This is a genomic window from Streptomyces incarnatus, assembly GCF_001027185.1.
In the GTDB taxonomy this organism is placed as follows: Bacteria; Actinomycetota; Actinomycetes; order Streptomycetales; family Streptomycetaceae; genus Streptomyces; species Streptomyces puniciscabiei.
This window is the reverse complement of the sequence record NZ_CP011497.1, coordinates 874,516-932,186: the sequence shown is the minus strand read 5'-3', so window position 1 is coordinate 932,186 and position 57,671 is coordinate 874,516. Positions and strand designations below refer to the sequence as shown.

Below are 57,671 nucleotides of genomic sequence, written 5' to 3'. Positions count from 1 at the left end.
GGAGCCGCCCGCCGTGCGGGAGGTGTCCCACGGATTGCGGGCGGTGCCGTACACGCCCTCGGTGGTGCCGAAGACGCACAGCTCGGGCACGTTCGTCAGGCCCACGACCACCGCGCCGGCCGCCCGCAGCCGGGCCACCGTGGCGTGGTCCTCGGCGGCCGGGGTGTCGGGGGTGGCGGCGGAGCCGTCGCGGCGGGACTCGCCGCGCACCGCCAGGTTGTCCTTCACGGCCACCGGCACGCCGGCCAGCGGCAGTTCGGCCAGATCGCCGCGGGAGGCCACCTCGTCGGCCTCGGCGAGCGCCGCCTCGGCCCGCACCTTCCGGAACGCCCCGATCCGGCCGTCGAGCCGCTCGATCCGCGCGAGGTGCTCGGCCGCCACCTCCCGTGGTGTCACCCGCTTCTCACGTACGGCGGCGGCAATCTCGGCGGCACTCCGCCCGGCCCAGTCACCCACGGGCACTCCTCGCTCGGTCGTCGGCTACTCGCTGGTACGAATCACGGCGCAGGGAGAACTGTGCCCGGTCGGCGGCGGTACGTCGAGACGCCGTTTCGGGCAGCGCCAGAGTCATCCGATCAATGCCTGAAGTCATGGCCGCTGCAGACGCGTTGACAGGGCCACGGTAACTCCCACATCATCAGACATCCGATGAATCGGATTATTGGGAGCCGCTCATGAGCATGTATCCCAGACGGCTGGTCCTGGGTGCGGCAGCGGGGGCGACCGCTGCGGCCGCCCTGCCGCTCACCACCTCGGCCCCCGCGCGGGCCGCCGGACAGCAGGTGACCTGGGCCACCGTCCCCGACCCGGTGCCCGTCCCGCTCGACGCCCTCTACGACAACGACGGCATCGACACGCCCTCCGCCCGCGGCGGCGACTTCGACGGCTCGGGCTACACGTTCCCGGGCGACGAACTCCCCGCGGGCCGCGTCGAGGTCGACGGCATTCCCTTCGCCTTCCCCGCGTCGACCGAGGCCGCCAGGAACAACGTCGTCGCCCTCGGCCAGCGCATCGACCTGCCCCGAGGCCGCTACCTGTCGGCCGCCTTCCTCAGCGCCGGGAGTTACGGCGACGCGTCCGGCCAGGCCACCGTCCACTACGCCGACGGCTCCACCAGCACCGCCGGCCTCGGCGGCGCCGACTGGTACGCGGCGGGCGGTTCGCTGTCGGCGCCGTACCGCTACAGGCCGGACGGCACCAAGGACGAGCACACCGTCGGGATCGGGACGTCTCAGGTGTGGATCGATCCGCGGCGCGAGGCCGTCGCCCTGACCCTGCCGGTCACGAACCCCGCCGAGGCGAACAAGGCGTCCCTGCACGTCTTCGCCCTCTCCCTGCAACCCGCCGCCCAGGGACGGGCGCTGGCCCTGCGCGATGCCCACTCCACCGGCTCCCTGCTGGAGGCCACCGGCGCCCAGAGCGTCGAGGCCACGGTCGTCAACGCGGGCACCGTCCCGATCCTCTCCGGCGACGACGTGTCGGTGCGCGTCGATGTGCCCGGCGCCCGCACCGTCGAGCCGGCCCGCATCCGCCGCCTCGACCCCGGCGAACAGGCCCGCGTCCGTGTCGGCATCCGCAACCGCTCGGGCACGGCCCCCGGAACCCGGCAGGACGGCACGGTGACCGTGGGCGGCCGAGGCGCTCAAGCGGCGTCCGCCCGAAGCAGGTTGACCCTCGGAGTGGCCGACTACCGGCCCACCGGGGCATCCCTCGCCGGCCATCAGGCGCCGTACTGGTTCCAGGGCGCCAAGTTCGGCATCTTCATCCACTGGGGCGTCTACTCGGTGCCGGCCTGGGCACCGGTCGGCAAGCAGTACGCCGAGTGGTACTGGGACCAGATGCAGGACCCGGCCAATCCCACGCACGCCTACCACCGCGCCACCTACGGCGAGGACTTCGCCTACGACGACTTCATCCCGCGCTTCACCGCCGAGCGCTTCGACCCCCGTGCCTGGGTGGAGCTGTTCCGGGAGGCCGGCGCCCAGTACCACGTGCTGACCTCCAAACACCACGAGGGCTTCGCCCTGTGGGACACCAAGGTCTCCGACCGCAACGCCGTCCGGCTGGGCCCGAGGCGCGACCTGGTCAAGGAGCTGTTCGAGGCATCCCGGCGGTACGCCCCCGAACTCCACCGCGGGCTCTACTTCTCGATGCCGGAGTGGTTCAACCCCGACAACCCGTGGATGGGCCACGCCCCGCGCAACCCGTACACCCTGGAGCCGGTTCCGTACACGGGATACACCGCGGGCAAGGACTACGTGCACGACTACCAGGCCCCGCAGATGCTCGAACTGATCCACGGCTACGACCCGGAGATCATCTGGTGCGACATCGGCGGTGCGAACGACAGCCTCCATGTCCTCGCCGAGTACTTCAACCACGCCAAGAACCGCGGCCGTCCGATCGATGTGACCGTCAACAACCGTTCGGGCATCGCGTTCCACGACTTCACGACGCCCGAGTACACGACGTACGCCAACACGGTCGTCGCCAAGTGGGAGTCCAGCCGGGGGCTCGATCCGTTCAGCTACGGCTACAACCAGGCGACCCCGGACGCCGCCTACATGACGGCCGAGGAGGTCGTGCACAGCCTCGTCGACATCGTCTCGAAGAACGGCAACTTCCTCCTGGACATCGGTCCGCGCGCCGACGGCACCATCGCGGAGATCCTGCAGACCCGGCTGCGGGAGACGGGCGCCTGGCTCAAGGTCAACGGTGAGGCGATCTACGGCACGACGTACTGGTCGCGGATGGCGCAGCTCGGCGAGGACCTGCGGTTCACGGTCCGCCCGGACGAGGCGTTCTACATCCACTCGCTGGCCGAGCCGGGCGCGAAGCTGATCGTCGAGGCGCCGGTGCCGGTGCGGTCCGGCGACAAGGTCACCCTGCTCGGCTACGACCGCCCCCTGAACTGGACCGTCTCAGGCGGCTCACTGGTCGTCGACGTACCGGCGGCCGCGCGGAAGGCGGGCCGCCATGTGTGGGTGTTCAAGGTGAGCTGGCGGGCCTGAACAGCAGGGCCTGTGCGGCCGGTCCCGCGCAGGCCCAGCAGGTCAAGTGGACTGCCCGGAGGGTCGCGCGGAACGCCCGGAGGGCCGGTCGGAGGGAACCGACGCCGTACTGCCCCGCCCCGTCAGCCGTGGCACCGGTACCCCCACCGAGCGGGCCGGGTTTCCGTCCAGCAGGGACAGCAGTTCGCGGGCCGCCGTGCGGCCGAACTCCGCGCTGTCGCGGGAGAGCGCGGACAGCCGGGGGGTGACCATGCGGCACAGGGCCGAGTCCTCCCAGGAGACCACCGACACGTCCTGCGGGATGCGGAAGCCCCGTTCGGCGGCGGCGGCCAGGCCGGCCACGGCCATCACGTCGTTGTCGTAGATGAGTGCCGTCGGGGCGGGCGGGTCGCCGAGGACGCGGCGGGTGACGGCGGCGCCCTGGGCGTCGGAGTAGTCGGTGGTGACCGAGCGGACCTCGGTGAGCCCGCGCCGCTCCGCCTCGGCCCGCAGCGTGGCGATACGGCGCTGGGTGTGGGCCAGTTCGGGCAGTCCGGCGATGTGCACGATCCGGCGGTGGCCGAGCGCCGTCAGCTCGTCCACCACGGAGGCCATCGCGCTCGCGTCGTCCGCCCAGACCGTGGCCAGACCGGGGTGCCGTACGTCGGATGCACCGCCGATCACCACGGCGGGCAGCCCGAGTTCGTCCAGCAGGCCGGGGCGCGGGTCGTCGGCGCGCGGGTCGGCCACCAGGACGCCGTCGACCCGGTGCTCGGCCCACCAGCGCCGGTACACCGCGCACTCCTCGGGCACGTCCTCCGCCACCTGGAACAGCAGACCCAGGTGCCGCTCGGCCAGCACCTCCTGGATGCCGGAGACGAGCTGGAGGAAGAAGGAGTCGACACCGAGGGTGTGCGCGGGACGGGCGAGGACGAAGCCGACCGTGGCCGCGCCCTCGCCGGACAGGGCGCGGGCGGCCGTGCTGGGCCGCCAGCCGAGCTGTTCGGCGACCCGGCGGACCCGCGCCCGGGTCGCCTCGGAGACGCCGGGGCGGCCGTTGAGCGCGAAGGAGACGGCGCTCTCGGAGACTCCGGCCCGCCGGGCGATGTCCTTCATCGTGGGCCGGCGTGCGGGGGACCGCTTGGGCGGCACGTTTCCCTCCCCACCTGACGATGCTCGCTAATGCGCTTGAGCGTCAAGAACCTAAAGCGCATTAGCAATTGACCGCAAGTCCCTTGTCGAACAGCTCTGACCTGCACTAATGAAAAGTGGATTTCTTTAGTTGAGAAGAACGCATTGACTTTCTCCGAACGGCGCGGGCAAGGTCTCTGGCGCCACCCGGCCGCCCCACCACAGCAAGGGAGCCGTGTCACCGTGCCCATGTCCCGCAGAGCCCTCGCCGCCGCTGCCGTCGTCGTCCTCGTCCTGCCGCTGAGCGCCTGCGGCTCGGGCGGTGACAGCGGCGGCTCGACCGACGCGTCCGGCAAGGTCGAGGGCGACATCACCTTTCAGACCTGGAATCTGCGCGCGAACTTCAAACCGTACTTCGAGGGCCTCATGGCCGACTTCGAGAAGAAGTACCCCGGCACGCACGTGAAGTGGGTCGACCAGCCCGCCGAGGGCTACGCCGACAAGCTCAGCGCCGACGCCGGCGGCGGCACCCTGCCCGACGTCGTCAACGTCTCCCCGGACCTGGTCGCCCCGCTCGCCAGGGCGGCCCTCGCCCTCGACCTCGACAAGGCGGCCGCCCCGTACAGGTCCGAGTACCTGCCCGGCGCCTGGGCCGGCCACCAGGTGCCGGGCATGAGCGGCACGTACGCCTTCCCCTGGTACCTGAACACCGGCCCGCTCTTCTACAACAAGGCCCTGTTCACCAAGGCCGGACTCGACCCCGGCCGGCCGCCGAAGACGTACGGCGAACTCTTCGCCGACGCCCTGCAGATGGCGAGGAAGAGCGGCGGCAAGGTCGCCACCCTCGCGAACGTGCCCACCATCGAGGACTTCGGCCGCTACGGCGTCACCCTGATGAACAAGCAGGGCACCGCGTTCGCCTTCAACGACGCCAAGGGGGTCGAACTCCTGAGCAAGTACAAGGAGTTGTACGACGCCAAGGCCCTCGACCCGCAGGCGCTGACCGCCACCCCGGAGTCCTCCGGCAAGAAGTTCCTCACCGGCGCCGTCGCCATGAACCCCGGCAGCGCCCTCGACCTCGACAACTTCAAGAAGAACGCGCCCAGCCTGTACCGGAACATCGGCATCACCGACCAGATCACCAGCACCGGGCACGTCAACATGTACGTGATGGGCGTGATGGTCAACTCCCGCACCAGGCACGCCCCGGCCGCCGTCGCCTTCGCCCACTTCGTCACCGACGCGCAGAACCAGATGTCCTTCGCCAAAAAAGTCGCCATCTTCCCGAGCACCGCCGGCTCCCTGAACGACCCGTACTTCACCAAGGAGGACGGCACCGACGAGACCCGGGTGCGCGTCGCCGCCGCCAAGTCCCTGAAGACCGCCGTCAATTACACGCCCGTGCTGTTCAGCGACCAGATGAAGACCGCGCTGCGCAACGAGGTGGCCAAGGCGCTCCAGGGCAAGGAGAGCCCCGAGCAGGCCCTTGACAACGCTGTCAACGCCGCCGACCGGCTGCTCCAGCAGGGCTGACCGGGCATGGTCACGCCCGTCCGTATCAGGCGCCAGCTTCCCTTCAGCCCCTGGCTGTTCGCCGCGCCCGGACTGCTCGTCACCGGCGCCTTCGTGCTCTACCCGTTCGTCTCCACCCTGGTGAACTCCTTCACCGACCGCCGCACCCTGCTGCCGGGCCACTTCACGGGCCTCGCCAACTTCCGCGAGCTGCTCCACGACGACATGTTCTGGACCGGCCTGCGCAACAGCACGCTGTACATCGCCGGCGTCGTACCCGCCCTGGTCGTCCTGCCCCTGCTGCTCGCGCTGCTGGTGCAGAAGAACATCCCCGGCATCACCTTCTTCCGCTCCGCCTTCTACACCCCGGTCGTCGCCTCGATCGTGGTCGTCGGGCTGATCTGGGTGTGGCTGCTCGACGAACGCGGCCTGGTCAACTCGCTGCTGGAGACGATCGGGATCGGCCGGGTCGGCTTCCTCAGCGACCAGTGGCTGCTCCTGCTGAGCGCAATGGCCGTCACGGTGTGGAAGGGCCTCGGCTACTACATGATCATCTATCTGGCGGCCCTGGCGAACGTGCCGCGCGAACTGCACGAGGTCGCCGCCGTGGACGGCGCGGGACCGGTGCGCCGCTTCTTCTCGGTCACGGTGCCCGCCGTCCGCTCCACCATGGTGCTGGTCGCCGCGCTCTCCTCGGTCGCCGCCTTCAAGGTGTTCTCCGAGGTGTATCTGATGGCCGGCCCCGACGGCGGCCCGGCCGGCGAGGACACCACGCTGGTCATGCTCGTCCAGCGCACCGGCACCGGCCTGACCGGCCGCGTGGGCTACGCCTCCGCGCTGTCGGTCGTCGTGTTCGCCGTCACCGTGGCGCTCATGCTGCTGGTGCTGCGCGCGGACCGCCGGGAGGAGTCATGAGCGTCCTGGAGAAGGTACGGCGGACCGAGCCGCCGGTCACCGCGCGCAAGGAGCCGCGCGTCACCGACCAGCACGGCCGTCGCATCCGCGTCGGCGAACTGGCCTGGCGCTATCTGCTGCTGCTCGCCGTGCTCGCGCTGACCGTCGGCCCGTTCCTGTGGCAGCTGTCCACCTCCCTCAAGGGCCCCACCGAGGACATCTACGGCTCACCGCCGGGCTTCCTGCCCGCGCATCCCACCCTGCACAACTACACCCGGGTCGCCGACACCATCCCCGTCTGGGACTACGCCCTGAACTCCCTGAAGGTCGCCACCGCCAACGTCGTCACCAACTGCGTCGGCTCCGCGCTCGCCGGGTACGCGTTGGCCCGGCTGCGCTTCCGGGGCCGGCGCGTGACCACACTGGTGTTCGTCCTGGCGATGCTCGTACCCGTCGAGGGCATCGTCATCGCCCAGTTCACCACCATGCGCGAACTCGGCCTGAACAACACGCTCATCGGGGTCGTGCTGCCCGGCGCGGTCGGCGCGATGAACGTGCTGCTGATGCGAAACGCCTTCCGCGGCCTGCCGTACGAGATCGAGGAGGCGGCCTACGTCGACGGCGCCACCGTGTGGCAGCGTTTCCTGCGCGTCGCCCTGCCCTCGGTGAAGGGGACGCTGGCCGTGGTGGCGATCTTCGCGTTCATGGGCGCCTGGGACGACTTCCTGTGGCCGCTGATCGTGCTCAGCGACCCCTCCAAGTTCACCCTCACCATCGGCCTGAACTATCTGCACGGCACCTTCGCCAACGACGAACGCCTCGTCGCCGCCGGCACCGTGATCGCCGTGGCCCCGCTCATCGCGCTGTTCGCCTGCCTGCAGCGGTACTTCTTCCGCGGGGTCGGCGAGGGCGCCGTCAAGGGCTGAACACCCCGTACGCCACAAGGACACTCCATGCCCCCTGCCGTGCGCTTCGGCGTCAACTACACCCCGAGCGAAGGGTGGTTCCACCACTGGCTCGACTTCGACCTCGACTCCGTGCGCGCCGACCTCGACGCCGTCGCCGCGCTCGGCCTCGACCACATCCGGGTCTTCCCGCTGTGGCCCTACTTCCAGCCCAACCGGACCCTGATCCGCCCGCGCGCCGTCGAGCAGCTCGTGGCCCTCGCCGACGCGGCCGCCGAACGCGGCCTGGACGTCCACGTCGACGGCCTGCAAGGGCACTTGAGCAGCTTCGACTTCCTGCCCGCGTGGACGCGTACCTGGCACCGGCGCAACCTCTTCACCGACCCGGACGTGACCGAGGGCCAGGCAGCCTATCTGCGCACCCTCGCCGCCGCCCTCGCCGACCGGCCGGGCTTCCTCGGCATGACCGTCGGCAACGAGGTCAACCAGTTCGCCGCCGGCCCCCACCCCGACCCCGACCGCATCACCGCGGACGAGGCCGAGCGGTGGCTGCGGCGCATGCTGGCCGCCTGCGCCGAGGGCGCCCCCGGCCGGCTCCATCTGCACGCCTCCTACGACGCCGCCTGGTACCAGGACGACCAGCCCTTCACCCCCGGCCACTCCGCCCGGCTCGGCGACCTCACCGCCGTGCACTCCTGGGTGTTCAACGGCACCGCCCAGCGCCACGGCCGTACCTCCGTGCCGGCCGAGCACCACGCCGCCTACCTGGTGGAGCTGAGCAAGGCCTGGGCCGGGGAGCCGTACCGGCCCGTCTGGCTCCAGGAGGTCGGCGCGCCCGCCCCGCTCGTGCCCGCCGAGCACGCCGCCGCCTTCGCCGAGGCGACGATCCGGAACGCTCTGGACTGCCCGGACCTGTGGGGGATCACCTGGTGGTGCTCCCACGACGTCTCGCGCGACCTCGCCGACTTCCCCCAACTGGAGTACGGGCTCGGTGTGTTCACCAACGACCGTGCGCCCAAGGACATCGCCCGCGTGCTGGCCGAGGCGGCGCGCCGACCGCACGCGAGCCCCGCCCCACGCACCACCGCCCTCGCCGTACCCGGCGATCCGGGCCACCGCTCCCGCTGCGCCCCCGGCGGGCCCGTCTTCGACGCGTTCTTCCGGCTCGTCGCCGACGGCGCCCGCCCCACCACCGTCCTCGACACCCGTGCGGCCGACAAGGACCACCTCGCCGCGCGCGGCATCACCGAGGTCGTCACTCCCGATCAGGTACTCCCCACCCCACACGGAGGCACCCGCTCGTGAACCCCAGCAGACGCACCGTCCTGATCGCCGGCGCCGCCGCCGGTCTGTTCCCGCTGCCCGCCGTCGCGGCCGCCCGCCCCAGAGCCGGGGCGACCCCGCCGTACGCCTCCTACTGGTACCCGGACTCGCTCCCCGCCGGCAGCCCCGGCCCCGGCATCACCTGGCGCAGCCTGAAGAGCTGGCGCGCGGCCGAGGATCCCGACCTCGCCTTCAACGCCGCGACCGTACCGCTCGCCGACCGCTTCACGCCCACCCCGGCGAACCCCACCGCCCGCTCCGGCCAGGCCCGCATCCAGGCCCTGGTCTCCTTCGGACCCACCTCCGGCAACCCGTCCCAGGGCTCGGCCACCGCCGACTACTACGCCCTCACGCACTGGGCCTACCTCGACGAACTGGTCTTCTGGGGCGGCTCGGCAGGCGAGGGCCTCATCCTCGCGCCGAACGCGCCGATCGTGGACGCCGCCCACCGGCACGGCGTCCCCGTGCTCGGGAACATCTTCCTGCCGCCGGTGGCGTACGGCGGACAGCTCCGGTGGACCCGGGACCTCGTGCAGCAGGACGCCTCCGGGCACTACCCGCTCGCCGCGCAGCTCGTCGCGGTCGCGGCGGCCCACGGCTTCGACGGCTGGTTCGTGAACGCCGAGACGGGCGGCGGGAACACCGCGCTCGGCCGGGCCATGCTCGGGTTCGTCAAGGAGCTGAAGGCGCTGGCGGCGGCCAACGGGCAGCGGGTGACCTGGTACGACGCGATGACCGTGAACGGCACGCTCGGCTGGCAGGGCGCGCTGGACAGCCAGAACCAGGCCTTCTTCCAGGCCGCCGACGACATGTTCGTGGACTTCCGGTGGAGCGCGGCCACGCTCGCGGCCTCCGGCACGAAGGCCGGCCAACTGGGGCGCAGCAGGTACGAGTTGTGCGCCGGGGTCGACGTCGAGTCGGACGGGTCCGGTACGCCGGTGGACTGGGACGCGATCGTGCCGTCCGGCACGCCGCACGTCACCTCGATCGGCTTCTACCGGCCGGAGTGGACCCGCAACCACCTGCCCGCCGACCGGCGCGCCCCGGAGGACTTCCACGCCGCCGACGACCGGTTCTGGACCGGGCGGTCGCTGGACCCGTCCCGGCCGGACCCGACCGACCCGTGGCGGGCACCGGCGGTGTCGGTCGCGGACCGGTCCACGGTGACCTCACTGCCGTTCGCGACCGTGTTCAACACGGGGCACGGGCTGCGCTGGTACGAGGACGGGGCCGTCACCTCGGACGCGCCCTGGAACCACCTCGGGCTCCAGGACCGGCTGCCGGCGCGGCGGTGGGTGGTGCGCACGGCGGGGGAGCGGCCGGCGGTGTCCTTCGACTTCGCCGATGCCTGGCGGGGCGGCAGCAGCGTGCTGGTCGACGGTGAACTCGATCAACCGGTCGTGGTGGATCTGTACGCGACCCGGCTGCCGATCGGTGTGAACTCGGTTGTCGAGCTCACGTACCGGACCGACGCCGGCGCTGTGAACGTCGAGGCGGCGGTGGCGACGGCCGAGCCGAGCGGGCCCGGGACGCCACCGCCGTACACCTATCTGGCCGTGAACCCCGACAACAACCGGACTCCTGTGAACCCGGTCAACGGCTGGCAGACGGTGACGGTCCCGCTCACCGGGCTGACCGGCCCCCTCACGGGCCCCCGGACCCTCAGGGGCCCCCGCACCGGCACGGGCACCGGCACCGTCCACGCCCTCGGCGTCCGTCTCACCGCCACCGAGGGACCGGTCCGCTGGCGCCTCGGCGCCCTCGCCGTCCGGAACACCGTCACCGGCCCCGCCGCCCCCACCGGCGCCCGCGTCACCGGCGCGACCGGCGGCGACCTCCGGCTCGCCTGGAACGCCGCCCCCGGTGCCGTCCGCCACTACGAGCTGCACCGCCTCCTGCCCGACGGCACCCGCCGCTTCCTCGCCGGCACCTGCCAGTGCGCCTGCTTCCTCACCGGCCTCCAGCCCGAACAGGGCGAAAAGACCGCACGATTCGAACTGCGCGCCGTGGGGGAGCTCTACACCACCTCGGCCCCCGTCACCGTCACCCACCCCTGGTGACGACCGCAACCACCCGGAACCCGCAGGGAGCACCCCGCATGCATGACGACCGCACTCTGGTGGAAGCCCGCCTCCGGCGTGTCCTCGACGAACGCATCCGCCCCGCCGTGTACCCCGAGTCCGTGCCGCTGCGGGTCGCGGTGTGGCACGCGCCCGGCGAGCCGGTGCCGGTCGAGGAGGGACTCGCCGCGGAGCCGGAGCCGATCGAGGTCGGCACCCGCTGGGGTGCGCCCTGGGGCACCAGCTGGTTCCGGGTGACCGGGACCGTGCCCGAGGCGTGGGCCGGGAGGAGCGTCGAGGCCCTGCTCGACCTGGGCTTCGACGAGAACATGCCCGGCTTCCAGTGCGAGGGCCTGGTCTACCGGCCCGACGGCACCCCGGTGAAGGGCCTCAACCCCCGCAACCAGTGGGTGCGCGTCGGCGCCCCGGTGGCGGGCGGCGAGGAGGTGGTCCTGCACATCGAGGCCGCCTCCAACCCGGTCATCCTCGACTACCACCCCTTCCTGCCCACCCGGCTGGGCGACAAGGACACCGCCGGGCACGAGCCGCAGTACACCCTCACCCGCATGGACCTCGCCGTCTTCGACGAGACCGTCTGGCAGCTGGTCATGGACCTGGAGGTGCTCGGCGAGCTGATGGCCGAACTGCCCGTGGACGCCGCGCGCCGGTACGACGTCCTGCGCGCCGTCGAACGGGCCCTGGACGCCGTCGACCTGCAGGACGTGAACGGCACGGCCGACCGCGCCCGCGCCGAGCTCACCGGTGTGCTGTCGGCGCCCGCCGTGCCGTCCGCGCACCGGATCAGCGCCGTCGGGCACGCGCACATCGACTCGGCCTGGCTGTGGCCGCTGCGGGAGACGGTCCGCAAGGTGGCCCGTACGACGTCCAACATGACCGCGCTCATCGAGGACGAGCCGGAGTTCGTCTTCGCCATGTCGCAGGCCCAGCAGTGGGCCTGGGTGAAGGAGCACCGGCCCGAGGTGTGGGCACGGGTGAAGAAGGCCGTGGCGGAAGGGCGGTTCGTGCCGGCCGGCGGGATGTGGGTGGAGTCGGACACCAACATGCCGGGCTCGGAGGCGATGGCCCGGCAGTTCGTGCACGGCAAGCGGTTCTTCCTGGACGAGTTCGGCATCGAGAACGAGGAGGCCTGGCTGCCCGACACCTTCGGCTTCGCCGCCGGACTCCCGCAGATCATCAGGGCGGCCGGGTCCAAGTGGCTGCTGACCCAGAAGATCTCCTGGTCCCAGACGAACAGGTTCCCGCACCACACCTTCCAGTGGGAGGGCATCGACGGCACCCGGATCTTCACGCACTTCCCGCCCGTCGACACCTACAACTGCTCCATGAAGGGCAGCGAACTCGCCCACGCGGCCCGCAACTTCAAGGACAAGGGCAGGGCCCGGCACTCCCTCGCACCCACCGGCTGGGGCGACGGGGGCGGCGGCACCACCCGCGAGATGGTCGCCAAGGCGGCCCGGCTGCGCGACCTCGAGGGCTCGGCCACCGTCGTCTGGGAGACACCCCGCGCCTTCTTCGAGAAGGCCGAGGCCGAGTACCCCGAACCGCCCGTCTGGGTCGGCGAGCTGTACCTCGAACTCCACCGCGCCACCCTCACCAGTCAGGCCGGGACCAAGCAGGGCAACCGGCGCAGCGAACACCTCCTGCGCGAGGCCGAGCTGTGGGCGGCCACCGCGGCCGTACGCACCGGATTGCCCTACCCCTACGAGGAGCTGGACCGGATCTGGAAGACGGTCCTGCTGCACCAGTTCCACGACATCCTGCCCGGCTCGTCCATCGCCTGGGTGCACCGCGAGGCACGGGCGACGTACGAGCGGATCGCCGCCGAACTGAACGACATCATCGGCGCGGCACAGCGGGCACTGGCCGGCGACGGGGAACGGGACCTGGTCTTCAACTCGGCGCCGCACACCCGGGCCGCGGTCGCCGCGGGTGCCGCCGCCGTCCCCGCCGTGACCGGACACACCCGGCTCGCCCCGCGCGGGAACGGCGGATTCGTGCTGGACAACGGACTGCTCCGGATCGGCATCGACCCGCGGGGCCTGGTGGTCTCCGCCTACGACATCACCGCCGACCGCGAGACCATCGCCCCCGGCAGGGCCGCGAACCTGCTCCAGCTCCACCCGGACTTCCCGAACATGTGGGACGCGTGGGACGTGGACGCCTTCTACCGCAACACGGTCACGGACCTCACGGGGGCGGACGAGGTGAGTGCCGCTGAGGACGGGATGTCGGTGCGGATCGTCCGGTCCTTCGGCGCCTCCCGGGTCACCCAGGTGCTGACGCTGCCGCCGGGCGAGCGGCGGCTGGTCATCGACACCGAGGCCGACTGGCACGAGACGGAGAAGTTCCTCAAACTGGCCTTCCCGCTCGACCTGCACGCCGAACGGTACGCGTCCGAGACCCAGTTCGGCCATGTCTTCCGCCCGACCCACGCCAACACCTCCTGGGAGGCCGCCAAGTTCGAGGCGTGCAACCACCGCTTCGTCCACCTGGAGGAGCCCGGCTGGGGCGTGGCGGTGGTGAACGACTCGACGTACGGCCACGACGTGACCCGCACGGTGCGCACCGACGGCGACCGCGGTACGACGACCACGGTGCGGGTCTCCCTGCTGCGCGCCCCGCGCTTCCCCGATCCCGAGACCGACCAGGGCATCCACCGCTTCCGGCACGCGCTGGTCCCGGGCGCCTCGATCGCCGACGCGGTCCGCGAGGGCTGGCGGATCAACCTGCCGGAACGGCACCTGACCGGCGCCCACGAGGTCGCGCCGCTGGTCAGCGTCGACAACGACTCCGTCGTCATCACGGCCGTCAAACTCGCCGACGACGGCAGTGGCGACGTGGTGGTCCGCTTCCACGAGGCCCACGGCGGCCGGGCCCGGGCCACGCTCACGGCCGGTTTCGAGGTGGCGGACATCACCGTGACCGACCTGCTGGAACGGCCGGGCGGCGACATCGAGCCGCCGGTGCGCGACGGCGAGCGGATGACCGTGCGGCTGCGGCCGTTCGAATTGGTGACGCTGCGGTTGCGCAGGGCGTGAGCCCTGGTGGGCGAGGGCGCCCGGCGCGGCCGCCCTCGCCCACCGTCGGGGCTTTCCCGGGCGCGGGCGCGGCCACCATGATGTGCGGATGAGACGAAGAAGGATCCCCGACGGCTCCTGGGTCGCGGAGCCGGATCCCCTGCTGGCTCTCGCCCGAAGGGATCTGACGTTCTACGCCAGGGCCGCCGACCGGGCCAGGCGGCTGCACCACGGGACCGAACTCGGCGCTCTCCTCACCACGTCGGTGACGGTCGTGGCCGCCGGTCTGCATGCTCCCGCCTGGCTGACCGCGCTGATCGCGGGCGGCGCCGTCTTCTTCACCGGCATGCGCCAGCTGTACGGCGCCGGCTCGCGCTGGGTGCTGGCCGCGCAGGCGCGGGAGTCGTTGCACAGGGCACTCGACCGCTACCTGCTCCTGCCGGAGGCCGAACGCGACGCGGCGGCCCGGCAGGCGCTGCAGACCGTGGTCGAGGAGGTCGGCGCGAACGAGTTGCGCGCCTGGTCCGAGGCGCAGAGCGGGCGCCCGGAACCGCCTGTGCCCTCAGTGGGGGCCTGACCGAGGGAGCCGGTCAGGCCCCCAGCTGCGTCCTCAGCCACTCCTCCACCTCGCCGACATGGGCCGCTGCCGCCGCCCGTGCCGCCTCCGGGTCACGGGCTGCCAGGGCGCGGTGGATGGCGGCGTGTTCGCGGCGGGTGCGGGCGAAGGCGCCCTCCTCCTGGTAGCCGCGCCAGACGCGGGCGCGGAAGGTGCGGGAGGACAGGCCCTCCAGGATGGCGGCCATGGTCTCGTTGCCCGCGGCCGCGGCGATCTCGCGGTGGAAGGCGAGGTCGTGGGCGAGGATCTCCTCGGGGTCGTCGGTGGCGTTCATCGCCGCCAGGTGCTTCTCCACGGCGGCCAGTTGCTCGTCGGTGATGCGCGCGGCGGCCAGCGCTGTCGCCGTCGACTCCAGGATGCGGCGCACCTCCAGGAGCTCCACCAGGCGCGGTCCCCGGGACAGGTCCGCGACCACCCCGAAGGTCTCCAGCAGGTCGCCGGCCTCCAGCGCGGTGACGTAGATCCCGGAGCCGTGCCGGGCCTCCAGGACGCCCATCACGGTCAGGGCGCGGATCGCCTCCCGCATCGAACTGCGGGAGATGCCCAGCCGGGCCGCCAGATCCCGCTCGGTGGGCAGCCGCTGGCCCGGTTCCAGCCGGCCCTCGGCGATCATCGCCTTGATCTCCTCGATGGCGCGCTGGGTCACCGTGCCCTTCTGCGGCACGTCCTCCTCGTCCACACCACTCCTCCTTCCCCCCGGTGCGCCGCAGTCTAGCCAGCCAAGTGGTCGGACCACTATGCCCTCGATCCGCGAATTTTCCGTGCACGAGGGTGTCGACGCGGCTTATTGGTCTGATAAGTATGCGGCGTCTGCTCGAACACCCTCGACGAGGAGCCGCGAGATGCCCGCCAGCACAGTCAGGAAGCGCAGCAGGTCCCGGATCATCGGCGCGGTGGCTCTGGCCGCCGGTGCCTCGCTCGTGCTCGCCGCCTGCGGCAGCACCAAGGACACCGCGAGCGAGGGCAGCGGCGGCACCGGCAAGGTGGGCGTGATCCTGCCGCTGCTGACCTCGCCGTTCTGGCAGTCGTACAACGACTACGTGCCCAGGATGGCCAAGTCCGAGGGCGTCGAGGTGCTGAAGACGGTCAACTCCAACAGCGACCCCTCCCAGCAGATCACCGACATCGACAACGAACTCACCCAGGGCGTCAAGGGACTGGTGGTCGCCCCGCTGGACAGCGCCGCCATCCAGGCCGGACTCGACCAGGCCGAGCGCAAGGGGGTCCCCGTGGTCGCCGTGGACGTCGCGCCCGACAAGGGCAAGGTCGCCATGGTGGTGCGCGCCGACAACGTGGCCTACGGCGAGAAGGCCTGCGACTACCTCGGACAGCACGTGGGCAGCGGCAAGGTCGTACAGGTCATGGGCGACCTCGCCTCGGTCAACGGCCGGGACCGCTCCGAGGCCTTCCGGTCCTGCGTGAAGAAGAAGTACCCGAAGCTGAAGGTGCTGGAGATCCCCGCGAAGTGGGAGTCCGACACCGCCGCCGCCAAGCTCGACACGCTCCTCAACGCCAACCCCGACATCAAGGGCATCTACCTCCAGGCCGGCGGTGTCTACCTCGCGCCGACCCTGCAGACCCTGAAGTCCAAGAACATGCTGAAACCGGCCGGGCAGCAGGGCCACATCGCGATCGTCTCCAACGACGGCATCCCGCAGGAGTTCGACGCCATCCGCAAGGGCGAGATCGACGCCACGGTCTCCCAGCCCGCCGACGCCTACGCCAAGTACGGCCTGTACTACATCAACGCGGCGATGGCCGGGAAGACGTTCAAGCCCGGGCCCACCGACCACGGCTCCGTGATCGTCAGGCTGCCCAGCGGGATCCTGGAGGACCAGCTGCCCGCGCCGCTGGTCACCAAGGCCAATGTCGACGACCCCAAGCTGTGGGGCAACACGGTCAAATGAGCACACCGCTTGTGGAAGCCGAGGGGATCGTCAAGCGCTACGGCCCCACCGTCGCCCTCGCCGACGGCCGGCTCACCGTCCGCCCCGGCGAGTCCCACGCCCTGGTCGGCCGCAACGGCGCCGGCAAGTCCACACTCGTCAACGTCCTCACCGGCCTGCAGGCCCCGGACGCGGGCACCGTCCGCTTCGACGGCGAGCCCGCGCCCCCGCTCGCCGACCGGGACGCCTGGCGCCGCAAGGTGGCCTGCGTCTACCAGAAGCCCACGGTCGTCCCGGAGCTGACGGTCGCCGAGAACCTGTTCCTCAACCGGCAGCCGACCGGCCGCGGCCTCATCAGCTGGCGCCGGCTGCGCCGGCAGGCCGCCGAACTCCTCGGCACCTGGGACGTGCGCGTCGACCCGGAGGCGCGCACCGCCGACCTCAGGGTCGAGGACCGCCAAATGGTGGAGATCGCCCGCGCGTTGAGCTTCGGCGCCCGGTTCATCGTGCTGGACGAACCCACCGCCCAGCTCGACAACCGGGAGATCGAACGGCTCTTCACCCGCATGCGCTCCCTGCAGGACTCCGGCGTCACCTTCCTGTTCATCTCCCACCACCTCCAGGAGGTGTACGAGGTCTGCCAGACGGTCACCGTGCTGCGCGACGCCCGCTGGATCACCACCGCCCCCGTCGCCGACCTGCCGAAGGCGGCGCTGGTGGAGGCCATGGCGGGGGAGTCCGTCGCCGAACGGGCCGTACCGGGCAGGGGAGTGGAGGACGGCGCTCCCGTCCTGCTGGAGGCACGCGGGCTCACCTCACCGGCGTACGAGAACGTCGGCCTCACCCTCCGCCGAGGCGAGGTCGTCGGACTCGCCGGCTCCAGCGGCAGCGGCAAGACCGAGCTCGCCGAGTCCTTCGCCGGGCTGCACACCCCGACGGCCGGTACTGCTCAACTCGACGGTCAGCGGCTGCCGTTCGGGGACGTACGGGCCGCCCTGCGGGCCGGCGTCGGCTGTGTGCCGCGCGACCGGCACGAGCAGGGACTGGTGTCCGGCATGAGCATCGGCGACAACGCCACGCTGAGCGTGCTGGACCGGCTCGGCCGGGCCGGATTCGTCGCCACCGACGCGCGGCGCCGTTTCGCGGCCGAACTGATCGACCGCCTCGACATCCACGCCGAGGGCCCCGACCAGCCGGTGTCCGACCTGTCCGGCGGCAACGCACAGAAGGTGGTGATGGCCCGCGCCCTCGCGTCCGATCCCCGCCTCCTGATCCTGATCAACCCCACCGCCGGTGTCGACGTGAAGTCCAAGGAGTCGCTGCTGGCCCGCGTGGACAGCGCCCGCGAGGACGGCACCGCCGTGCTCGTCGTCTCCGACGAACTCGACGACCTGCGCCGCTGCGACCGCGTCCTCGTCCTCTTCCACGGCCGTGTCGTCGCCGAGCACCCGGCCGGCTGGCGCGACCACGAGCTGATCGCCTCCATCGAAGGAGTTGACCATGGCCACAGCATCTCCCGGGGGCAGCCCCCGGACCCCCGGCCGAGCCGCGGGGGCCGGGGTGACTGAGATGAAAGCCGCGGCGCCCGCCACCGCCATGCCCGCCCGGGACCGGCAAGGCGCCGGTGGCTCCAGGACCGTACTGCTCCGCCGAGCCCGCGAACTCGCCCTCGTACCCGCCCTGTTGCTGCTCATGGTGCTCGGCGCCGCGGTCAATGACTCGTTCTTGACCGAGCGGAACCTGATCTCGATCCTCGGGGCCTCCGCCGCGCTCGCGATGGTCGTGCTCGCCGAGTCCCTCGTGCTGATCACCGGCAGGTTCGACCTGTCCCTGGAGTCGGTGGTCGGCATCGCACCGGCCGTCGGCGCCCTGCTGGTGCTGCCCGCGAGCCAGTCCGGCTGGGGCACCGGCTTCCCGGCCGCGCTCGCCCTGCTCGCGATTCCCCTGGTCGGTGCGGTGATCGGCGCCTTCAACGGCGTCCTCGTCGTGAAGTTCCGGCTCAACGCCTTCATCGTCACGCTCGCGATGCTCATCGTGCTGCGCGGCCTGCTGGTCGGCGCCACCAAGGGCAAGACCCTGTTCGGCATGCCCGACAGCTTCTCCTCCCTGGCCACCACCACCTTCCTCAACGCCCCGCTGTCCGTGTGGCTCGCCGCCGTCGCCTTCGCCGTCGCCGGGTTCGTGCTGAAGTACCACCGCACCGGCCGCGCCCTGTACGCAATCGGCGGCAACGCGGACGCCGCCCGCGCGGCCGGTGTCCGCGTGGACCGGGTGATGCTCGGCGTGTACGTCGTCGCGGGCGTGCTCGCCTCGGTCGGCGGGCTGCTGCAGACCGGGTACGTCGGCGCGATCAGCGCCAACCAGGGCCAGAACATGATCTTCACCGTGTTCGCGGCCGCGGTGATCGGCGGCATCAGCCTGGACGGCGGCAAGGGCACCATGTTCGGCGCCCTGACCGGGGTCCTCCTCCTGGGCGTCGTGCAGAACCTGCTCACCCTCGCCCAGGTCCCGTCGTTCTGGATCCAGGCCATCTACGGCGGGATCATCCTCGTCGCCCTCGTGATCGCGCGCGTGACGACGGGCCGCGCCCAGGACTGACGAGCCGGCACCTGTCCCACGACGGAAAGGACTTCAGTGTCCCAGGCCCCCGCCCGCGTCATCGCGGTCGACACCCACGACATCCGTTTCCCCACCTCGCGCGAGCTGGACGGCTCCGACGCGATGAACCCCGACCCCGACTACTCGGCGGCCTACGTCGTGCTGCGCACCGACGCCGCCGACGGGCACGAGGGACACGGGTTCGTCTTCACCATCGGGCGGGGCAACGACGTCCAGGTCGCCGCGATCGACGCGCTCAGGAACCATGTGCTCGGCCGCGACGTGGCCGAGCTGTGCGCCGACCCCGGCTCGCTCTTCCGGGACCTGATCGGCGACAGCCAGCTGCGCTGGCTCGGCCCGGAGAAGGGCGTGATGCACATGGCGGTCGGGGCCGTCGTCAACGCCGTCTGGGACCTCGCCGCCCGGCGGGCCGGCAAACCCCTGTGGCAGCTGCTCGCCGACGCCGAACCCGAGTGGCTGGTCGGGCAGATCGACTTCCGGTACATCGCGGACGCGCTCACCCCCGCCGAGGCCCTCGACCTGCTCAGGCACGGCAGAGAAGGCGCCGGGGAGCGCCGGGCCCGGCTGCTGGAGCGGGGCTACCCCGCCTACACCACCTCCCCGGGCTGGCTCGGCTACGACGACGACAAGCTGACCCGGCTCGCCGCGCAGGCCGTCGCCGACGGCTTCACGCAGATCAAGCTGAAGGTCGGTGCCGACCTCGACGACGACATCCGGCGCTGCCGGGTCGCCCGCGCCGTCGTCGGACCGGACGTCCGGCTCGCCGTCGACGCCAACCAGCGCTGGAACGTCGACGAGGCGATCCGCTGGACCAGGGCCCTCGCCGAGTTCGGCCCGTACTGGATCGAGGAGCCCACCAGCCCCGACGACGTCCTGGGCCACGCCGCCATCCGCCGCGCGGTGGCCCCGGTGAAGGTCGCCACCGGCGAGCACGTGCACAACCGGATCATGTTCAAGCAGCTCCTCCAGGCGGGCGCCCTCGACATCGTCCAGATCGACGCCGCCCGGGTCGCCGGCGTCAACGAGAACCTCGCCATCCTGCTGCTCGCCGCCAGGTTCGGCGTCCCGGTCTGCCCGCACGCGGGCGGCGTCGGCCTGTGCGAACTCGTCCAGCACCTGTCGATGTTCGACTACCTGGCCGTCTCGGGCACCACCGAGGACCGGGTCATCGAGTACGTCGACCACCTCCACGAGCACTTCACCACCCCGGTCGTCATCCGCGACGGCCACTACACCGCGCCCACCGCGCCCGGCTTCTCGGCCGCCCTGCGCCCGGAGTCGATCGCGCGCTACACCTACCCCGGCGGCACCTACTGGGCCGCCGACCCCGACACCCAGAAGGGACAGGCCGCATGAGCGACTTCGCGGGCCTCAGGGCCCTGGTCACCGGCGGCGCGTCCGGCATCGGCCGGGCCACCGCCGACCTCCTCGCCGCCCGTGGCGCCCGGGTCGCCGTCCTCGACCGGGACCCCGCGGACGTCGGCAAGCCGCTCCTCGCCCACCGCGCCGACGTCACCGACGACGCCTCGGTCCGGGCCGCCGTCGAGCGGGCCGCCGAGGACCTCGGCGGCCTGGACGTGCTGGTCAACAACGCCGGGATCGGCGCCCAGGGCACGGTCGAGGACAACGACGACGCCGAATGGCTCCACGTCTTCGACGTCAACGTCCTCGGCATGGTCCGCACCGCCCGGGCCGCCCTGCCGTACCTGCGCCGCTCGTCGCACGCCGCGATCGTCAACACCTGCTCCATCGCCGCCACCGCCGGACTGCCCCAGCGGGCCCTGTACAGCGCCACCAAGGGCGCCGTGTACTCCCTGACCCTCGCCATGGCCGCCGACCACGTCCGCGAGGGCATACGCGTCAACTGCGTCAACCCCGGTACGGCGGACACCCCGTGGATCGGCCGGCTGCTGGACGCCGCCCCCGACCCGGCCGCCGAACGCGCCGCGCTGGCGGCCCGCCAGCCCACCGGCCGGCTGGTCTCCGCCGCGGAAGTGGCGGGCGCCATCGCCTACTTGGCCAGTCCGCAGTCCGGCGCCACCACCGGCACCGCCCTCGCCGTCGACGGCGGCATGCAGGGCCTGAGGCCGCGGCCGGTGGGCCGGTGACGCGGCTCGGCCGCAGCGGCGTCGAGGTCACCCCGCTCGGCTTCGGCGCCGCGGCCCTCGGCAACCTCTACCGCCCGGTCGACGACGAGCAGGCGGGACAGGCCGTACGGGCCGCCTGGCAGCGCGGCATCCGGTACTTCGACACCGCCCCGCACTACGGCCTCGGGCTGTCCGAACGCCGGCTCGGCGCCGCCCTGCGGCAGTACGGCCGGGCCGGCTACACCCTCTCCACCAAGGTCGGCCGCCGCCTCGACCCGGCCGACGGCACGGGTGACGACCTGGCCCACGGCTTCGCCGTACCCGCGACCCACCGCCGGGTGTGGGACTTCAGCGCCGACGGCGTCCGCCGCACCCTGGAGGCGAGCCTCGCCCGCCTCGGCCTGGACCGCGTCGACGTCGTCTACCTGCACGACCCCGACGACCACGCCGAGCAGGCCTTCCGCGAGGGCTACCCGGCGCTGGAGAAGCTGCGCGCCGAAGGTGTCGTCGGCGCGATCGGCGCGGGCATGAACCAGACCGCCATGCTCACCCGGTTCGTCCGGGACACCGACGTGGACGTGGTCCTGTGCGCGGGCCGCTACACCCTGCTCGACCGCAGCGCCGGCGCCGAGTTGCTGCCCGCGGCCGCCGAGCACGGGGTGTCGGTGGTCCTCGGCGGCGTCTTCAACTCGGGCCTGCTGGCCGACCCGACGCCCGAGTCGACGTACGACTACGGCCGTGTCCCACCGGAGATGCTGGAGCGGGCCCTTCGGATGAAGGCGGTGGCCGAGCGGAACGGCGTCACCCTGCGCGCCGCCGCGCTGGCCTTCGCCGCCGCCCACCCGGCCGTCGCCAGTGTCCTCACAGGCCCCCGCTCCGCACCCGAAGTCCATGACTGCGCCGAGCAGTTCACGACCAGCGTCCCGGCGGAGTTCTGGCAGGAGCTGCGGGAGTCCGGCCTGCTGCCCCGAGAGGAGGGCCCGTCATGAGAGTCGCCCTGCACACCAAGGTCCGCCCCGACCGGATCGCCGCGTACGAGGCCGCCCACCGCGAGGTCCCGGCGGAACTGACCCGGGCCATCCGCGCCGCCGGTGCCACCTCCTGGACCATCTGGCGCAGCGGCACCGATCTGTTCCACCTGCTGGAGTGCGAGGACTACGCCCGCCTGCTCGCCGAGCTGGAGCAACTGCCGGTCAACGTGGCCTGGCAGGCCCGCATGGCCCAGCTGCTCGACGTGGTGCACGACTACTCCGAAGGCGGCGCGGACGCCGGACTGCCCGTCGTCTGGGAGCTGCCGTGACCGTCGACGCCCACCACCACGTCTGGGACCTGTCCGTCCGCGACCAGGACTGGATCAAGGGGCCCGAACTCCAACTGCTGCGCCGGAACTTCACGGTGACCGACCTGGAGCCGGAGGCCAGCGCGGCAGGGGTGGACCGTACGGTCCTCGTCCAGACGGTCACCGTCCCGGAGGAGACCCCCGAGTTCCTGGCCCTGGCGGCCGGGCACGACCTGATCGCGGGTGTCGTGGGCTGGACCGACCTGACCCGCCCGGACGTGACCGACGAACTGGCCCGGTTGCGCGAACTCCCCGGCGGCGCCTTCCTGAAGGGCATCCGGCACCAGGTCCAGGGCGAGCCGGACCCGGAGTGGCTGCTGCGCGAGGACGTACGGCGGGGACTCGCGGCCGTGGCGGCGGCGGGGCTGGTGTACGACCTGGTCGTCCTGCCCCACCAGCTCCCGGCGTGTGTCCGGGCGGCCGAGGCGCTGCCGCAGCTCACCTTCGTCCTGGACCACCTGGGCAAACCGCCCGTCGCGTCCGGCGCGGTCGAACCCTGGGCCACGCACATCAGGGCGCTGTCCGCGCTGCCCAACACCGTCTGCAAGGTGTCCGGGATGCTCACCGAGGCGGACCGGTCGCTGTGGGGCCGCGACACCTGGCCGCTCGCGCCCCTGCGCCCCTACTGGGACACCGTGCTGAACGCCTTCGGGCCCGGCCGCCTGATGTTCGGCTCGGACTGGCCGGTGTGCACGGCGGCAGGGACGTACGCACAGGTGGCGCAGCTCGCGCGCGACCTGGCGCGGGACCTGACCCGGGACGAGCGCGCCCACCTGTTCGACACCACCGCCACCCGCGTCTACGGCCTGGGAACCGGTGCCTCCGGCCTGGGAACCGGTGCCTCCGGCCCCGGTGCTCACGACACCGGCCGGTGAGGACGGCCCGCGATCGTCCCCGCCCGCCGCTACGCGCGCTCGGCGCCCTCCGCCAGCCTGACGGGCGGCAGGTACTCGCGCACGTACGTCCGCTCCCAGCACGCGCCCGACTCCCGCAGCTCCCGCCAGGTGGTGTAGCGGTACCGGAACAGGCGGGCGCGGACGTAGCGGGGCGGGGTGTCCGGCGGGAAGGGGGAGCGGCGCAGCAGGCGCAGGGTGTCGCGGTCGTTCTCCAGCAGGCGTTCCACCAGGCCGCCGAACCAGTCTCCGGCATAGCCGGGGGACAGCGCCGCGAACCACATCAGCCAGTCCAGGCGCAGATGGTAGGGGGCGAACTGGCGCGGCCAGTGCCGGGTGTCACCGGGCTTGCCCCGGAACTCGTACTCCCGCCAGTCCGCGTCCTCACGGGGTTCGTCGTCCAGCGTGCCCTCGACCACCACCTCGTAGCGGACCCGGCTGACGCTGCCGAACGCGCCGTAGGTGTTCACCAGGTGCAGCGGGTCGAAGGAACGGTTCATGACCTGGCGGCGGGACATCATGTTGACCACGGGGTGGTAGCTCAGGAAGAGCAGCAGCGCGGCGACGGCGAGCACCAGGACCTCGTACCACGGCGGCGCCGCCGGCACCGGCGGGGCGGACCCGGGCAGCCGCAGCGCGGACACGGCCAGCACGATGGTGATCCAGTTCAGCCAGGAGAAGTTGCCGGACAGCACCAGCCACAGCTGTGTGACGATCATCAGCGCGCCCGCGGCCGAGGCGATCGGCTGCGGCGTGAACAGCAGCACCGGCACGAGCAGTTGCGTCACATGGTTGGCCGCCACCTCCACCCGGTGCAGCGGCTTCGGCAGATGGTGGAAGAACCAGCTCAGCGGGCCCGGCATGGGCTGGGTCTCGTGGTGGTAGTACAGGCAGGTCAGCTTCCGCCAGCACGCGTCGCCCCGCAGCTTGATCAGCCCGGCGCCGAACTCCACCCGGAACAGGATCCAGCGCAGCAGGAACAGCACGAGGACCGGCGGCGCCACCTCGTCGTTGCCGAGGAACGCGGCCAGGAAACCGGTCTCCAGCAGCAGCGACTCCCAGCCGAACGCGTACCACGTCTGGCCCACGTTCACGACCGACAGATACAGCGCCCACGGCACCAGCCACAGCGGGATCCCGGCCCACAGCGGCAGCAGGGAGTCCGCGCCGGCCAGCAGCGCCGCCGACACCGCGCAGCCGGCCCACGCGCAGCCGGCGAAGAAGCGGTCGGAGTAGTGCAGATGGAACAGGCTGGGCGCCCGTCTGAAGGGGATCCGCGCCACATAGCGGGGGATCGGCAGCATTCCGCGCTCGCCCAGCAGGGCCCGGAACTGCAGCGCCGCCGTCAGGAACGCCACCAGGTACAGAGCGGCCAGAGCCCGCTGGAGGACCAGCCGGGTCAGCCAGTAGTCGGGAGCGGTGAACCAGTTCACGGCTCTGCGCCCTTCGTCGCGGCCGGACCGCCGGTGTCGTCTTCATCATGACGCGCCCCCGAGTTGCCGGCCAGACGGACGCGACGCGAACAACGGGGAGCGGTCACCGACGGTGATGAGATGTGAACGATACGGATATCCGCCGCCCCGGAGCCCACCGGAGGAACAGGTCGAAGAATCGGATAAATCCTGGCAAGGTGGGCGCATGGCAGTTCGGGCAGCGAGTGCCGCGTCACTCCCGGCGGACTGGCCCGCCCACCCGGATCCGATCCTGGCGCTCAACCGCATGGGCAGCTTCGACTGGGACCTGGACACGGGCCTGTTCCACATGGACGCCCAGGCGCACGCGGTGTTCGACCTGCTGCCCGGGGAGTACGACGGCCACCCCGAGTCCCTGTCCGCCCGGGTGCCGCAGCCCGAGGCGGCTCGGCTGGACGCCCTGGTGGCCCAGGCCATCAAGGACGGCAGCGAGAACTACGGGGGCTACTTCCGCATCCGCTGCCGTGACGGCACCTCCCGCTGGACCCACACCCAGGGATACATCCGCCGGGACGACACCGGCCGCCCGCGCCGGGTCGTCGGCATCGTCCGCGACGCCACCGAGGAACTCGCCGAGAGCGAGACACGCAGCCTGCGGGCCGCCCAGGACGAGGCGTTCCGCCAGCAGACGGGCGTCGTCCAGGCCGTCTCCGCCGCCCTCGCCCACGCGCGCAGCGTCCAGGAGGTCATCGACGCCCTCAAGGACACCCACGGCATCCGCCATCTCGGCGCGGCCAGCCTGGTGATGGGACTGGTCGAGGCAGGCCGCATCCGGCTGGTCGCGGAGGGGCCCGTCGAGGCCTCCGTGCCCGGCACCGGGGTCACCCGGATCGAGGAGCCGTACCCGATGAGCGAGGTCGTCCGCACGCTCCTGCCGCGGTTCATCGAGTCCCCGGAGGAGTTCGCCGCGGGCTATCCGATCCTCTGGCCGCACCTCACCGGCCTGCACATCACCTCGGCCGCCTATCTGCCGCTGATCGCCCAGGCCCGCCCGATCGGCGCGATGGGGCTGCTCTACAGCGACCGGCGCGGCTTCTCCACCGAGGAGCGCGCCGTCCTGGTCGCCCTCGGCAGCACCATCGCGCAGAGCCTGCAGCGGGCCATGCTCTACGAGCAGGAGAAGGACCTCGCCCAGGGCCTGCAGCAGGCGATGCTGCCCCGCACCATCCCCAGCGTCCGCGGCGCCGACGTGGCCGTCCGCTACCGCGCGGGCACCGCCGTGGGCGCCCTCGGCCGGGACATCGGCGGCGACTGGTACGACCTGATCCCGCTGCCCGGCGGCCGGGTCGGCGCGGTCATCGGCGACGTCCAGGGCCACGACACCCACGCGGCGGCCGTGATGGGCCAGCTGCGGATCGTGCTGCGCGCCTACGCCGCCGAGGGACACACCCCGGCGGCCGCGATGGCCCGGGCCTCCGTCTTCCTGCACGAACTCGACACCGACCGGTTCGCCACCTGCCTGTACGCCGAGGCCGACCTGTCCACCGGGGTCGTCCAGGCGGTCCGCGCCGGTCACATCGACCCGCTGATCCGGCACGGCGACGGCAGCTGCTGCCGGGTGCCGGTCGAGGGCGGGCTGCCGCTCGGGCTGTCCGCCGAGTTCGGCCGGCTGGACTACCCCGTCTCCACCCTCGAACTCGACCCCGGGCACACCCTGCTGCTGTGCACCGACGGGCTCGTCGAACAGCCCGGCGCCGACCTCGACGACGGCATGCGCCGCCTGACGTCGCTCGTCGCGGACGGCCCCGAGGACGTGTGCGACCTCGCCGACCGGCTGATCCAGGTGGCCGAGGAGCGGGCCGGCGACGACGACGTGGCGCTGCTCCTGCTGCGCCGGCGCACCGCGGAGGCCCCGCCCGCCGGCGGCCGGCTCCAGCAGCACGTGGCGCCCGGCGACCCGGAGGCCCTCACCCAGGCCCGGCACCTGATCCGCTCCGCGGTCCGCTCCTGGGGCTACCGCGACCGCGCCGACGAGATAGAGCTGGTCGCCGACGAGCTGATCACCAACGCGCTGATGCACACCGAGGGCTCCGCGATCGTGACCCTGCGGGCCCTGGACGGCGGCCACCGCAGGCTGCGGATCGAGGTCGAGGACTCCTCCAGCGCCCTGCCGCGCCGCCGCGAGGCGGGCGAGGACGGCGTCTCCGGCCGCGGTCTGCTGCTGGTGGAGATGCTCGCCGACGCCTGGGGCGTGGAGGCGCGCGGCGGCGGCAAGGCGGTGTGGTGCGAGTTCCGCCGGGAGGGCTGACCCGGTTCACCTGGCAGTGTCGGTGCCGGGTGGCACTCTGGACCCATGCCGGAACTGCCCGAGGTAGAAGCGCTGAAGGACTTCCTCACCGAGCACCTGGTCGGCCACCGGGTGGCCCGCGTGCTGCCGGTCGCCGTCAGCGTCCTGAAGACGTACGACCCCCCGGTCACCGCCTTCGAGGGCGCGCAGGTGACCGCCGTGCACCGGCACGGCAAGTTCCTGGACCTGGCGGCCGACAGCGGGCTGCACCTGGTGACCCACCTGGCCCGGGCCGGCTGGCTGCAGTGGAAGGACCGGCTGCCGGACGGCCCGCCCAAGCCCGGCAGGGGCCCGCTCGCGCTGCGCGTGGCGCTGGAGACCGGCGAGGGCTTCGACCTCACCGAGGCCGGCACCCAGAAACGCCTCGCGGTGTACGTCGTCCGCGATCCGCGGCAGGTCGAGGGCATCGCCCGGCTCGGTCCGGACCCGCTCGCCGCCGACTTCGACGAGGACCGCCTCGCCGACCTGCTCAGGGACGAGAGACGGCAGCTCAAGGGCGCCCTGCGCGACCAGTCCCTGATCGCCGGCGTCGGCAACGCCTACAGCGACGAGATCCTGCACGCCGCGCGGATGTCCCCGTTCAAGCTCGCCGCGTCCCTGACCCCGGAGGAGACCCACCGGCTCTACGAGGCGCTGCGCTCGACGCTCACCGAGGCGGTGGACCGCTCCCGGGGCCTGGCCGCCGGGCGGCTGAAGGCCGAGAAGAAGAGCGGCCTGCGCGTCCACGGCCGGACCGGCGAGCCCTGCCCGGTGTGCGGAGACACCATCCGCGAGGTCTCCTTCAGCGACTCCTCGCTGCAGTACTGCCCCACCTGCCAGACGGGCGGCAAGCCCCTGGCGGACCGCAGACTGTCCCGGCTGCTGAAGTAGCCCCTCCGGCGCCTCGACCGTCCCTCCGGCGCCTCGATGGTCCCTCCGGCGCTTCGATGGCCGTGCGGCGTGTCGACGGTCCCTGCGGCGCCTCGATGTCCTGCGGTGCCTCGACCGGTTCCTACGACGCCTCGACGGACACCAGGTGCTGCCCGTCCGTGGTGCGTACGTCGTAGCGGGCGATCTCGTCGGGGTGCATCGTGGAGGACCCGAGCGTGGTGAAGGTGCCGGTGGCGTGGCCGGGCTCCATCCAGCCGCCGATGACCTGCTCGGAGCCGTCGCGTCCCACGACGACGAGCCGGCAGGCGTGGGGACCGGTGCCGTCCTTCACCTTCAGGAGCAGCCGGCTGCCGGTGTCCCCGTCGTCGGCGGTCACCTCGGCCCACACCCCGGTTTTCGGATCGGTGGCCTCGGTGACGTGCGCGGTCTGCTGCTCATGGCCGGTGAAGGCCATGATCCCGGATCCGGCCACGGCCAGCACCACGGAGGCGGCCAGGCCGTACAGGAAGCGCCGGCGGCGCGTCCGGTGCCGGTGCGCCACCTCTCCGAGCAGCCGGTCCAGCAGCCGGGGGCCGGGCTGCGTCATGGGGTGCACAAAGCGCGGCGTGGCCCGGCGGTACAGCATCAACTGCCGTGCGGTGGGCCCGAATTCGGTGACCTGTGCCGCGCACTGAGGGCACTCCATGAGGTGGTCCTCGAAGCGGAAGGCCTCCGCCTCGTTCAGCACGCCGAGCGCGTACGCGCCGACGTCGCGATGCCTTTCCAGGGACCTCATGCCGAATCCTCGTGCCGATGGGTGCGGGTGGGGTTACTCCGTGCTCCCACCCGTACGCAGCCGACAGCCGAATCACTCAAGCCACCCACAGAATCCCGGACGAGAGATTCGGAGCCGCGCGGCCCGCGGATTGGTCCGGTTCCGGAAAACTTCGAAAAGCCCCGCGGCGAGAGGTCAGAACAGATGGATCGCGAGATGCCCGAGGGGCAGCCCGAGCCGCCACGCCGGGGTCCACACCTTCGGCCCGTCCTCCTCCCCGGCCGGCCCACCACCGCCCGGCACCGCGTCCAGGTCCGGCGCGAGCAGCTCGGTCTCCTCCAGCCAGCGCCAGGCGTCGGCGGCGAGGGCCAGGTCGGGCGAGCGGGTGCCGGACCGCTCGGCCCGTTCCGTCAGCTCGGCCATGCGCTCGCCCACCCAGTCCCGCCACGGCTGGTCGTAGGCGGTCAGCGACAGCCAGTGCTCCAGCTGGGAGATCACCCGGATGCCGGACAGCTCCCCGTCGGTGTCGGACAGGAAGACGGTGAGCGCCAGCGCGTCCCGGCCCGCCCGGAACTCGAAGGAGGTCGGTGGCATCAGATCACCGGTGCGCAGCAGCTCGTCGGCGATGTATTCGGCGTACAACCAGGCCATGGGGACGGCCAGTTCACCGCCGTCGGTGCCGTCCGTGCTCTCGTGCCCTCTGTGCAGCATCCCTTCCTGCCCTTCCTCCGGTATGCGCGCGTCGCCCGACCTCCGGGTCCGGCCGCTTGCCCGGAACGCGGATGAGGACAGCCCATTGCCCCAACGGGGGGCACAGCAAGGCGCTTTACCGAGGTTTGACCCGGGCTCCGGTTTCAGTGCAGGTCGGCCGCATAATCCGGAAGGACCCGGCGCAGCGCGCGCAGCGCGTAGTACGCGCGGGACTTCACGGTACCGGGTGGCACGCCCAGGGTCTGCGCCGCTTCCGCCACACTGGCCCCGAGGAAGTACACGAGTACGAGTACGTCACGGTGCTCGGGCGTGAGTGTCTTCACAGCCTGCCGCACATCGAGCATCGCGGCGGCCCGTTCGGCGTGATCGTCGGTCACCCGGGCGCTCTCCGGGATCTCGGCGCCGGTCTCCGGGGGCCGGGCCTGCCGGGCCCGCCGGGCGTCGATCGCGAGCCGCCGGGCGACCGTCAGCAGCCAGGGCCGTACGGAGTCGAAGTCCTCGGCGTGCAGCGCCTCGGGATGCTGCCAGGCGCGCACCAGGGTCTCCTGGACCAGGTCCTCGGCGCGCTGCCGGTCCCCGTCGCAGAGCCTGAGCAGCAGGGCGAAGAGCGGTCCGCCGTGCTCGCGCTGGAGCGCGGCCAGTTCGTGCTCGGCGGTCGTCGTCCCGCGGGCCCGCGCCGCCGCCGTGTGGATCAGTGAGGTTCCGGCCGTCATGGGCGCATGGCAGCGCAGGGCACGGCCGGGGGACAGGGCGCGCGCACCGCCGGCGCGACGGACGGTCGATCGCGTCGGCGAACGGTCGGACGAACGGTCCGTACGACCGCCCCGGTCCGTACCTCCGTGTCACCTTCCCGGTTACAGACTTCCCGGTCCTTACCACCTTCCTGGGGCGGACCGGTCAGCGATCCCGGGCGGTCAATCGGTGGGCCGTGCCCCGGCCAGCGCGGAGCGCTTGTAGGAGTAGCCGAAGTAGATCACGCACCCGATCACGAACCACACGGCGAACCGCACCCAGGTCTGCCACTGCAGGAACGTGATCAGCCAGACCGAGAAGACGCAGCCCAGTGCGGGCACGACCGGCATCCACGGCGTGCGGAAGGTGCGCGGCAGCTCCGGCCGCCGGTAGCGCAGCACGATCACCGCGGCGCACACCACCACGAACGCCAGCAGGATGCCGATGTTGGTCAGTTCGGCGGCCGAGCCGATCGGGACGAACCCGGCGATGGCGGCCGCGGCCACCCCGACGATCCAGGTCACCCGGGTCGGCACGTGCCGTGTCGGGTGCGTCCGGGCGAACCACGGGGGCAGCAGACCGTCCCGGGACATGGAGAACCACACCCGGGTCACGCCCAGCATGAACGTGAACATCACGGTGAGGATGCCGATGATCGCGCCGACCGCGATCACGTCCGCGAGCCCGTTCAGGCCCACCGCCTTGAACGCGCTCGAGAAGCCGCTCTCCGGGTCGATGTGCCGGTAGTCCTGCATGCCGGTCAGCACCAGGCAGGCCGCCACGTACAGCACCATCGAGATCACCAGCGAGTAGATGATCGCCTTCGGCATGTGCCGCTGGGCGTCCCTGGACTCCTCGGCGGCGGTCGACATGGCGTCGTAGCCGAACACCGCGAAGAACACGGTCGCCGCGCCGGTGAAGACGCCGCCGATGCCGAACGGGAAGAACGGGTGGTAGTTCGCCGAGTCGATGTGGAACACGCCCACCCCGATCACCAGCAGCACCACCAGCACCTTCACCACGACCACGAACGTCTCGAAGCGGGCCGCGCTGCGGATGCCGAGGTTCAGCAGCCAGGCGATCAGCAGGCACAGGATGGCCGCGAACAGGTCCACCCGGTGCCCGGCCCCGGTGCCCGGCGCCCCCAGCATCCACTGCGGCAGCTTCGCGCCCATCTCCTCCACCAGGAAGCCGAAGTAGCCCGAGATGCCGATCGCCACCACCGCCACGATCGCGGTGTACTCCAGCAGCAGGTCCCAGCCGATGAACCAGCCCGCGAACTCGCCGAGCACCGCGTAGCCGTACGTGTACGCCGATCCCGCCTTCGGGATGAGCCCGGCGAACTCGGCGTACGACAGCGCGGCGCAGGCGCTCGCCACACCGGCGATCAGGAACGACACCACGACCGCCGGCCCGGCCGTGCCGTTGGCGACCGTGCCGGCCAGCGTGAAGATGCCGGCGCCGATGATGCCGCCCACCCCGATCGCGGTGAGCTGCCACAGCCCGAGCGACTTCTCCAGGCGTGGACCCTGGCCGACCTCGGTCTCCTCGATGTGTTCGATGGGTTTGCGGCGGAGAATCCCCTCACCCGCGCGGAGCCCGGCCATGCGCCTCACCTCTTCGCCGACGGCAACGGCTGACGCCGGATCATGATGGCTCAGCCGCGCAGCACAGGAAAGACGCCACGCACGGCCCCGGCGGGCGCCTGGCGCTCCGGCGAGGGCGCGATGATCAGGTCGGCGCCCGACCGCACAACCAACAGTTGTACGAAGGGCGCAGCGGGCCCGCACCTCGGTGTGTGGTCCTTCAGCCGGGCGCAGCCGGTCTTCGACGGGCGGGATGCCCCGCCCTACGGCACGACCGTCACCGGCCAGCGCCCCGCCTTCACCAGGCGGATCGCCACCGAGCCGATGATCCGGTGGCCGGCCTGCTCGGAGGCGCCCACGACCACCGCGTCCGCCTTGAGCTCGTCGGCCGCCTTGACCAGCCCGGTGTACGGGTCGCCGCGGAAGGTGTGGAACTCCCAGCGCACCTCGAATATCCCCTTGACCCGCTCGGCGGCCTCCCGGATGTAGGTGACCAGGTCCTCGGCGATCTCGTCGGTCGTCTCCGCCACCGGCGCCCCGAGCGCCGCGCCGGCGGCCAGCACCGGCTGTACGTACACCACCGCCAGCAGCGCCCGCTGCCGCCGGGCGAGCCCGCCCGCGTACGCCGCCGCACGCAGCGAGGAGTCGGAGCCGTCCACCCCGACCAGGATGACCTTCGGCCCGTCCGTACCGCGCTCGAACTGGGACGAGGGCGAGTGCGAGTGCTGTTCCGTCACGGCCGTGAGGCTATCGGAATCCACCGTTCCCGCAGAGCCGTGGGGGGGCCGAGACCACGTCCCTGTCCGGCGGGCCGGTTGCGGACCGGGCCGGTTGCGGGGCGGGCCGTCGGGGTTGGGCCGTGTTGGGGGTGGGCCGGTTGCGGGGCGGGCCGCTTTGGAGGTGGGCCGGTTTCCGGGTCGACCCGTTGCCGGGCGGCCCGCTTGTGGGCAGGTGTGGGCCGGTGTGGGCCGGACGGGGTGGCGGACGGGCGATCCGGTCCGGGTGCCGTCCGAGCGGGCGAAGCAGGGCCTCTCGGAGCCGCCCCGACACGCCCCCCGTGGGCGGAGCCGCGCGTGCCCTTGCCTCCCGTCCCGGCTCATGGTCCCGGCCTCACTGAGGCCGCCCGGGCAGCCGCGCGCCCCTTGAACCGCCCGGGTGGCCCTCGGCGGGCGAGTCGCGCGGCGTCTTGTCTTTCGGTTCCGGCTCGCGGTCCTGGCCTCGGGGGTCTGCCCCGGTGTCCCTCGGTGGCGATCCGGGCGCCCTTGGTGGCTGCCCGGGCGTCCCTCGGCGGGCGAGTCGCGCGGCCTCTTGTCTTTCGGTTCCGGCACGTGGTCCTGGCCTCGCGGGTCGGCCCCGGCATCCCTCGGTGGCCATCCGGGCGTCCCTCGGCGGCCGCCCCGGTGTCCCTCGGCGGGTGAGTCGCGCGGCGGCTGGCCCTTCGGGTCCGGTGTGCGGTCCTGGACTCGTACGGCCACCTGCCGTCCCTCGGCGCAATGGCCGCGCACCCCCCTGCCCCCGGATCCGGCACGCGGGCCCCGCTCAGCCCGGACGGCGCCGCACCGCCTCGACGGGCGAGCCGGGCGACCCCTTTTTACAGTCGGAACCATGACCGCCAGCGCGGAGTCCGCCGCACGGAGGGATCCCACGGCCCCGGTACGTCCGCCCGCCGGTGGACGCCTCGGCTGGGTGCCCGAGGCCTTCGGGGCGCTCTTCGCCGCGCTCGGGCTGCTGTGCGCCCTGCTCGCGCTCGTCGAACCGCTGCGCCGCCTGCTCCGCCCGGTCGCGCACGCCCTCGACCTGGTGCTCCTTCCCATCAGCGCCAACCTGGCCTACGCCGTCTTCCTGTTCCTGCTGGCCGGTGCCACCGCCGCCCGCAAGAAGGTCGCCTGGTGGCTGGTCGTCGTCTATCTGGGCCTGGTCGTCCTCACCGACGCGATCGGCGTGGGCCTCGGCCTGTACGCCCAGTCGCTGCCGTCGCTGGTGCTGTGCGGCCTGCTGCTGCTCCTGCTCGTCGTGGCCAGAAAGGAGTTCTACGCCGCCTCCCGGCGCGGTGCCGTGTGGCGGGCGCTCGCCGTGCTGCTGGCCGGGCTCGCCGTGGCCATCCTGCTGGGCTGGGGCCTGGTCATGCTCTTCCCGGGCACGCTGCCGGCGAACGAGCACCTGGCCTGGGCGGCCGACCGGGTGTGCGGCGGCCTGGTCTCGGGCAGCTCCTTCTCCGGCCGCCCGCCCCGCAAGGTCACCTTCGTGCTCGGCCTGCTCGGCGCCCTCGCCCTGCTCAACGCCGCCGCCGCGCTGTTCCGCTCCCAGCGCCTGGAGGCCGCCCTGCACGACGACGAGGAGGCCCGCATCCGCGCCCTGCTGGCCGCCTACGGCGAACGGGACTCCCTCGGCTACTTCGCCACCCGCCGCGACAAGGCCGTGGTCTTCTCGCCCAGCGGCAAGGCCGCCGTCACCTACCGCGTCGAGGCCGGCGTCTGCCTGGCCAGCGGCGACCCCGTCGGCGACATGGAGGCCTGGCCGCACGCCATCGCCGCCTGGCTGGACGTGGCCCGCCGCTACGCCTGGGCGCCGGCCGTCATGGGCGCCTCCGAGGACGGCGCCCGCGCCTACGCCCGCGCCGGACTCGGCGCCCTCCAGCTCGGCGACGAGGCGATCGTGCAGGTGGCCGCCTTCGATCTGAACGGCCGGGACATGCGCGTGACCCGGCAGGCCGTGCACCGGGTCCGCCGTACCGGCGCCACCTGCCGCATCCGCCGGCACGCCACCCTCACCGAACGGGAGATGGAGGAGATCGTCGACAAGGCCGACGCCTGGCGCGACACCGAGACCGAGCGCGGCTTCTCCATGGCCCTGGACCGGCTCGGCGACCCCGCCGACGGCGACTGCCTGCTGGTGGAGGCCCTCGGCGAGGACGGCCGGCTCCTCGCCCTGCTCTCCTTCGTGCCCTGGGGCCGGAGCGGCGTCTCCCTGGACCTGATGCGCCGTGACCGGGCCGCCCCCAACGGGGTCATGGAGTTCATGGTCGCCGAACTGTGCGCCGCCGCCCCCAAGCTGGGCGTCCGCCGGATCTCGCTGAACTTCGCGGTCTTCCGGTCGGTCTTCGAGGAGGGCGCCCGCATCGGCGCCGGCCCCGTCCTCAGGATCTGGCGCCGCCTGCTGCTGTTCTTCTCCCGCTGGTGGCAGCTGGAGGCCCTGTACCGCTCCAACGCCAAGTACCACCCGGAGTGGTACCCGCGCTTCATCTGCTACGGCGACACCGCCGCCCTCGCCCGCATCGGCCTGGCCTCCGGCATCGCCGAAGGCTTCGTCTCCGTACCGTCGTTGCGCAAACTCTGGGGAAAGGGGCACCCGAAGGCCGGGCAGCGGCCCGCGACCACCCACGGGCTGCCGCCCCTGACGGCGCTCGGCCTCGCCGGAGGGGACCAGGCCGGGCCCGCACCCCCGGACGCGGGTCTGCCCGAGCAGGTCCGCGTCCGGTACCACAAGCTCGACCGGCTGCGCGCCGCCGGCACCGATCCCTACCCGGTCGGCGTCCCCGCCCCCACCCACGCCCTCGCCGACGTGCCCCCCGGCGAGGACGTCACCGTCGCCGGACGGCTCATGCTGGTCCGCGACTTCGGCGGCATCGTCTTCGCCGTGCTGCGCGACTGGTCCGGCGACCACCAGATCGCCCTCACCCGCGACCGCTCCGGCGCCGCCCTCGACCGCTTCACCGCCGGATGCGACATCGGCGACCACCTCACCGCGACCGGCCGCACCGGGCTCAGCGACAAGGGCGAGCCCACGGTCTTCGTCACCTCCTGGCAGCTCACCGGCAAGTGCCTGCGCCCGCTGCCCGACAAACGCCGCGGCCTCACCGACCCCGAGGCGAGAGTCCGCCGCCGCTACCTCGACCTGGCCACCAGTCCCGCCGCCCGCGCGGTGATCCGGGCCCGCTCCGCCGCCGTGCAGGCCCTGCGCCAGGGCCTGCTGGACCGCGGCTTCGTGGAGGTCGAGACGCCGATGCTCCAGCCGGTCCACGGCGGCGCCACCGCCCGACCCTTCACCACCCACATCAACGCCTACGACCTCGACCTGTACCTGCGCATCGCCCCCGAGCTGTACCTGAAGCGGCTGTGCGTCGGCGGCTTGGAGAAGGTCTTCGAACTGGGCCGCACCTTCCGCAACGAGGGTGTGTCCTACAAGCACAACCCCGAGTTCACGATGCTGGAGGCGTACCAGGCCCACGCCGACTACGACGTCATGCTCGACCTCACCCGCGAGCTGATCCAGGGCGCGGCGCGGGCCGCCTTCGGCTCCCCGGTGGCCCGCAAGGACGGGGAAGAGTACGACATCTCCGGGAAGTGGCCGGTCAGAACGGTCTACGGCGCGATCTCCGAGGCGCTGGGGGAGGAGATCGGCCCCGGCACCGAGCTGCTGCGGCTGCACCGGCTGTGCGACCGGGCCGGGGTGCCCTACACCGCCGACGACCGGCCCGGCGACATCGTCCTGGAGATGTACGAGCGGCTCGTCGAGGAGCGCACCGGGCTCCCCACCTTCTACAAGGACTTCCCCACCGACGTCTCCCCGCTGACCCGCCAGCACCGCACCGACCCGCGGCTCGCCGAGCGCTGGGACCTCGTCGCCTTCGGCACCGAACTCGGCACCGCCTACTCGGAGTTGACCGACCCGGTGGAACAGCGCCGGCGGCTCACCGAGCAGTCGCTGCTGGCCGCCGGCGGCGACCCGGAGGCCATGGAGCTGGACGAGGACTTCCTCCAGGCCCTCGAGTACGCGATGCCCCCGACCGGCGGCCTCGGCATCGGCGTCGACCGGCTCGTGATGTTCCTCACCGGCCTGACGATCCGGGAGACCCTGCCGTTCCCCCTGGTGCGCCACCGCTGACACCGGGGGGCGGGACGGCCGTGCGGCCGCCGCGCCCGGACGGCCCAGCAGGGCGAACCCGGCGGCCGACGCGGTGCAGGGCAGCAGCGCCGCCGGAGCGGCACAGGCCACGACTGCGACGTGCACCGTGAGCGCCCGGTCCCGGTCCGGGCCCGCCGGATGCGTCGCGTCGATCAGGGCGAGCGCCCCCCATCGCCGCCGCCGCGATCCCCTGTACCGCCCGCGAGGCCATCAGCACCCAGCCGGCGGTGAACACCGCGGGTGCCGCCGCGGCGACGCTCGACAGCGCGAGCCCGCCCGTCAGCACCCGCCGCTGCCCGAAGGCCCCGCCGAGGGCTCCCGCGAGCACCGGCAGCGCGGCGAAACACACGCTGTACGCGGACAACAGCCAGGTCAGTCCGGCGGTGGCCAGGCCCCGGTCGCGCGCGACCAGGGGCAGCGACACCGCGAAGGCCGTCGTGTCGAAAACGACCAGGAACTGGGCGACGGCCAGCAGTGCCACCGCGAGCGCGCCGCGCGGTACGGCGTTCGTGTGTGTTCCCCCGTGTGCGGCCAGCTCGGCTCGACCCCCGTGTCCCTCTTGGCACTTGCTGGGGACCGACTGCTTGTCAGAGGCCCGCGCGGCGGACCACCACGGCCCCCGCACTGGGCCGTTCGGGTGTATTCCCGCTGCCGTACCGGTGTCGTTGTGGTGCGCCGGAGTCATGTGGGGCGACTGATGGGTCATGCAGAAGGATCAGTTGCTCACCCGGCGGGGGATGCTCCTGGCCGGCGCCGCCGCGCTGGGCGCCGCGGGTACCGCCGGAGTCGTCCTGGCGGGCGGCGCCGGGGACAGCGCCGGTACCACCGCCCCCGCTCCCGGACCGCAGGCCCGTCAGGCGCCGCGGGACTCCGCCTTCCGGCTCCAGCCGCTCACCGGCTACGGCCCCCCGCGTGCCGCGCCACGCAGGCTGAAGGTCCGCAAGGAGCCCATCCTCCAGATCTCCGGACGCGGCAGGCGCATGATGCTGACCTTCGACGACGGCCCCAACCCGGAGTACACCCCGCACATCCTGGACACCCTCGCCAAGTACGACGTGCGGGCCATGTTCTTCGTGTGCGGCGAATGCGTCGTCGACAACAGGGAACTGGTGGCCCGGATGGCCGACGAAGGCCATGTCGTGGGCAACCACACCTGGACGCATCCGCTGCTGACGACCCTCAACCGCAAGCAGATCCGCTCCGAGATGAAGCGGACGAGCGATGTCATCGAGGACACCTACGGCGAGCGCCCGCAGTGGTTCCGCGCGCCCTACGGCGCCTGGAACCGGGCCGCGTTCCAACTGGGCGCCGAGATGGGCATGGAGCCGATGGCCTGGACGGTCGACACCACCGACTGGATGGAGCCCGGCACCGACACCATCGTCGACCGGGTGGAGAGCGGCGCCGCCCCCGGCGTCGTGGTGCTCTCCCACGACGCCGGGGGCGACCGGACGCAGACCGTCGAGGCGATCCGTGAATGGCTGCCCCATCTCCTCGACTCCGGCTACCACATGACCGTGCCGAGCCGGCGTGTGTGACGGTGTCCCGGCTCTTCGCCCGCCCGGCCGCGGTGGCGTCAGTTCACCGCGACCAGGCGGGCGAAGACGACGACGTTGCCGTCGTATCCGTTCTGCCTGGAAAAGCCGCCGCCGCAGGTGATGACCCGCAGTTCCGGTGTTCCCTTCGAGCCGTACACGCGGTCGCCCGGGAAATCGCTCTTGGAGAAGACCTCGACACCATAGGTCTCGAACACCGCGGTCTTTCCGTCCTTGCGCAGGACCTCGATCCGGTTTCCCTTCTTCAGGGACCCGAGTCCGTAGAACACGGCGGGGCCCCGCTTGTTGTCGACGTGCCCGACGATGACGGCGGTGCCCTTCTCGCCGGGGGAGACCGCACCGGTGAACCAGCCCGCCAGGTTGGGGTCCTCCGGCGGCGGTGCGGCGACCCAGCCCGCCGCGTCCAGACTGACCGGCATCACCGGCGCGTTCACCTGGATCGCGGGGATGCGGATCCGGCCGGCGGCGGAGAACCCGAGCGACGCCGGAGCCCTCGAGAAGGTGCCGGCGCCGGCGCGGCTGTCCGGGGCCGCCGCCGAGGCTGGCTGCGGCGGACCGATGTCGAACTCCCCGGAACCGTTCCGGATGAGTGCCACACCGGTCAGCAGAACAAGCGCCAACACGCCCCACGGGGCGCGTCTCTTCCGCCGTTCCTCCTCCTCGGCAAGCTCGAAAAGCCCGGACGCAGACATTCGCCATCCCCTCTCGACGCGGCCTCGCCACAGCCATCGCGCATGGGAAAACGCTAAATCGCGTGCGCAGCACGGGCGACGGGGACGAGTGGCGAACGGGTGGCCCACGGCCCGTGTGGTGCGCCATCCGAGTTGCCATTCCCAGAAAATTTCTGACGGTCCGTGACCTGCGGCAATATCCGATTATGTGCTTTTCCTGCGGTGTGTTGGCTCACCAGGACGGACGATTCTCGACGTGCGGGCGTGTTCCGCGCGCCGGACGGTCTTTCCGGGAGGTGTTTTCTCGCCGATCCACCGGGGACAGGCCCCGGGCACCTCCCGCGGAGGATCACATGCGAAACCAACGTGCCCTGGCGGCCGCGTGCACCGCGGTCGCCGTGCTCGGGTTCGCCGCCCCGGAAGCCGTCCCGTACGGCGTCGGCAGCGGCGGCGGCCCGTACCACAGCAAAGCGGGCCCCGGCCCGGACGACGGCATCACCGGCATCGCCGGCAATGTCGACACCCCCGATCACTTCGACGACAACGGGAGCCACGGCCACGCCCCGGCGCAGGGTGAGGGGTCCGGTCAGGGCGACGACAACGGGAACGACGGCCGGAGTGACGAATCCGACCACCGTGGCGACAGCCTCGGCCGGAGTGACGACTCCGACCACCGTGGCGACAGCGTCGGCCGCCACGACGACTCCGGCCAGGACGACGACTTCGCCGACAGCCAGGACGACTTCGGCGGCGGCGGCGGTGGTGGTGGCGACGACGGCCCCCGGAACGTCGTCGCCAGACCCGGCGTGCTTCCGGCCGGCGGCCGGCTCGCCGTCAGCGTGGACGGCTGCCACGGCGGCACCATGTCCTCCCCGGTCTTCCGCACCACCCAGTTCAACGCGTTCCAGGACGACACCGCGCGCGGCACCATCAAGGTCGACCGCGACGCCCGTCCCGGCCGGTACGAGATCAGGATCCGCTGCGAGGGCAGGACCCTGGTCCGCCCGGCCGCGTTCACCGTGCTCGGCGGTGTGCAGGGCGGTGTCGGCGGCGGCAGGTCCAGCGGCGCCACCCCGGTCGACATGGCCATCGGCGCCGGACTCGTGACCCTGGCGGTCGTCGGGGGCGGCGCGTTCTGGCTGCGCCGCCGGAACGAGAAGCGGACCTGACGCCCCTGCCGCCCGGCCTGCCCAGGCCCCGGAGCCGTGCGGGGGACGTCGGCACGGCGATCGCCCCGGCCCGCGGGGGAGCCGGGGCGAAGCCCTGCCGGTGATCCATGGGTCCGGGAGCTGTCAGGTGACCCCGGAGAACAGGTTCATGAACGGCTCCGCCGTCACCGCGATGCCCCGGCTGTAGGGGGCGTCGAAGTCCCAGATGAGGAACAGCATGAACGCGATGGTCGCGGAGAACAGCCCCGCCAGGACCAGTTCGCGCCGGGTGCGCCGGATCTGCAGCGCGAACACCATGCCGATGGTGACCACGGCCCCGGTGAGCAGGCCCCACCACACCACCGGCGGCATGGTGGCCCCGGTGGAGTCGGCGCGGGCGTTGCGGGCCTGGTCGGCGGCGGTCATCTGGTCCAGCAGCGGCTGGTAGGCCTGCGCCTCGAAGTCACCCTTCGGCTGGTAGTCGGTGACGTCCTGGCGGACCTTCTGCAGCAGCTGCGCGCCGCGGTCGGTGACGCGCTCGTCGTGCGCCATCGTCCGCCACTCGTGGTGGACGACATAGCTGACATAGGTGTTGACATCGTGGCGGACCTTGTCACGGACGTCCGGCGGATAGACCCGGACCCGCTCCGAGATCTCGTGCAGCGCCTGGGCTTCGGACTGCACATGGTCCTGCGCGGAGCTGCGCGCCTCCCACACGCCCGCGATGGCAAGGCCCAGGACGATGGCGTACACGACACCGATCCACATCGTCATGTACTCGATGACGTCCGGGGTCTCGCTGGGGTCCTCGTCCTCGGGGGCACGCTTGTGCCGTAGGACGGTGACGATGACCACCACGGCGCAGGCCGCCAGCATCGCGAGGACGAGAACAAGCCAATCCGGCAACGGATACCTCCAGAGGGTGAGCGGGCCGGCGCGTCAGCGCGGGCGCAGAGCCGCGACGGCGACGATCGCGGGAACGGTGATGAGCAGGACGTAGGTGACCGGCGTGGTGTGGCCGGGCGCGGGGTGTGCGAGGGGGTGCGGGTGGTACGCCGGATAGCTCACCGGCGTCACCGAGGGCCGCGGGGTGAGCCTCGGCTTCGGATCGGGTGCCGGCGGCGGCGTCGGCGCGGGGGTGGGCGTCGGGGTCGGCCGCGGGGCCGGCGGAGCCGGGGCGGGCGGGCCCGCCGGCTTCGGTTGCGGGACGGGTCTCGGCGCCGGCTTCGGCTGCGGCGGGGTCGGCTTCGGCGTCGGCTTCGGCACCGGGGTCGGCGTGGGCGTGGGCGGGTCGGGCGTCGTACAGGGCGGCTGCGGGGCCGGCCAGTGGTCGCCGGCGTAGGCCACCGCCACCGTGCCGTCCGGCCCCGTGGAGGCGTACGCACAGGCGTCGGCCGACGCGCTGCCGGCCGGGCAGCCCACCAGGGTCCAGGTCAGCGCCGCCAGCGCCAACGCCCGTGCGGCGGGCGCGCATCGGGTCACTTCGGGTCCATGCACGCGACGATCATGGGGTGCGGAACCCGGCCGTACGCCGCAGTGCGCCGGGATTGCTCCGAAGGAAGGACATAGTGCGATCCGTGGTTTGACGCGAAGAAAGCGGTGTTGGCGCCGTGCTCACGCCCGTACCAGCCCCGCGCACCGGCACGCGCGGCGGCGCGGATCACAGCGTGCGGAAAGAATTTCCCGAAGAACTTCCCCTCCCCATTGAACGCTCCGGCCCCCTCGGTCCGTACCCATGGCCGTGCGGCGGCGCGGCAGGGCGCTGCAACATCCAGGCGAATATGGGGAGTTGGAAATGAAGACCTCCTGGCGGACCGCCTCACTGGTGGCCACAGCCGCTGCGGTGCTGGCGCTGACGACGGCGTGCGGTCAGGACAACAGCACCACCCCGGCATCGGCGGCCCAGAACGTCGGTGCCACCGCGCCCGCGGGCAGCCCGACCACCGGCGCCGGTGTCGGCACCGGTACCGGATCCGGCAACGGCTACGGCGCCGACGGCAACCAGAGCTCCAGCTCCCCGACCCCGGCCGCCCCCGCGGGCAAGCTCACCGTGGCCAGCAACCCCGATCTGGGCAGCGTCGTGACCGACGGCTCCGGCCTCACCCTCTACCGGTTCGACAAGGACACCGCCAACCCGCCCAAGTCGAACTGCGACGGCGACTGCGCCACCACCTGGCCGCCGGTGCCCGCCAACGACGCCACGGCGGGCGCCGGCATCGACAAGGCGCTGCTCGGCGAGGTCACCCGCGCCGACGGCAGCAAGCAGCTCACCATCGGCGGCTGGCCCGCCTACCGCTACGCCAAGGACGTCAACGCCGGGGACGTCAACGGCCAGGGCGTGGGCGGCAAGTGGTTCGCGCTGGCCCCGAACGGCAAGAAGGCCTCCCTGGCCGCCCTGCCCGGTCTGTCCGTCCGCAAGGACCCCAAGCTGGGCGACATCGTCGTCGACAAGAACGGCATGACGGTCTACCGCTTCCTCAAGGACAAGGCCTGGCCGAAGTCCGTCTCCAACTGCACCGGGGCCTGCCTGCAGAAGTGGCCGGCCGTCGGCATCGTCAAGCCCGAGGACACCCAGGGCGTCAAGAAGAAGGGCCTGATGGGCTTCACCCGGCCCGACGGCGTCCAGCAGATGACGGTCAACTGCTGGCCGATCTACACCTTCTCCGGGGACAAGGCCCCCGGCGACACCAACGGTCAGGGCGTGGGCGGCACCTGGTACGCCGTCTCGCCCGACGGCAAGCCGGTCGGCGCGCCGGGCAACTAGATCACCTCCCCAGGGTCGATCGCCCCGCCCGGCCCGGAGCGCCACCGAAGGTCCGCCCCCTCCGCACCGCACGGAGGGGGCGGACCGTTCTGTGTTGCCGGAATCCGTCACACAGCGGTGCCATACGGGCACTTGCCGCAGGCAGTGGCGGGGAACGGACGGTCAATTTCCGGTTTGGGTCGCTCCTTTGCCGGGCGATCAGTAGCCTCAGCTCGAACACCGGATCGCCTGTCCCTGTCCCCTGCCCTTGGAGAGATACATGGAGCGCCCCGCCTGGGCCCCACGGAGCATCGACATCACGGTGCCGAGCGTCTCGCGGATCTACGACTACTACCTGGGCGGCTCGCACAACTTCGAGGTGGACCGGGAAGCGGCCCGCAAGGCGATGGAGTTCATGCCGGGCCTGCCGAAGATCATGCAGGCCAACCGGGCGTTCATGCGCCGTGCCGTGCGGTTCGCGGCCCAGGAGGGCATCACCCAGTTCCTCGACATCGGCTCCGGCGTCCCGACCTTCGGCAACGTCCACGAGGTGGCCCAGGCCGCCGTACCGGGCGCGCACGTGATCTACGTCGACCACGACCCGGTGGCCGTCGCGCACAGCCAGGCGGTGCTGGCCGGGAACGACACGGCGGACGTGGTCGCGGCGGACCTGCGCAAGCCGCAGGAGATCCTCTCCAGCCCCCAGGTGGAGCGGCTGATCGACCGGAACCGGCCGGTTGCCCTCCTTCTCGTTGCCATACTGCACTTCGTGGAAGACGCGGACGACCCCTACGGTGCGGTGGCCGAGCTGCGCGACGCGCTCGCGCCCGGCAGCCTGCTGATCCTCACGCATGCCTCGTACGAGGGAATCCCGGTGCCTGCCGAGCGGGCCGAGGGCGCGGTGGACGTATACAAGAACATTCGCAATCCGCTCATCATGCGCTCGCGCGACGACATCGCGCGGTTCTTCGAGGGGTACGACATGGTGGAACCGGGACTGGTGCCGATGCCGCACTGGCGGCCGGAGTCGGCGCCTCAGGACGAGGATCCGTTCGCCTTCTCCGGATTCGCCGGCGTGGGGCGTACGGCGTGAGCGCCGAGCCGGACGGGCCGGAGGACAGACTGCGCCGGTTCACGACCATCTGGAGCCGGGCGGTCTACCCGGTGACCTCCACGTCGCTGACCCGAGCCGAGTTCGAGGAACAACTGCTTCCGCTCGCACGCCGGTTGAGCGGGCTGCTGCTGGCGCACGGCTTCGACGCGGACGGCGCGAAGGCGGTCGGCGCCGCCCTGGTCGGCGCGCACTGCACCGACCCCGAGGCGCTCACCCGCACCCTGGACTGCGTGGACGCCTACCTGGTGCTGTACTGCGCCGGGGACGGCCCCCAGGACGAACCGCGGCTGCGCTGCTCGCGGCTGCAGCACGCGATGGCCGCCGGATACGCCGAGGCGCTGCGCGAACGCACCCTCGCCGAGCAGGAGTCCATCGCCCAGGCCGCGCTCCGCGCGCAGGGCGTGGTCGCCGAGGCCCTGCACGCCAGCGAGGCCCGCTTCCGCGCGGTCTTCGAGGGCGCCGCCATAGGGATCGGCATCGCCGACCTGGACGGCAACGTCCTCCAGGTCAACGAGGCGCTGCTGCGCATGTTCGGGCAGTCCGACCAGGCCCTGCGCGGCCGCCGCGTCCAGGACTGGGTGCACCCCGAGGACGCGCCGCAGACCTGGAAGCTCTACGACGAACTCGTCCGCGGCGAGCGCGAGCACTACCACCTCGAAAAGGCCTTCAACCGCCCCGACGGCACGGTGCTGTGGACCAACCTCACGGTCTCCCTGCTGCGCGACGCCGACGGCGACCCGCAGTACCAGCTCGCCCTCATGGAGGACACCACCGAGCGCCGGCTGCTCAACCTGAGGCTGCGCTACGAGGCCACCCACGACGCGCTCACCGGCCTGCCCAACCGCAGCCTGTTCTTCGAGCGCCTGGAGAAGGCGCTGAACGCCGGCGACGGCCAGCGCTTCGGCCTGTGCTACCTCGACCTGGACGGCTTCAAGACCATCAACGACAGCCTCGGGCACGCGGCCGGCGACCGGCTGCTGGTGGAGGTCGCCGACCGGCTGCAGTCCTGCGCGACCGCGCCCGGCGAGATGGTCGCCCGGCTCGGCGGCGACGAGTTCGTGGCCCTGACCACCGGCCCGGGCACCGAGCGCAAGGTCGACGAGCTCGCCGAGCGCATCATGAACGCCCTCGTCACGCCCGTCAGCATCGACGGCCGTGACCTGCTGGTGCGCGGCAGCCTCGGCATCGTCGAGGGCCCGGCGGGCGAGCGCACGGCGGCGGAGGTCCTGCGCAGCGCCGACATCACCATGTACCGGGCCAAATCGGCGGGCGGCAACCGCTCCGAACTCGCCGACCCGGAGGCCGACGCCCGCGCGATCACCCGCCACGGCCTGACCACGGCGCTGCCCACGGCCCTGGAGCGCGGCGAGTTCTTCATCGAGTACCAGCCGCTGGTCCACCTCGGGGACGGCAGCGTCCGGGGCGCCGAGGCCCTCGTCCGCTGGCTGCACCCGCAGCACGGCGTCCTCGGCCCCGACCGCTTCATCCCGCTCGCCGAGCACACCGGCCTGATCGTCCCGCTCGGCCGCTGGGTCCTGGAGGAGTCCATCCGCCAGGCCCGCGCCTGGCGAGAACGCCACGGCGAGGAGACCACCGCCGGTCCGCTGCGCATCAACGTCAACCTCTCGCCCTGCCAGCTCAGCCATCCGGGCCTGGTCCAGGACACCGTCGACATCCTCGAGCGCGCGGGTGTCGCCCCGGACGCCCTGTGCCTGGAGGTCACCGAGTCCGCGCTCATCGGCGCCGACGACGACCTGCTCAAACCCCTGCACCGGCTGGCCGAGATGGGCGTCGACATCGCCCTGGACGACTTCGGCACCGGCTACTCGAACCTGGCGAATCTGCGCCGCCTCCCGGTGCGCATCCTCAAACTGGACCGCTCCTTCACCCGGGGCATGCAGCAGTTCCCCGCCGACCCCGTCGACCTCAAGATCGTCGAGGGGATCGTCACCCTCGCCCACAGCCTCGACCTCGCGGTCACCGTCGAGGGCGTGGAAACCGGCGCCCAGGCCGAACAACTCCGCATACTGGGCTGCGACACGGCCCAGGGCTGGTACTACGCCCGCCCGGGCCCACCGGATCGCCTGCACGACCTGGCGCTGGTGGACGCAACAGGCTGATCGGGGGGGTGTGGGGGGCGCAGCCCCCCACTAAGGGGCGCGGGGAACTGCGCGAGCAACCACAACGGCGCCAAAGTCCGAAACGGCGCTCAATGGGCAGACGCATCCGGCACCAAGCACCGTCACCGCTCAAGCAGCATCCGCTGAAGCTCCCGCGCAGCCCGCGGCGGCGCAACGTCACTCCGGTGAGCCAATGCGATGACCCGCTGCAGCCCCGGCCGCGCCAACGGCGTGACCCGCAGCCCCTGCCCCGCCCGCGTGGCGACCATCCGCGGCACCACAGCAACCCCGAGTCCCGCCCGCACGAACCCCAGCACCGCGTCCATCTCGCCGCCCTCCACCGCGAAGTCCGGCTCGAACCCCTCCGCCCGGCACGCGGCGACGGTCAGTTCCCTGAGGTCGTAGCCGTGCCGGAACATCACCAGCCGCTCGCCCTCCAGGTCCGCGATGCGCACCACCCGGCTGCTCCGGCCGGGCGCGGGCACCTCCGGTGAGGACACCACCACGAGATCCTCCCGCAGCAGCTCCACCGTGGTCAGCGCAGGCGCCGGCGTCGGCAACGGCAGTACGACCAGGGCGAGGTCGAGCGCGCCGCGGGCCAGCTCCCGCACCAGGTCGTGCGAGCCGCCCTCCTCGATCAGGAGCTGGATGCCGGGATAGCGGTCGTGGAAGGCGCGCAGGACGTCCGGGAGCAGCCCGGTGCACAGGCTCGGCGTCGCGCCGAGCCGGACCCGGCCCCGCCGCAGCTGCACCAGCTCCTGCACCTCGTGGCGGGCCGTGTCCGCGTCCGCGAGGATCCGCCGGGCCAGTGGCAGCAGTGCCTCGCCCGCGTCGGTGAGCGTGATGTTGCCCCGGGCGCGCAGGAACAGGTCGGCGCCCAGCTCCCGCTCCAGCGCCTTGATCTGCTGGGACAGGGACGGCTGGGCGACATGGACCAGCTCGGCGGCCCGGGTGAAGTGCCGGGTCTCGGCGACGGCCACGAAGTACTGAAGCTGCTGGAACTGCACGGTTACAGGATAGCCCCAGCCTATGGAATCAAGCTGGACCATGTCTTGGACCGATGGGGCTGTCCGGGCCTAGCGTCTTGAGTCATGGCTCTGGCAACGCGGACGGACCGACGGCCGTCCATGGCGCGCACGATGTGGGACTCCTCCGTCGGCCAGAAGACGGTGATGGCCGTCAGCGGCCTGATCATGCTGCTGTACCTGGTTGCGCACATGATCGGGAACCTGAAGATCTACTTCGGGGCGGACGAGTTCAACCACTACGCCCACTGGCTGCGCACCATCGGCGAACCCTTCATGCACTACGAGTGGACGCTCTGGCTCATCCGGATCGTCCTCGTCGTCGCCGTGGTCGCCCACGCCACCTCCGCGTACCAGCTCAGCCGCCGCGACATCAAGGCGCGGCCCAGCAAGTACGTGCACAGGAAGCCGCGGGCGAGCTACGCCACCCGCACCATGCGCTGGGGCGGCATCATCCTCGGCCTGTTCATCGTCTGGCACATCCTGGACCTGACCACCGGCACCGTGCACTCCGGCGGCTTCCAGGCGGGCCACCCGTACCAGAACGTGGTCGACACCTTCTCCACCTGGTACGGCGACGTCATCTACATCGTCGCGATGCTCGCGCTCGGCCTGCACATCCGGCACGGATTCTGGAGCGCCGCGCAGACCCTCGGCGTCGGCAGCCGCGCCCGCGACCGCGCCCTGAAGACCGTCGCCAACGTCCTCGCGCTGCTGCTCACGGCCGGTTTCATCGCCGTACCCGTGGGCGTCATGACCGGAGTGGTGAGTTGACATGACCGAATACGTGAACTACGCGACGGGCGAGCCGGTCACCGACTCCAAGGCCCCGTCAGGACCGATCCACGAGCGCTGGGACAAGCGCCGCTTCGAGGCCAAGCTGGTCAACCCCGCCAACCGGCGCAAGCACACGGTCATCTTGGTCGGCACCGGCCTGGCCGGCGGCTCGGCGGGTGCCACCCTGGCCGAACAGGGCTACCACGTCGTCCAGTTCTGCTACCAGGACTCGCCGCGGCGCGCCCACTCCATCGCCGCGCAAGGAGGCATCAACGCGGCGAAGAACTACCGCAACGACGGCGACTCGATCCACCGGCTGTTCTACGACACCGTCAAGGGCGGCGACTTCCGCGCCCGCGAGTCCAACGTCCACCGCCTCGCGCAGATCTCGGTCGAGATCATCGACCAGTGCGTGGCCCAGGGCGTGCCCTTCGCCCGCGAGTACGGCGGCCTGCTCGACACCCGCTCCTTCGGCGGCGTCCAGGTCTCCCGCACCTTCTACGCCCGCGGCCAGACGGGCCAGCAGCTGCTGCTGGGCGCGTACCAGGCGCTCAGCAGGCAGATCGCGGCGGGCAACGTGGAGATGCACCCGCGCACCGAGATGCTGGACCTGATCGTCGTGGACGGGAGGGCGCGGGGGATCGTCGCCCGCGACCTGATCACCGGGCGCGTCGACACCTACTTCGCCGACGCCGTCGTACTCGCCAGCGGCGGGTACGGAAACGTCTTCTACCTGTCGACCAACGCCATGAACTCCAACGCGACCGCGATCTGGCGGGCGCACCGGCGCGGCGCGTACTTCGCCAACCCCTGCTTCACGCAGATCCACCCCACCTGCATCCCGCGCACCGGCGACCACCAGTCCAAGCTGACCCTCATGAGCGAGTCGCTGCGCAACGACGGCCGGATCTGGGTGCCCAGGGCCAAGGGCGACACCCGCCCGCCGAACCAGATCCCCGAGGACGAGCGCGACTACTACCTGGAGCGCATCTACCCCTCCTTCGGCAACCTGGTCCCGCGCGACATCGCCTCCCGCGCCGCGAAGAACGTCTGCGACGAGGGCAGGGGAGTGGGCCCCGGCGGCCAGGGCGTCTACCTGGACTTCGCCGACGCCATCCGGCGGATGGGGCGCAAGGCGGTCGAAGCCAAGTACGGCAACCTCTTCGACATGTACCAGCGGATCACCGACGAGGATCCGTACGAGGTGCCGATGCGCATCTACCCGGCCGTGCACTACACGATGGGCGGCCTGTGGGTCGACTACGACCTGCAGACCACCATCCCGGGCCTGTTCGCGATCGGCGAGGCCAACTTCTCCGACCACGGCGCCAACCGGCTCGGCGCCTCCGCGCTGATGCAGGGCCTGGCCGACGGCTACTTCGTGCTCCCGGCCACCATCAACGACTACCTGGCCCGCAATCCCCACCAGGACCCGGTCACCACCGAACACCCGGTGGTGCGCGAAGTGCTGACCGAGACGGAGGACCGGCTGCGGCGGCTGCTGTCCGTCGACGGCGACCGGACACCCGACTCCTTCCACCGTGAAGTCGGCGAGCTGATGTGGGAGTTCTGCGGCATGGCCCGCACCGACGCCGGACTGCGCAAGGCGCTGGAGCGCATCCCGCAGATCCGCGAGGAGTTCTGGCGGCGCATCAAGGTGCCCGGCACCGGCGAGGAGTTCAACCAGTCGCTGGAGAAGGCCAACCGGATCGTCGACTACCTGGAGCTCGCCGAGCTGATGTGCCTCGACGCGCTGCACCGCGCCGAGTCCTGCGGCGGCCACTTCCGCGAGGAGTCCCAGACCCCGGACGGCGAGGCCGCCCGCAAGGACGACGAGTTCGGCTACGCGGCGGCCTGGGAGTTCACGGGTACGGGCGTGGCCCCGACCCTGCACAAGGAAGACCTGGTCTTCGAGTACGTCCACCCCACCCAGCGGAGCTACGCATGAAGCTCACCCTGCGCGTCTGGCGGCAGAAGAACGCCGGCGCCGAAGGAGCGATGTCCACGTACGAGGTGGACGGCATCTCGTCCGACATGTCCTTCCTGGAGATGCTGGACGTCCTCAACGAACAGCTCATCCTCGCGGGCGAGGACCCGGTCGCCTTCGACCACGACTGCCGCGAGGGCATCTGCGGCGCGTGCTCGCTCGTCATCAACGGCGACGCGCACGGGCCGGAGCGCACCACCACCTGCCAGCTGCACATGCGGTCCTTCAAGGACGGCGACACGATCGACATCGAGCCGTGGCGGGCGGCGGCCTTCCCGGTGATCAAGGACCTGGTCGTCGACCGGTCCGCGTTCGACCGGATCATCCAGGCCGGCGGCTATGTCACCGCGCCGACCGGGTCCGCGCCGGAGGCGCACGCCACGCCGGTGCCCAAGGCCGACGCCGACTTCGCGTTCGAGCACGCGGAGTGCATCGGCTGCGGCGCGTGTGTCGCCGCGTGTCCCAACGGCGCGGCGATGCTGTTCACCTCCGCCAAGGTCAACCACCTCAACGTCCTGCCCCAGGGGGCGCCCGAGCGGGAGACGCGGGTGCTGGACATGGTGGCGCGGATGGACGAGGAGGGGTTCGGCGGGTGCACGCTGACGGGTGAGTGCGCGACCGCCTGCCCCAAGGGGATCCCGCTGGTGTCCATCACGAGCATGAACAAGGAGTGGCTGAGGGCCACCCGGAAGGTGGGGAAGAGGTAGCGCCCCGCTGAGGAGGAAACGTTCGTCGCACAGGCGAACGGGCGGGGCCGGGGATGGTGCTCACCGGCCCCGTCTGGTTTTCCGTGATCGCCGGGAGCCCGGCGTTCAGCATCCCCACATCCGCTCTCCTGCCGGCGGTCACACGCAGGCCAACCGGCGTCGGAAGAACAGGAACGGCGGCCGTATCGCCACCCGCCCGCCGCCCCGTCGCCGAACCGGCCCGTGACCAGGAGAGAGCCATGACCGGCGTTTCCACCCTCGACCGCCCCCCACAGCCCGCGGCACCGACCCGCTACACCGTCACCCTCGCCCGCGACGAGGACGACGTGCGGGCCGCGCAGCGGCTGCGGCACGACGTCTTCGCCGGTGAGATGGGGGCCCTGCTGGCCACGCCGCAGCCGGGCCACGACGTCGACGCCTTCGACGCCTACTGCGACCACCTGCTCGTCCGCGACACCGGCACCGGGCAGGTCGTCGGCACCTACCGGCTGCTGCCGCCGGAGCGGGCCGCGGTCGCCGGGCGGCTCTACTCGGAGGGCGAGTTCGAGCTGGCCGCGCTCGACGCGATCCGGCCCGGGCTGGTCGAGGTCGGCCGCTCCTGTGTGCACCCCGACCACCGCGACGGCGCCGTCATCAGCCTGATCTGGGCCGGGATAGCCCGTTACATGACCGACCGCGGGCACGAGTGGCTGGCGGGCTGCTGCTCGGTGCCGCTCGCCGACGGGGGCGCCCTCGCGACGGCCACCTGGGAGCGGGTGCGCGCCAGGCACCTGGCCCCGGAGGAGTACCGGGTACGGCCCCTGCTGCCCTGGCTCCCGAACGCCGAGGCCCCGGCCGGCCACCGTGAGCTGCCCGCCCTGCTGCGCGGCTACCTGCGCCTCGGCGCCTGGGTGTGCGGCGCGCCCGCGCAGGACCCCGACTTCGGGGTCGCCGACCTGTACGTGCTGCTGTCGATGCGCCGGGTCAACCCGCGCTATCTGCGGCACTTCCTCTCCCTCGTGCCGGCCTGATGAGCGTCTGGCTGCCCAGCGCGCCCTGCACCCCGGGCGCCTGTGTGGAGCGGGCCCGGGCCGCCACGGCCGTACCCCGGGCCGTGCTGCGGCTGACCGCGGCCGCGGTCTTGGTGCTGGCCGGGATCGCGCTGTCCCCGCTCGGCGGGAGGATCCCCGCCGCGTGGGTCGGGCGGTGGTGCCGGGCGATCGTGCGGGCCATGGGAGTCCGGGTCCGTATCACCGGCACCGCCGCCGCACCGGCCGGCGGGCTGCTGCTGGTCGCCAACCATGTCTCCTGGCTGGACATCCCGCTGCTGGCCGCCGTACGCCCCGCCCGGATGCTCGCCAAGACCGAGATCCGGCAGTGGCCGGTGGCGGGCCCGCTGGCCGCACGCGGCGGAGCCCTGTTCATCGAGCGGGACCGGATCCGCGCCCTGCCCGAGACGGTCGCCCGGATCGCCGAGGCGCTGCGCGAGGGCGCCGCCGTCGCCGCTTTCCCCGAGGGCAGCACCTGGTGCGGCCGGGCCCACGGCCGCTTCCACCGGGCCGTCTTCCAGGCGGCACTCGACGCCGGGGTGCCCGTGCAACCGGTCGGCCTGCGCTACCGGCAGAGCGGCGGCGGACCGAGCACGGCGGCGGCGTTCGTCGGCGAGGACACCCTGCTCGCCTCCCTGTGGCGGGTGGCCCGCACCCGGGGCCTGGTCGCCGAGGTGGAGGTACTCCCGGTCATCCCGGCCGGCCGCCACACCACCCGCAAGTCCCTGGCCCGGGCCGCACAGCCCGGCCGCGTGGGCGAACCGGACTGGACGCACGCGGCGCTGGTCTAGCCTTGCGCGGTGCCCTTTTTCACCACACGCCGCACGGTGCGCCTGTCGAACCACCGCATGGTGGACAGCCCCTTGGGACCGATACGGCTCAGGCACGACAACTGGCCGGCGGTCATCGTGGCCGTACAGGCTCCGCGGATGCCGCCGGTCATGGTCCGGCCCGGCCGCGAGTACGGCTCCATGAGCATCGACAAGCAGGTGATCCCCTGCGAGAAGCCCGATCGCAGCGGCTGGGACGTACGCCGCGGAGTCCGGACCCGTACGGCCCTGGTGGCGGACCGGGCCTATGAGCTGCGGCCCACCGGGCTGCGCCGGGCACAGCTGCGCCGCGACGGCGAACTCCTCGCGGAGGTGCGGGGCAGCTGGCTGGACCACAGCCCGTTCCGTACGATCCCGGGACTGGACGCCCGGCTGACCTGGGCCGGGTGGGCGGACGCGACGGACGTGGCGATCGGCCAGTCCATGGTGGTCGCCTACGGCGCCGGCGCACCCGGTGCCATCGCCACGGTCCTGGGCGTCGGGCTCGGGACCAGCTGACGGCCCGGCACGGCTCAGGGCATCACCCGCGCCAGATAGGGCGCCGTCGCACTGCCCGCCGCCCGCGCCACCCGCTCCGGCGGACCGGACGCCACGATCCGGCCGCCCCGGTCGCCGCCGCCGGGGCCCAGGTCGATGACCCAGTCGGCGCCCGCGACCACCGTCATGTCGTGCTCGACCACGACGACGGTGTGCCCGGCGTCGACCAGCCCGTGCAGCCGGTCCATCAGGACCTCCACGTCGGCCGGGTGGAGCCCGGTGGTGGGCTCGTCCAGCAGGTAGAGGGTGTGGCCGCGCCGGCCGCGCTGCAGCTCGCTCGCCAGCTTGATCCGCTGCGCCTCACCGCCGGACAGCTCGGTCGCCGGCTGCCCGAGCCGCAGATAGCCGAGGCCGATGTCGAGCAGGGTGCCGAGGCTGCGGGCGGCGGCCGGGATGTCGGCGAAGAACTCCGCCGCGGCCTCCACCGTCAGATCGAGCACCTCCGCGATGTCGCGCTCGCGGTAGGTGACTTCCAGGGTCTCGGGGTTGTAGCGGGCGCCGCCGCAGTCCGGGCACGGTGCGTAGGTGCTCGGCAGGAACAGCAGCTCGACGCTGACGAAGCCCTCGCCCTGGCAGGTCTCGCAGCGCCCACCGGAGACGTTGAAGGAGAACCGGCCGACGCCGTACCCGCGGGCCCGCGCCTCCTCGGTGCCGGCGAACACCTTGCGTACGACGTCGAACAGGCCGGTGTAGGTGGCCAGGTTGGAGCGCGGGGTGCGCCCGATCGGCCGCTGGTCGACCCGGACCAGCCGCTCCACGCCCGCCAGCTCCTCCGTCAACTCGCCGACCAGCGTGGACTTTCCGGAACCGGAGACCCCGGTGACGGCGGTGAACGCGCCGAGCGGGAACTCGGCCGTCACCGCGCGCAGGTTGTGCCGGGTCACCGGGCCCACCGTCAACCAGCCGCGCGGGGAGCGGACTTCGCGCGCCGGGCCGGGTGACTCGTCGAAGAGGAAGGCCGCCGTCGCCGACTCCTCGACCGACGCCAGCTCGGCCGGCGGCCCGCTGTACAGCACGCGGCCGCCGTGCTCGCCCGCACCGGGGCCCACGTCCACCAGCCAGTCGGCGCCCCGCACCACCTCCAGATGATGCTCCACCACGAACACCGAGTTGCCCGCCGCCTTCAGCCGGGCCAGCACGGTCAGCAGCGCCTCGGTGTCCGCCGGGTGCAGTCCGGCGGACGGCTCGTCCAGGACGTAGACGACGCCGAACAGCCCGGAGCGCAACTGCGTGGCCAGCCGCAGCCGTTGCAGCTCACCCGCCGACAGGGTGGGGGTGGAGCGGTCGAGGCTGAGGTAGCCGAGGCCCAGTTCGACGACCGGCGCGATCCGGGACCTCAGGTCCTCGGTGAGGACCCGCGCGGTCTCGGTACGGCCGGCCGGCAGCGCGGCCAGGTCGGTCAGGGGCAGCGCGGCGAGTTCGGCGATGGTCCGGCCGGCGAAGGTCACGGCCAGCGCCTCCGGCCGCAGCCGGCTGCCCCCGCACACCGGGCAGGGCGCGCTGGTGAGGAACCGTTCCGCCTTCGCCCGCAGCGACGCCGACCTGGTCTCGGAGAACGTCTTCAGCACATACCGGCGGGCGCTCATGTACGTGCCCTGGTACGGCCGTTGGATGCGGTCGGCGTCCCGGACGGGGTGCACGGTGACGACGGGCTGCTCGTCCGTGAACAGGATCCACTCCCGCGCCCGCGCGGACAGCTCGCGCCAGGGCCGGTCCACGTCGTGGCCGAGCGCGTCGAGGATGTCGCGCAGGTTCTTGCCCTGCCAGGCGCCGGGCCAGGCGGCGACGGCGCCCTCACGGATGGACAGCGAGGGGTCCGGGACCAGCAGTTCCTCGGTGGTGTCGTGCACCTGGCCGAGACCGTGGCACTCCGGGCAGGCACCGGCCGCCGTGTTCGGCGAGAACGCGTCCGAATCGAGCCGCTGGGCGCCCGGCGGATAGTCCCCGGCCCGGGAGAACAGCATGCGCAGGGAGTTGGAGAGATGAGTGACCGTGCCCACCGAGGAACGCGCCGTGGGGGCCGCCCGGCGCTGCTGCAGCGAGACCGCGGGCGGCAGCCCGGTGATCTCGCCGACCCGGGGCGCCCCGACCTGGTGGATCAGCCGGCGCGCGTACGGCGCGACCGACTCGAAGTACCGCCGCTGCGCCTCGGCGTAGATCGTGCCGAACGCCAGGGAGGATTTCCCGGAGCCGGACACGCCGGTGAAGACGGCCAGGACGTCACGGGGGATGTCGACGTCGACACCCTTCAGATTGTGTTCCCGGGCATCGCGGACGTGGACATACCCGTCGTGTGGGCTGTGCATAGAGGTACAACCCTATCCACGCCCGAGGGCCGCTACCGCGGAGGGTTGTCCCGGCGATTCTGGTCGATGTACTGGTCCGCCCGCTTCTGCGCTGCGTCGACCTGGGAGCTGTACTTGTCCTGGGTCCTCTGGTCGATCATGTCCCCGGCCTTGTCCACGCCGGTCTTGGCCTGGTCTTCGTGGCCCTTGAGCATCTGCTTGATCTTGTCCATCATGGACACGGCAGCCCTCCTCGTCGCTTGAGGCTTCCCCTTCCAGGGTCACCGGCCCCGGCCGGGTCCGCATCTCGGGGCCGTGGTGCCGTGCGCCGCCCGGCCTCAGCGGCCCGGCGTGAACAGCGCGGCGAGCCGCCGGTGGGAGTCCAGCAGGGCCGTACGGTCGTAGGTGCTGGTGGTCACCAGCACCTCGTCGGCCCCCGTCTCCTTCAGCACCGTCTCCAGCTCGTGCGCGACCTGGTCCTCGGTGCCGGCGATGTGCCCGGCGAGCGCGGCCTCGTAGAAGTCGCGCTCCTTCGGGGTCATCGGGCGGGCCTCGATCTCCTCGGCCGGGGCGAGCGGCGGGAAGGTGCCGTGGGTGCGTGAGTACGCCGTCGACCAGGCCTCCGGTACGAGCAGCCGCCGCGCCTCCTCCTCGGTGCCGGCGACCGCGACCGTCCCGGAGATCACGACATACGGCTCGGACGCCCAGCGGGAGGGGCGGAACAGGGAGCGGTACTGGTCGATGCCGCGCAGCATCTTCTCCCGGCCGCGCAGATCGCCGATCACCACCGGCACTCCGGCGCGGGCCGCGATCCGCGCGCCCTCGCCCAGGGCCAGCACGAACGGCGGCACCCGCAGCCCTTCGGCGGGACGCGCCCGCACCCCGGCCGGCGAGCCGCCCTCGAACCAGCCCAGCAGCTCGTCCAGCTGGGACGCGAAGTCCTCGGCGGCCCCCCGGTCGCGGCCGAGGGCCTTGCGCACCCCGTCGGTGAACCCGACGGAACGCCCGATCCCCATGTCGATCCGGCCGGGGAAGAGGGACTCCAGGACGCCGAACTGCTCGGCGACGACGAGCGGTTGGTGGTTGGGCAGCATCACCCCGCCGGTGCCGACCCGGATCGTCCGGGTGGCCGAGGCGACCGCGGCGGCCAGCACGGTCGGCGCGGAACCCGCGACACCGGGCACCCCGTGGTGCTCCGACACCCAGAAACGGTGATAGCCGAGCGCCTCCGCCCGGCGCGCCAGTGCGACGGTGTCCCTCAGCGCCTCGGCGGGCGGGTGCCCCTCGCGGGTGCGGGAACGGTCGAGGACGGAGACGCGGGTCCGGGCGATCACTGAGCTGCTCACAGAGGGTTCAACGCCTTGGCGGGCCCGGAATTCCTGGCTCGCCGGCCGCTGGCTAAGGTGGCCCCGTGACCGACAGCAACAGCCGTCCGCTCGCCGTGTTCGACCTGGACAACACCCTCGCCGACACCGCGCACCGGCAGCACTTCCTGGAGGTACGGCCGAAGGACTGGGCCGCGTTCTTCGCCGCCGCGCCCGCGGACCCGCCCCTCGCCGAGGGCATCGCGCTCGCCGTGCGGAGTGCCCGCGAGTGCGAGGTGCTGTATCTCACCGGCCGCCCCGAGCGCTGCCGACGCGACACGCTGGAGTGGCTCGCGGCCCACGGACTGCCCGAGGGGCGGGTGTACATGCGGGGCAATGCCGACCGCAGGCCCGCCCGGTTCACCAAGCTGGAGATCCTGCGCCGGCTCGCCCAGGACCGCGAGATCCGTGTCCTCGTCGACGACGACGAGCTGGTCTGCGACGACGCCGAGCGCGCCGGGTTCACCGTCGTACGCGCCCGCTGGGCCGCGAAGTCCGCGGCGCTCCAGGAGGCTCAGGAGCGGGAGGGCCGTACCTGACGCCGGGCGACGGTCAGTCCGCGTCCTCGATGCGGAAGCCCACCTTCAGCCCCACCTGGTAGTGCTCGATCCGTCCGTTCTCGATCTGGCCGCGGACCTGGGTGACCTCGAACCAGTCCAGGTTGCGCAGCGTCTGGTCGGCGCGGGCGATGCCGTTGCGGATGGCCTGGTCGATGCCCTCGTGCGACGTGCCGACGATCTCGGTGACCCGGTAGGTGTGGTTCGTCATCGGGGTGCTCCTCTCCTGTCACGCCGTACTCCACCGTGCCCCATCCCCGCCGCGGCCGCCCCTTGACCTCCGCATTGGTCCATACCAAAATCCAGCACACCCGTACGAGCGGTACCGCTCGTCCCCCACGTCGGGCCCCCGCACCCTGTCCGCATCCCCGCCAGACAGAACAGGACCCCTCGTGAGACGTCGTCTGCTCGCCCTCGTCTGTGTCACCGGTTCCCTCGTGAGCGCGTGCGGGATGCTCCCGGGCGGCCACGAGCGCAAGACGGTCACCGTGTGGCTGATGAAGGACAGCGCTTCCAAGGAGTTTCTCCAGCGCTTCACCGAGGACTTCGAGCGCACCCACAAGGACCTGCGCCTCGACATCCGCATCCAGCAATGGACCGGCATCGTCGACA

General features: G+C 72.2%; 50 protein-coding genes (2 of these 50 only partly in view). 32 read left to right on the top strand and 18 right to left on the bottom strand.

Annotated elements, in window-relative coordinates; translation table 11 throughout:
- Positions 1–456 carry the beginning of an amidase gene (locus ABB07_RS04090; protein ID WP_208897355.1) on the bottom strand. 888 nt of this gene lie to the left of the window's left edge, so only the first 456 of its 1,344 coding nucleotides appear in the window; its start codon is at positions 454–456; its stop codon lies beyond the left edge, outside the window.
- 218 nt (positions 457–674) lie between these two features.
- On the opposite strand from ABB07_RS04090, the gene ABB07_RS04085 reads away from it, so the two are divergent.
- Complete coding sequence (locus ABB07_RS04085) at positions 675–3,011, top strand: alpha-L-fucosidase (RefSeq protein ID WP_208897354.1); 2,337 nt, start codon at positions 675–677, stop codon at positions 3,009–3,011.
- 42 nt (positions 3,012–3,053) lie between these two features.
- Here ABB07_RS04085 and ABB07_RS04080 read toward each other — a convergent pair whose 3' ends face one another.
- The gene (locus ABB07_RS04080; protein WP_208897353.1) at positions 3,054–4,142 is read right to left on the bottom strand and encodes a LacI family DNA-binding transcriptional regulator; all 1,089 of its coding nucleotides are present in this window, start codon (positions 4,140–4,142) and stop codon (positions 3,054–3,056) included.
- Between the two features lie 222 nt (positions 4,143–4,364).
- On the opposite strand from ABB07_RS04080, the gene ABB07_RS04075 reads away from it, so the two are divergent.
- The 7 genes from ABB07_RS04075 (at position 4,365) to ABB07_RS04045 (ending at position 14,430) form a co-directional block, all read left to right on the top strand.
- The gene (locus ABB07_RS04075) at positions 4,365–5,654 is read left to right on the top strand and encodes an ABC transporter substrate-binding protein (protein WP_208897352.1); all 1,290 of its coding nucleotides are present in this window, start codon (positions 4,365–4,367) and stop codon (positions 5,652–5,654) included.
- Between the two features lie 6 nt (positions 5,655–5,660).
- A complete protein-coding gene (locus ABB07_RS04070) occupies positions 5,661–6,548 on the top strand; it encodes a carbohydrate ABC transporter permease (RefSeq protein WP_208897351.1) in 888 nt (295 codons plus the stop codon).
- Positions 6,545–7,453: a carbohydrate ABC transporter permease gene (locus ABB07_RS04065; RefSeq protein WP_208897350.1), complete on the top strand. Its 909-nt coding sequence runs from the start codon at positions 6,545–6,547 to the stop codon at positions 7,451–7,453. The genes ABB07_RS04070 and ABB07_RS04065 overlap by 4 nt, the downstream gene beginning before the upstream one ends.
- 27 nt (positions 7,454–7,480) lie before the next feature.
- Positions 7,481–8,737, top strand: a complete 1,257-nt coding sequence (locus ABB07_RS04060; protein ID WP_208897348.1) for a glycoside hydrolase 5 family protein — start codon at positions 7,481–7,483, stop codon at positions 8,735–8,737.
- Positions 8,734–10,815 carry an endo-beta-N-acetylglucosaminidase gene (locus ABB07_RS04055; protein ID WP_208897346.1) on the top strand — a complete coding sequence of 694 codons (2,082 nt, stop codon included), beginning with the start codon at positions 8,734–8,736 and terminating at the stop codon, positions 10,813–10,815. The genes ABB07_RS04060 and ABB07_RS04055 overlap by 4 nt, the downstream gene beginning before the upstream one ends.
- Positions 10,816–10,853: 38 nt before the next feature.
- Positions 10,854–13,874 (top strand): alpha-mannosidase, encoded by a 3,021-nt coding sequence (locus ABB07_RS04050; RefSeq protein WP_208897344.1) that lies wholly within the window; start codon positions 10,854–10,856, stop codon positions 13,872–13,874.
- Between the two features lie 88 nt (positions 13,875–13,962).
- Positions 13,963–14,430, top strand: coding sequence for a DUF4231 domain-containing protein (locus tag ABB07_RS04045; RefSeq protein ID WP_208897342.1), 468 nt, complete (start codon positions 13,963–13,965; stop codon positions 14,428–14,430).
- 13 nt (positions 14,431–14,443) lie between these two features.
- Here the strand turns inward: ABB07_RS04045 and ABB07_RS04040 are convergent, their stop codons facing one another.
- The gene (locus tag ABB07_RS04040) at positions 14,444–15,148 is read right to left on the bottom strand and encodes a FadR/GntR family transcriptional regulator (RefSeq protein ID WP_208897340.1); all 705 of its coding nucleotides are present in this window, start codon (positions 15,146–15,148) and stop codon (positions 14,444–14,446) included.
- A 163-nt stretch (positions 15,149–15,311) separates the two neighbouring features.
- Between ABB07_RS04040 and ABB07_RS04035 the strand changes: the two genes are divergently transcribed.
- From ABB07_RS04035 to ABB07_RS04000, 8 genes are read left to right on the top strand one after another with little or no spacing between them, the layout of a single operon-like run.
- Positions 15,312–16,376: a sugar ABC transporter substrate-binding protein gene (locus ABB07_RS04035; RefSeq protein ID WP_208897338.1), complete on the top strand. Its 1,065-nt coding sequence runs from the start codon at positions 15,312–15,314 to the stop codon at positions 16,374–16,376.
- Entirely contained in the window at positions 16,373–17,923 is a 1,551-nt protein-coding gene (locus tag ABB07_RS04030; protein WP_208897336.1) for a sugar ABC transporter ATP-binding protein, read from the top strand. The genes ABB07_RS04035 and ABB07_RS04030 overlap by 4 nt, the downstream gene beginning before the upstream one ends.
- A 28-nt stretch (positions 17,924–17,951) precedes the next feature.
- Positions 17,952–18,953: an ABC transporter permease gene (locus tag ABB07_RS04025; RefSeq protein WP_208903267.1), complete on the top strand. Its 1,002-nt coding sequence runs from the start codon at positions 17,952–17,954 to the stop codon at positions 18,951–18,953.
- A gap of 36 nt (positions 18,954–18,989) precedes the next feature.
- Positions 18,990–20,330: an L-fuconate dehydratase gene (locus ABB07_RS04020; RefSeq protein WP_208897334.1), complete on the top strand. Its 1,341-nt coding sequence runs from the start codon at positions 18,990–18,992 to the stop codon at positions 20,328–20,330.
- Positions 20,327–21,082, top strand: coding sequence for an SDR family NAD(P)-dependent oxidoreductase (locus ABB07_RS04015; protein ID WP_208897333.1), 756 nt, complete (start codon positions 20,327–20,329; stop codon positions 21,080–21,082). Before ABB07_RS04020 ends, ABB07_RS04015 begins: the two co-directional genes overlap by 4 nt.
- On the top strand, positions 21,079–22,050 hold the full coding sequence (locus ABB07_RS04010) for an aldo/keto reductase (RefSeq protein ID WP_208897332.1): 972 nt from the start codon (positions 21,079–21,081) through the stop codon (positions 22,048–22,050). The genes ABB07_RS04015 and ABB07_RS04010 overlap by 4 nt, the downstream gene beginning before the upstream one ends.
- Entirely contained in the window at positions 22,047–22,361 is a 315-nt protein-coding gene (locus tag ABB07_RS04005; RefSeq protein WP_208897327.1) for an L-rhamnose mutarotase, read from the top strand. The genes ABB07_RS04010 and ABB07_RS04005 overlap by 4 nt, the downstream gene beginning before the upstream one ends.
- A complete protein-coding gene (locus tag ABB07_RS04000) occupies positions 22,358–23,275 on the top strand; it encodes an amidohydrolase family protein (RefSeq protein ID WP_208897325.1) in 918 nt (305 codons plus the stop codon). The genes ABB07_RS04005 and ABB07_RS04000 overlap by 4 nt, the downstream gene beginning before the upstream one ends.
- A gap of 29 nt (positions 23,276–23,304) precedes the next feature.
- On the opposite strand, the gene ABB07_RS03995 is transcribed toward ABB07_RS04000, so the two are convergent.
- Positions 23,305–24,726, bottom strand: coding sequence for a lipase maturation factor family protein (locus ABB07_RS03995; RefSeq protein WP_208897323.1), 1,422 nt, complete (start codon positions 24,724–24,726; stop codon positions 23,305–23,307).
- Positions 24,727–24,931: 205 nt separating this feature from the next.
- Between ABB07_RS03995 and ABB07_RS03990 the strand changes: the two genes are divergently transcribed.
- The gene (locus ABB07_RS03990; protein ID WP_208897322.1) at positions 24,932–27,013 is read left to right on the top strand and encodes a SpoIIE family protein phosphatase; all 2,082 of its coding nucleotides are present in this window, start codon (positions 24,932–24,934) and stop codon (positions 27,011–27,013) included.
- Positions 27,014–27,058: 45 nt separating this feature from the next.
- A complete protein-coding gene (locus ABB07_RS03985) occupies positions 27,059–27,922 on the top strand; it encodes an Fpg/Nei family DNA glycosylase (RefSeq protein WP_208897320.1) in 864 nt (287 codons plus the stop codon).
- 121 nt (positions 27,923–28,043) lie between these two features.
- On the opposite strand, the gene ABB07_RS03980 is transcribed toward ABB07_RS03985, so the two are convergent.
- The 5 genes from ABB07_RS03980 to ABB07_RS03960 form a co-directional block, all read right to left on the bottom strand.
- On the bottom strand, positions 28,044–28,697 hold the full coding sequence (locus tag ABB07_RS03980) for a zf-HC2 domain-containing protein (protein WP_208897318.1): 654 nt from the start codon (positions 28,695–28,697) through the stop codon (positions 28,044–28,046).
- A 174-nt stretch (positions 28,698–28,871) separates the two neighbouring features.
- Positions 28,872–29,387, bottom strand: coding sequence for a hypothetical protein (locus ABB07_RS03975; RefSeq protein ID WP_208897317.1), 516 nt, complete (start codon positions 29,385–29,387; stop codon positions 28,872–28,874).
- 143 nt (positions 29,388–29,530) lie between these two features.
- Positions 29,531–30,100, bottom strand: coding sequence for a sigma-70 family RNA polymerase sigma factor (locus ABB07_RS03970; protein WP_208897315.1), 570 nt, complete (start codon positions 30,098–30,100; stop codon positions 29,531–29,533).
- A 201-nt stretch (positions 30,101–30,301) separates the two neighbouring features.
- Positions 30,302–31,726, bottom strand: coding sequence for an amino acid permease (locus ABB07_RS03965; protein ID WP_208897314.1), 1,425 nt, complete (start codon positions 31,724–31,726; stop codon positions 30,302–30,304).
- A 242-nt stretch (positions 31,727–31,968) separates the two neighbouring features.
- Positions 31,969–32,442, bottom strand: a complete 474-nt coding sequence (locus ABB07_RS03960) for a universal stress protein (RefSeq protein ID WP_208897312.1) — start codon at positions 32,440–32,442, stop codon at positions 31,969–31,971.
- Positions 32,443–33,310: 868 nt separating this feature from the next.
- Between ABB07_RS03960 and lysX the strand changes: the two genes are divergently transcribed.
- Positions 33,311–36,589: a bifunctional lysylphosphatidylglycerol synthetase/lysine--tRNA ligase LysX gene (gene lysX, locus ABB07_RS03955; protein ID WP_208897311.1), complete on the top strand. Its 3,279-nt coding sequence runs from the start codon at positions 33,311–33,313 to the stop codon at positions 36,587–36,589.
- Here the strand turns inward: lysX and ABB07_RS41940 are convergent.
- Positions 36,534–37,295 (bottom strand): MFS transporter, encoded by a 762-nt coding sequence (locus ABB07_RS41940; protein WP_425264800.1) that lies wholly within the window; start codon positions 37,293–37,295, stop codon positions 36,534–36,536. The genes lysX and ABB07_RS41940 overlap by 56 nt on opposite strands.
- A gap of 19 nt (positions 37,296–37,314) precedes the next feature.
- On the opposite strand from ABB07_RS41940, the gene ABB07_RS03945 reads away from it, so the two are divergent.
- Entirely contained in the window at positions 37,315–38,148 is an 834-nt protein-coding gene (locus tag ABB07_RS03945) for a polysaccharide deacetylase family protein (protein ID WP_208897307.1), read from the top strand.
- 38 nt (positions 38,149–38,186) lie between these two features.
- On the opposite strand, the gene ABB07_RS03940 is transcribed toward ABB07_RS03945, so the two are convergent.
- Entirely contained in the window at positions 38,187–38,858 is a 672-nt protein-coding gene (locus ABB07_RS03940; protein WP_208897305.1) for a class F sortase, read from the bottom strand.
- A gap of 332 nt (positions 38,859–39,190) precedes the next feature.
- Here ABB07_RS03940 and ABB07_RS03935 point away from each other — a divergent pair, with 332 nt between their 5' ends.
- Positions 39,191–40,006: a hypothetical protein gene (locus ABB07_RS03935; RefSeq protein ID WP_208897303.1), complete on the top strand. Its 816-nt coding sequence runs from the start codon at positions 39,191–39,193 to the stop codon at positions 40,004–40,006.
- Between the two features lie 123 nt (positions 40,007–40,129).
- Here ABB07_RS03935 and ABB07_RS03930 read toward each other — a convergent pair whose 3' ends face one another.
- Positions 40,130–40,891, bottom strand: coding sequence for a bestrophin-like domain (locus tag ABB07_RS03930; RefSeq protein WP_208897301.1), 762 nt, complete (start codon positions 40,889–40,891; stop codon positions 40,130–40,132).
- Between the two features lie 33 nt (positions 40,892–40,924).
- Complete coding sequence (locus tag ABB07_RS03925; protein WP_208903835.1) at positions 40,925–41,482, bottom strand: hypothetical protein; 558 nt, start codon at positions 41,480–41,482, stop codon at positions 40,925–40,927.
- A 298-nt stretch (positions 41,483–41,780) separates the two neighbouring features.
- Here ABB07_RS03925 and ABB07_RS03920 point away from each other — a divergent pair, with 298 nt between their 5' ends.
- From ABB07_RS03920 to ABB07_RS03910, 3 genes are all read left to right on the top strand, one after another.
- Complete coding sequence (locus ABB07_RS03920) at positions 41,781–42,749, top strand: SCO0930 family lipoprotein (RefSeq protein ID WP_208897300.1); 969 nt, start codon at positions 41,781–41,783, stop codon at positions 42,747–42,749.
- Positions 42,750–43,008: 259 nt separating this feature from the next.
- On the top strand, positions 43,009–43,821 hold the full coding sequence (locus tag ABB07_RS03915) for an SAM-dependent methyltransferase (protein ID WP_208897298.1): 813 nt from the start codon (positions 43,009–43,011) through the stop codon (positions 43,819–43,821).
- Positions 43,818–45,962 (top strand): putative bifunctional diguanylate cyclase/phosphodiesterase, encoded by a 2,145-nt coding sequence (locus ABB07_RS03910; RefSeq protein WP_208897296.1) that lies wholly within the window; start codon positions 43,818–43,820, stop codon positions 45,960–45,962. Before ABB07_RS03915 ends, ABB07_RS03910 begins: the two co-directional genes overlap by 4 nt.
- A 122-nt stretch (positions 45,963–46,084) precedes the next feature.
- Here ABB07_RS03910 and ABB07_RS03905 read toward each other — a convergent pair whose 3' ends face one another.
- Positions 46,085–46,969 (bottom strand): LysR family transcriptional regulator, encoded by an 885-nt coding sequence (locus ABB07_RS03905; RefSeq protein WP_208897295.1) that lies wholly within the window; start codon positions 46,967–46,969, stop codon positions 46,085–46,087.
- Positions 46,970–47,089: 120 nt separating this feature from the next.
- On the opposite strand from ABB07_RS03905, the gene ABB07_RS03900 reads away from it, so the two are divergent.
- The 6 genes from ABB07_RS03900 to ABB07_RS03875 all read left to right on the top strand — a co-directional run bounded on the left by ABB07_RS03900 (position 47,090) and on the right by ABB07_RS03875 (position 52,814).
- Entirely contained in the window at positions 47,090–47,761 is a 672-nt protein-coding gene (locus tag ABB07_RS03900) for a succinate dehydrogenase (protein WP_208903266.1), read from the top strand.
- Between the two features lies 1 nt (position 47,762).
- A complete protein-coding gene (locus tag ABB07_RS03895; protein WP_208897293.1) occupies positions 47,763–49,712 on the top strand; it encodes a fumarate reductase/succinate dehydrogenase flavoprotein subunit in 1,950 nt (649 codons plus the stop codon).
- Complete coding sequence (locus tag ABB07_RS03890) at positions 49,709–50,458, top strand: succinate dehydrogenase/fumarate reductase iron-sulfur subunit (protein ID WP_208897291.1); 750 nt, start codon at positions 49,709–49,711, stop codon at positions 50,456–50,458. Before ABB07_RS03895 ends, ABB07_RS03890 begins: the two co-directional genes overlap by 4 nt.
- 239 nt (positions 50,459–50,697) lie before the next feature.
- On the top strand, positions 50,698–51,468 hold the full coding sequence (locus tag ABB07_RS03885) for a GNAT family N-acetyltransferase (RefSeq protein ID WP_208897289.1): 771 nt from the start codon (positions 50,698–50,700) through the stop codon (positions 51,466–51,468).
- Positions 51,468–52,277, top strand: coding sequence for a lysophospholipid acyltransferase family protein (locus ABB07_RS03880; RefSeq protein WP_208897287.1), 810 nt, complete (start codon positions 51,468–51,470; stop codon positions 52,275–52,277). Before ABB07_RS03885 ends, ABB07_RS03880 begins: the two co-directional genes overlap by 1 nt.
- 9 nt (positions 52,278–52,286) lie before the next feature.
- The gene (locus ABB07_RS03875; RefSeq protein ID WP_208897285.1) at positions 52,287–52,814 is read left to right on the top strand and encodes a hypothetical protein; all 528 of its coding nucleotides are present in this window, start codon (positions 52,287–52,289) and stop codon (positions 52,812–52,814) included.
- 14 nt (positions 52,815–52,828) lie between these two features.
- Here ABB07_RS03875 and ABB07_RS03870 read toward each other — a convergent pair whose 3' ends face one another.
- The 3 genes from ABB07_RS03870 to ABB07_RS03860 all read right to left on the bottom strand — a co-directional run bounded on the left by ABB07_RS03870 (position 52,829) and on the right by ABB07_RS03860 (position 56,484).
- Positions 52,829–55,159, bottom strand: a complete 2,331-nt coding sequence (locus ABB07_RS03870; RefSeq protein WP_208897283.1) for an ATP-binding cassette domain-containing protein — start codon at positions 55,157–55,159, stop codon at positions 52,829–52,831.
- 32 nt (positions 55,160–55,191) lie between these two features.
- Positions 55,192–55,380 carry an antitoxin gene (locus ABB07_RS03865; protein ID WP_208897281.1) on the bottom strand — a complete coding sequence of 63 codons (189 nt, stop codon included), beginning with the start codon at positions 55,378–55,380 and terminating at the stop codon, positions 55,192–55,194.
- Between the two features lie 96 nt (positions 55,381–55,476).
- Positions 55,477–56,484, bottom strand: a complete 1,008-nt coding sequence (locus ABB07_RS03860; RefSeq protein ID WP_208897279.1) for an LLM class flavin-dependent oxidoreductase — start codon at positions 56,482–56,484, stop codon at positions 55,477–55,479.
- Positions 56,485–56,549: 65 nt separating this feature from the next.
- Between ABB07_RS03860 and ABB07_RS03855 the strand changes: the two genes are divergently transcribed.
- Complete coding sequence (locus tag ABB07_RS03855) at positions 56,550–57,041, top strand: phosphatase domain-containing protein (RefSeq protein WP_208897277.1); 492 nt, start codon at positions 56,550–56,552, stop codon at positions 57,039–57,041.
- A 13-nt stretch (positions 57,042–57,054) separates the two neighbouring features.
- Here ABB07_RS03855 and ABB07_RS03850 read toward each other — a convergent pair whose 3' ends face one another.
- The gene (locus ABB07_RS03850) at positions 57,055–57,270 is read right to left on the bottom strand and encodes a dodecin (RefSeq protein WP_208897275.1); all 216 of its coding nucleotides are present in this window, start codon (positions 57,268–57,270) and stop codon (positions 57,055–57,057) included.
- A 181-nt stretch (positions 57,271–57,451) separates the two neighbouring features.
- On the opposite strand from ABB07_RS03850, the gene ABB07_RS03845 reads away from it, so the two are divergent.
- Positions 57,452–57,671: the beginning of an extracellular solute-binding protein gene (locus tag ABB07_RS03845; RefSeq protein ID WP_208897273.1), read on the top strand. Its footprint extends 1,034 nt past the window's final position; the window shows 220 of its 1,254 coding nt (coding positions 1–220); its start codon is at positions 57,452–57,454; its stop codon lies beyond the right edge, outside the window.

Excerpts from the sequence above, each read along its gene's own strand:
- ABB07_RS04085 (WP_208897354.1), top strand. The coding sequence starts at position 675 with ATGAGCATGTATCCCAGACGGCTGGTCCTGGGTGCGGCAGCGGGGGCG.
- ABB07_RS04070 (WP_208897351.1), top strand. The coding sequence starts at position 5,661 with ATGGTCACGCCCGTCCGTATCAGGCGCCAGCTTCCCTTCAGCCCCTGG.
- ABB07_RS04065 (WP_208897350.1), top strand. The coding sequence starts at position 6,545 with ATGAGCGTCCTGGAGAAGGTACGGCGGACCGAGCCGCCGGTCACCGCG.
- ABB07_RS04060 (WP_208897348.1), top strand. The coding sequence starts at position 7,481 with ATGCCCCCTGCCGTGCGCTTCGGCGTCAACTACACCCCGAGCGAAGGG.
- ABB07_RS04050 (WP_208897344.1), top strand. The coding sequence starts at position 10,854 with ATGCATGACGACCGCACTCTGGTGGAAGCCCGCCTCCGGCGTGTCCTC.
- ABB07_RS04045 (WP_208897342.1), top strand. The coding sequence starts at position 13,963 with ATGAGACGAAGAAGGATCCCCGACGGCTCCTGGGTCGCGGAGCCGGAT.
- ABB07_RS04035 (WP_208897338.1), top strand. The coding sequence starts at position 15,312 with ATGCCCGCCAGCACAGTCAGGAAGCGCAGCAGGTCCCGGATCATCGGC.
- ABB07_RS04030 (WP_208897336.1), top strand. The coding sequence starts at position 16,373 with ATGAGCACACCGCTTGTGGAAGCCGAGGGGATCGTCAAGCGCTACGGC.
- ABB07_RS04025 (WP_208903267.1), top strand. The coding sequence starts at position 17,952 with ATGCCCGCCCGGGACCGGCAAGGCGCCGGTGGCTCCAGGACCGTACTG.
- ABB07_RS04015 (WP_208897333.1), top strand. The coding sequence starts at position 20,327 with ATGAGCGACTTCGCGGGCCTCAGGGCCCTGGTCACCGGCGGCGCGTCC.
- ABB07_RS04005 (WP_208897327.1), top strand. The coding sequence starts at position 22,047 with ATGAGAGTCGCCCTGCACACCAAGGTCCGCCCCGACCGGATCGCCGCG.
- ABB07_RS03990 (WP_208897322.1), top strand. The coding sequence starts at position 24,932 with ATGGCAGTTCGGGCAGCGAGTGCCGCGTCACTCCCGGCGGACTGGCCC.
- ABB07_RS03985 (WP_208897320.1), top strand. The coding sequence starts at position 27,059 with ATGCCGGAACTGCCCGAGGTAGAAGCGCTGAAGGACTTCCTCACCGAG.
- ABB07_RS03980 (WP_208897318.1), bottom strand. The coding sequence starts at position 28,697 with ATGAGGTCCCTGGAAAGGCATCGCGACGTCGGCGCGTACGCGCTCGGC.
- ABB07_RS03975 (WP_208897317.1), bottom strand. The coding sequence starts at position 29,387 with ATGCTGCACAGAGGGCACGAGAGCACGGACGGCACCGACGGCGGTGAA.
- ABB07_RS03970 (WP_208897315.1), bottom strand. The coding sequence starts at position 30,100 with ATGACGGCCGGAACCTCACTGATCCACACGGCGGCGGCGCGGGCCCGC.
- ABB07_RS03965 (WP_208897314.1), bottom strand. The coding sequence starts at position 31,726 with ATGGCCGGGCTCCGCGCGGGTGAGGGGATTCTCCGCCGCAAACCCATC.
- lysX (WP_208897311.1), top strand. The coding sequence starts at position 33,311 with ATGACCGCCAGCGCGGAGTCCGCCGCACGGAGGGATCCCACGGCCCCG.
- ABB07_RS41940 (WP_425264800.1), bottom strand. The coding sequence starts at position 37,295 with ATGACTCCGGCGCACCACAACGACACCGGTACGGCAGCGGGAATACAC.
- ABB07_RS03945 (WP_208897307.1), top strand. The coding sequence starts at position 37,315 with ATGCAGAAGGATCAGTTGCTCACCCGGCGGGGGATGCTCCTGGCCGGC.
- ABB07_RS03940 (WP_208897305.1), bottom strand. The coding sequence starts at position 38,858 with ATGTCTGCGTCCGGGCTTTTCGAGCTTGCCGAGGAGGAGGAACGGCGG.
- ABB07_RS03935 (WP_208897303.1), top strand. The coding sequence starts at position 39,191 with ATGCGAAACCAACGTGCCCTGGCGGCCGCGTGCACCGCGGTCGCCGTG.
- ABB07_RS03920 (WP_208897300.1), top strand. The coding sequence starts at position 41,781 with ATGAAGACCTCCTGGCGGACCGCCTCACTGGTGGCCACAGCCGCTGCG.
- ABB07_RS03915 (WP_208897298.1), top strand. The coding sequence starts at position 43,009 with ATGGAGCGCCCCGCCTGGGCCCCACGGAGCATCGACATCACGGTGCCG.
- ABB07_RS03900 (WP_208903266.1), top strand. The coding sequence starts at position 47,090 with ATGGCGCGCACGATGTGGGACTCCTCCGTCGGCCAGAAGACGGTGATG.
- ABB07_RS03895 (WP_208897293.1), top strand. The coding sequence starts at position 47,763 with ATGACCGAATACGTGAACTACGCGACGGGCGAGCCGGTCACCGACTCC.
- ABB07_RS03890 (WP_208897291.1), top strand. The coding sequence starts at position 49,709 with ATGAAGCTCACCCTGCGCGTCTGGCGGCAGAAGAACGCCGGCGCCGAA.
- ABB07_RS03885 (WP_208897289.1), top strand. The coding sequence starts at position 50,698 with ATGACCGGCGTTTCCACCCTCGACCGCCCCCCACAGCCCGCGGCACCG.
- ABB07_RS03880 (WP_208897287.1), top strand. The coding sequence starts at position 51,468 with ATGAGCGTCTGGCTGCCCAGCGCGCCCTGCACCCCGGGCGCCTGTGTG.
- ABB07_RS03870 (WP_208897283.1), bottom strand. The coding sequence starts at position 55,159 with ATGCACAGCCCACACGACGGGTATGTCCACGTCCGCGATGCCCGGGAA.
- ABB07_RS03850 (WP_208897275.1), bottom strand. The coding sequence starts at position 57,270 with ATGACGAACCACACCTACCGGGTCACCGAGATCGTCGGCACGTCGCAC.